Origin of the sequence: Dolichospermum sp. UHCC 0259, assembly GCF_009711935.1 — a bacterium.
Lineage (GTDB): Bacteria > Cyanobacteriota > Cyanobacteriia > Cyanobacteriales > Nostocaceae > Dolichospermum.
Window position 1 is genome coordinate 1 of record NZ_VIKX01000234.1, and the last position, 57,671, is coordinate 57,671.

The 57,671-nt window shown below is 38.5% G+C and carries 56 protein-coding genes, 1 tRNA gene, 1 pseudogene and 1 CRISPR repeat array (1 of these 59 running past the window's edge); of the genes and pseudogenes, 34 read left to right on the forward strand and 24 right to left on the reverse strand.

Annotation, left to right across the window (positions count from 1 at the left end):
- Nucleotides 1–11 precede the first annotated feature (11 nt).
- The 3 genes from FJR05_RS19880 to FJR05_RS19890 all read right to left on the reverse strand — a co-directional run bounded on the left by FJR05_RS19880 (nt 12) and on the right by FJR05_RS19890 (nt 1,296).
- Nucleotides 12–347 carry a DUF29 family protein gene (locus FJR05_RS19880; protein ID WP_168645726.1) on the reverse strand — a complete coding sequence of 112 codons (336 nt, stop codon included), beginning with the start codon at nt 345–347 and terminating at the stop codon, nt 12–14.
- A 278-nt stretch (nt 348–625) separates the two neighbouring features.
- The gene (locus tag FJR05_RS19885; RefSeq protein ID WP_168645727.1) at nt 626–940 is read right to left on the reverse strand and encodes a type II toxin-antitoxin system RelE/ParE family toxin; all 315 of its coding nucleotides are present in this window, start codon (nt 938–940) and stop codon (nt 626–628) included.
- Complete coding sequence (locus FJR05_RS19890) at nt 937–1,296, reverse strand: type II toxin-antitoxin system Phd/YefM family antitoxin (RefSeq protein ID WP_168645728.1); 360 nt, start codon at nt 1,294–1,296, stop codon at nt 937–939. The genes FJR05_RS19885 and FJR05_RS19890 overlap by 4 nt, the downstream gene beginning before the upstream one ends.
- 106 nt (nt 1,297–1,402) lie before the next feature.
- On the opposite strand from FJR05_RS19890, the gene FJR05_RS19895 reads away from it, so the two are divergent.
- Together FJR05_RS19895 and FJR05_RS19900 are read left to right on the forward strand one after the other, a co-directional pair.
- Nucleotides 1,403–1,873: a J domain-containing protein gene (locus FJR05_RS19895; RefSeq protein WP_168645729.1), complete on the forward strand. Its 471-nt coding sequence runs from the start codon at nt 1,403–1,405 to the stop codon at nt 1,871–1,873.
- Between the two features lie 51 nt (nt 1,874–1,924).
- Nucleotides 1,925–2,191 carry a DUF3143 domain-containing protein gene (locus FJR05_RS19900; protein ID WP_168645730.1) on the forward strand — a complete coding sequence of 89 codons (267 nt, stop codon included), beginning with the start codon at nt 1,925–1,927 and terminating at the stop codon, nt 2,189–2,191.
- Nucleotides 2,192–2,390: 199 nt separating this feature from the next.
- Here the strand turns inward: FJR05_RS19900 and FJR05_RS19905 are convergent, their stop codons facing one another.
- The 3 genes from FJR05_RS19905 to lysA all read right to left on the reverse strand — a co-directional run bounded on the left by FJR05_RS19905 (nt 2,391) and on the right by lysA (nt 5,603).
- Nucleotides 2,391–3,140 (reverse strand): isoprenyl transferase, encoded by a 750-nt coding sequence (locus FJR05_RS19905; RefSeq protein WP_168645731.1) that lies wholly within the window; start codon nt 3,138–3,140, stop codon nt 2,391–2,393.
- Nucleotides 3,137–4,090, reverse strand: a complete 954-nt coding sequence (gene cdaA / locus FJR05_RS19910) for a diadenylate cyclase CdaA (protein WP_168645732.1) — start codon at nt 4,088–4,090, stop codon at nt 3,137–3,139. Before cdaA ends, FJR05_RS19905 begins: the two co-directional genes overlap by 4 nt.
- Before the next feature lie 100 nt (nt 4,091–4,190).
- The gene (gene lysA, locus FJR05_RS19915) at nt 4,191–5,603 is read right to left on the reverse strand and encodes a diaminopimelate decarboxylase (protein ID WP_168645733.1); all 1,413 of its coding nucleotides are present in this window, start codon (nt 5,601–5,603) and stop codon (nt 4,191–4,193) included.
- A 125-nt stretch (nt 5,604–5,728) separates the two neighbouring features.
- On the opposite strand from lysA, the gene rimI reads away from it, so the two are divergent.
- Nucleotides 5,729–6,223, forward strand: a complete 495-nt coding sequence (gene rimI, locus FJR05_RS19920) for a ribosomal protein S18-alanine N-acetyltransferase (protein ID WP_168645734.1) — start codon at nt 5,729–5,731, stop codon at nt 6,221–6,223.
- A gap of 157 nt (nt 6,224–6,380) precedes the next feature.
- Here the strand turns inward: rimI and FJR05_RS19925 are convergent, their stop codons facing one another.
- From FJR05_RS19925 to petB, 4 genes are all read right to left on the reverse strand, one after another.
- Nucleotides 6,381–6,752, reverse strand: coding sequence for a hypothetical protein (locus FJR05_RS19925; protein ID WP_168645735.1), 372 nt, complete (start codon nt 6,750–6,752; stop codon nt 6,381–6,383).
- Nucleotides 6,753–7,008: 256 nt separating this feature from the next.
- Nucleotides 7,009–7,455, reverse strand: coding sequence for an anti-sigma regulatory factor (locus tag FJR05_RS19930; protein ID WP_168645736.1), 447 nt, complete (start codon nt 7,453–7,455; stop codon nt 7,009–7,011).
- A gap of 319 nt (nt 7,456–7,774) precedes the next feature.
- Nucleotides 7,775–8,257, reverse strand: coding sequence for a cytochrome b6-f complex subunit IV (petD, locus tag FJR05_RS19935; RefSeq protein ID WP_168645737.1), 483 nt, complete (start codon nt 8,255–8,257; stop codon nt 7,775–7,777).
- A gap of 182 nt (nt 8,258–8,439) precedes the next feature.
- Nucleotides 8,440–9,087, reverse strand: a complete 648-nt coding sequence (petB, locus tag FJR05_RS19940) for a cytochrome b6 (protein WP_027404375.1) — start codon at nt 9,085–9,087, stop codon at nt 8,440–8,442.
- A gap of 394 nt (nt 9,088–9,481) precedes the next feature.
- Between petB and ctpA the strand changes: the two genes are divergently transcribed.
- The 4 genes from ctpA (at nt 9,482) to FJR05_RS19960 (ending at nt 12,732) form a co-directional block, all read left to right on the forward strand.
- Nucleotides 9,482–10,735 carry a carboxyl-terminal processing protease CtpA gene (gene ctpA / locus FJR05_RS19945; RefSeq protein ID WP_168645738.1) on the forward strand — a complete coding sequence of 418 codons (1,254 nt, stop codon included), beginning with the start codon at nt 9,482–9,484 and terminating at the stop codon, nt 10,733–10,735.
- Nucleotides 10,736–11,153: 418 nt separating this feature from the next.
- Entirely contained in the window at nt 11,154–11,963 is an 810-nt protein-coding gene (locus FJR05_RS19950; protein ID WP_168645739.1) for a DUF4351 domain-containing protein, read from the forward strand.
- Nucleotides 11,960–12,133, forward strand: coding sequence for a hypothetical protein (locus tag FJR05_RS19955; protein WP_168645725.1), 174 nt, complete (start codon nt 11,960–11,962; stop codon nt 12,131–12,133). Before FJR05_RS19950 ends, FJR05_RS19955 begins: the two co-directional genes overlap by 4 nt.
- Nucleotides 12,134–12,135: 2 nt before the next feature.
- Nucleotides 12,136–12,732: a pentapeptide repeat-containing protein gene (locus tag FJR05_RS19960; RefSeq protein WP_168645740.1), complete on the forward strand. Its 597-nt coding sequence runs from the start codon at nt 12,136–12,138 to the stop codon at nt 12,730–12,732.
- A gap of 465 nt (nt 12,733–13,197) precedes the next feature.
- Here the strand turns inward: FJR05_RS19960 and FJR05_RS19965 are convergent, their stop codons facing one another.
- Together FJR05_RS19965 and FJR05_RS19970 are read right to left on the reverse strand one after the other, a co-directional pair.
- Nucleotides 13,198–13,518: a hypothetical protein gene (locus FJR05_RS19965; protein ID WP_168645741.1), complete on the reverse strand. Its 321-nt coding sequence runs from the start codon at nt 13,516–13,518 to the stop codon at nt 13,198–13,200.
- A 179-nt stretch (nt 13,519–13,697) separates the two neighbouring features.
- Nucleotides 13,698–15,056 (reverse strand): NAD(P)/FAD-dependent oxidoreductase, encoded by a 1,359-nt coding sequence (locus FJR05_RS19970; protein ID WP_168645742.1) that lies wholly within the window; start codon nt 15,054–15,056, stop codon nt 13,698–13,700.
- A gap of 248 nt (nt 15,057–15,304) precedes the next feature.
- Between FJR05_RS19970 and ilvC the strand changes: the two genes are divergently transcribed.
- Nucleotides 15,305–16,330: a ketol-acid reductoisomerase gene (gene ilvC / locus FJR05_RS19975; RefSeq protein ID WP_371416919.1), complete on the forward strand. Its 1,026-nt coding sequence runs from the start codon at nt 15,305–15,307 to the stop codon at nt 16,328–16,330.
- A 62-nt stretch (nt 16,331–16,392) separates the two neighbouring features.
- Here ilvC and FJR05_RS19980 read toward each other — a convergent pair whose 3' ends face one another.
- Nucleotides 16,393–17,259 (reverse strand): shikimate dehydrogenase, encoded by an 867-nt coding sequence (locus FJR05_RS19980; RefSeq protein WP_168645743.1) that lies wholly within the window; start codon nt 17,257–17,259, stop codon nt 16,393–16,395.
- A 92-nt stretch (nt 17,260–17,351) separates the two neighbouring features.
- On the opposite strand from FJR05_RS19980, the gene FJR05_RS19985 reads away from it, so the two are divergent.
- Complete coding sequence (locus FJR05_RS19985; protein ID WP_168645744.1) at nt 17,352–18,254, forward strand: alpha/beta fold hydrolase; 903 nt, start codon at nt 17,352–17,354, stop codon at nt 18,252–18,254.
- Between the two features lie 65 nt (nt 18,255–18,319).
- Here the strand turns inward: FJR05_RS19985 and FJR05_RS19990 are convergent, their stop codons facing one another.
- Entirely contained in the window at nt 18,320–21,043 is a 2,724-nt protein-coding gene (locus tag FJR05_RS19990; RefSeq protein ID WP_168645745.1) for a cation-transporting P-type ATPase, read from the reverse strand.
- Between the two features lie 256 nt (nt 21,044–21,299).
- On the opposite strand from FJR05_RS19990, the gene FJR05_RS19995 reads away from it, so the two are divergent.
- Nucleotides 21,300–21,761 (forward strand): pyridoxamine 5'-phosphate oxidase family protein, encoded by a 462-nt coding sequence (locus FJR05_RS19995; RefSeq protein WP_168645746.1) that lies wholly within the window; start codon nt 21,300–21,302, stop codon nt 21,759–21,761.
- Between the two features lie 64 nt (nt 21,762–21,825).
- Here the strand turns inward: FJR05_RS19995 and ilvA are convergent, their stop codons facing one another.
- Entirely contained in the window at nt 21,826–23,337 is a 1,512-nt protein-coding gene (ilvA, locus tag FJR05_RS20000) for a threonine ammonia-lyase, biosynthetic (RefSeq protein WP_168645747.1), read from the reverse strand.
- A gap of 435 nt (nt 23,338–23,772) precedes the next feature.
- Here ilvA and FJR05_RS20005 point away from each other — a divergent pair, with 435 nt between their 5' ends.
- On the forward strand, nt 23,773–24,789 hold the full coding sequence (locus FJR05_RS20005; protein ID WP_168645748.1) for a TOBE-like domain-containing protein: 1,017 nt from the start codon (nt 23,773–23,775) through the stop codon (nt 24,787–24,789).
- A 58-nt stretch (nt 24,790–24,847) separates the two neighbouring features.
- Here the strand turns inward: FJR05_RS20005 and FJR05_RS20010 are convergent, their stop codons facing one another.
- Nucleotides 24,848–25,843: a protochlorophyllide reductase gene (locus FJR05_RS20010; protein ID WP_168645749.1), complete on the reverse strand. Its 996-nt coding sequence runs from the start codon at nt 25,841–25,843 to the stop codon at nt 24,848–24,850.
- A 102-nt stretch (nt 25,844–25,945) separates the two neighbouring features.
- A pseudogene (locus FJR05_RS20015) lies at nt 25,946–26,059 on the reverse strand (AAA-like domain-containing protein); the annotation flags it as partial.
- 151 nt (nt 26,060–26,210) lie between these two features.
- Between FJR05_RS20015 and FJR05_RS20020 the strand changes: the two are divergent.
- Complete coding sequence (locus tag FJR05_RS20020) at nt 26,211–27,065, forward strand: Rpn family recombination-promoting nuclease/putative transposase (RefSeq protein WP_168645750.1); 855 nt, start codon at nt 26,211–26,213, stop codon at nt 27,063–27,065.
- Nucleotides 27,066–27,272: 207 nt separating this feature from the next.
- Entirely contained in the window at nt 27,273–27,602 is a 330-nt protein-coding gene (locus FJR05_RS20025; protein WP_168645751.1) for a XisI protein, read from the forward strand.
- A 38-nt stretch (nt 27,603–27,640) separates the two neighbouring features.
- A CRISPR array of direct repeats spans nt 27,641–28,550; the repeat unit is 37 nt; unit sequence GTTTCAGTCCCCTTGCGGGGATTATGCAAATTGAAAC.
- A 282-nt stretch (nt 28,551–28,832) separates the two neighbouring features.
- On the opposite strand, the gene FJR05_RS20030 is transcribed toward FJR05_RS20025, so the two are convergent.
- The gene (locus FJR05_RS20030) at nt 28,833–30,161 is read right to left on the reverse strand and encodes a TIGR03985 family CRISPR-associated protein (RefSeq protein ID WP_168645752.1); all 1,329 of its coding nucleotides are present in this window, start codon (nt 30,159–30,161) and stop codon (nt 28,833–28,835) included.
- Between the two features lie 217 nt (nt 30,162–30,378).
- Here FJR05_RS20030 and FJR05_RS20035 point away from each other — a divergent pair, with 217 nt between their 5' ends.
- From FJR05_RS20035 to FJR05_RS20090, 12 genes are all read left to right on the forward strand, one after another.
- Nucleotides 30,379–30,684 carry a CRISPR-associated protein Csx3 gene (locus tag FJR05_RS20035; protein ID WP_168645753.1) on the forward strand — a complete coding sequence of 102 codons (306 nt, stop codon included), beginning with the start codon at nt 30,379–30,381 and terminating at the stop codon, nt 30,682–30,684.
- Between the two features lie 23 nt (nt 30,685–30,707).
- Nucleotides 30,708–31,283: a hypothetical protein gene (locus FJR05_RS20040; protein WP_168645754.1), complete on the forward strand. Its 576-nt coding sequence runs from the start codon at nt 30,708–30,710 to the stop codon at nt 31,281–31,283.
- A 17-nt stretch (nt 31,284–31,300) separates the two neighbouring features.
- Nucleotides 31,301–33,595 carry a type III-A CRISPR-associated protein Cas10/Csm1 gene (gene cas10 / locus FJR05_RS20045; protein ID WP_168645755.1) on the forward strand — a complete coding sequence of 765 codons (2,295 nt, stop codon included), beginning with the start codon at nt 31,301–31,303 and terminating at the stop codon, nt 33,593–33,595.
- Nucleotides 33,596–33,597: 2 nt separating this feature from the next.
- Complete coding sequence (csm2, locus tag FJR05_RS20050) at nt 33,598–34,152, forward strand: type III-A CRISPR-associated protein Csm2 (RefSeq protein ID WP_168645756.1); 555 nt, start codon at nt 33,598–33,600, stop codon at nt 34,150–34,152.
- 13 nt (nt 34,153–34,165) lie between these two features.
- Nucleotides 34,166–35,134 carry a type III-A CRISPR-associated RAMP protein Csm3 gene (gene csm3, locus FJR05_RS20055; protein ID WP_168645757.1) on the forward strand — a complete coding sequence of 323 codons (969 nt, stop codon included), beginning with the start codon at nt 34,166–34,168 and terminating at the stop codon, nt 35,132–35,134.
- Nucleotides 35,135–35,136: 2 nt separating this feature from the next.
- Complete coding sequence (csm4, locus tag FJR05_RS20060; RefSeq protein ID WP_168645758.1) at nt 35,137–36,165, forward strand: type III-A CRISPR-associated RAMP protein Csm4; 1,029 nt, start codon at nt 35,137–35,139, stop codon at nt 36,163–36,165.
- Nucleotides 36,166–36,342: 177 nt separating this feature from the next.
- Nucleotides 36,343–37,629: a type III-A CRISPR-associated RAMP protein Csm5 gene (gene csm5, locus FJR05_RS20065; RefSeq protein ID WP_168645759.1), complete on the forward strand. Its 1,287-nt coding sequence runs from the start codon at nt 36,343–36,345 to the stop codon at nt 37,627–37,629.
- Between the two features lie 8 nt (nt 37,630–37,637).
- Nucleotides 37,638–38,405 (forward strand): CRISPR system precrRNA processing endoribonuclease RAMP protein Cas6, encoded by a 768-nt coding sequence (gene cas6 / locus FJR05_RS20070; RefSeq protein ID WP_168645760.1) that lies wholly within the window; start codon nt 37,638–37,640, stop codon nt 38,403–38,405.
- Between the two features lie 43 nt (nt 38,406–38,448).
- Nucleotides 38,449–39,720, forward strand: a complete 1,272-nt coding sequence (csx2, locus tag FJR05_RS20075; RefSeq protein WP_168645761.1) for a TIGR02221 family CRISPR-associated protein — start codon at nt 38,449–38,451, stop codon at nt 39,718–39,720.
- A gap of 137 nt (nt 39,721–39,857) precedes the next feature.
- Nucleotides 39,858–40,775 (forward strand): hypothetical protein, encoded by a 918-nt coding sequence (locus tag FJR05_RS20080; protein ID WP_168645762.1) that lies wholly within the window; start codon nt 39,858–39,860, stop codon nt 40,773–40,775.
- A gap of 147 nt (nt 40,776–40,922) precedes the next feature.
- Entirely contained in the window at nt 40,923–42,098 is a 1,176-nt protein-coding gene (gene cas6 / locus FJR05_RS20085) for a CRISPR-associated endoribonuclease Cas6 (RefSeq protein WP_168645778.1), read from the forward strand.
- A gap of 189 nt (nt 42,099–42,287) precedes the next feature.
- Nucleotides 42,288–43,310 (forward strand): tRNA-dihydrouridine synthase, encoded by a 1,023-nt coding sequence (locus tag FJR05_RS20090; RefSeq protein WP_168645763.1) that lies wholly within the window; start codon nt 42,288–42,290, stop codon nt 43,308–43,310.
- A gap of 38 nt (nt 43,311–43,348) precedes the next feature.
- On the opposite strand, the gene FJR05_RS20095 is transcribed toward FJR05_RS20090, so the two are convergent.
- Nucleotides 43,349–43,422, reverse strand: a tRNA-Arg gene (locus tag FJR05_RS20095).
- A gap of 330 nt (nt 43,423–43,752) precedes the next feature.
- Between FJR05_RS20095 and FJR05_RS20100 the strand changes: the two genes are divergently transcribed.
- The 4 genes from FJR05_RS20100 to sir all read left to right on the forward strand — a co-directional run bounded on the left by FJR05_RS20100 (nt 43,753) and on the right by sir (nt 48,635).
- The gene (locus FJR05_RS20100; protein ID WP_168645764.1) at nt 43,753–44,415 is read left to right on the forward strand and encodes an Npun_F0813 family protein; all 663 of its coding nucleotides are present in this window, start codon (nt 43,753–43,755) and stop codon (nt 44,413–44,415) included.
- 207 nt (nt 44,416–44,622) lie between these two features.
- Entirely contained in the window at nt 44,623–45,483 is an 861-nt protein-coding gene (locus FJR05_RS20105) for a hypothetical protein (protein WP_168645765.1), read from the forward strand.
- A gap of 18 nt (nt 45,484–45,501) precedes the next feature.
- The gene (locus FJR05_RS20110; RefSeq protein WP_168645779.1) at nt 45,502–46,524 is read left to right on the forward strand and encodes a transposase; all 1,023 of its coding nucleotides are present in this window, start codon (nt 45,502–45,504) and stop codon (nt 46,522–46,524) included.
- A gap of 197 nt (nt 46,525–46,721) precedes the next feature.
- Complete coding sequence (gene sir / locus FJR05_RS20115) at nt 46,722–48,635, forward strand: sulfite reductase, ferredoxin dependent (RefSeq protein ID WP_168645766.1); 1,914 nt, start codon at nt 46,722–46,724, stop codon at nt 48,633–48,635.
- A 92-nt stretch (nt 48,636–48,727) separates the two neighbouring features.
- Here the strand turns inward: sir and FJR05_RS20120 are convergent, their stop codons facing one another.
- Together FJR05_RS20120 and pyrF are read right to left on the reverse strand one after the other, a co-directional pair.
- Nucleotides 48,728–49,363 carry a hypothetical protein gene (locus FJR05_RS20120; RefSeq protein ID WP_254446986.1) on the reverse strand — a complete coding sequence of 212 codons (636 nt, stop codon included), beginning with the start codon at nt 49,361–49,363 and terminating at the stop codon, nt 48,728–48,730.
- 190 nt (nt 49,364–49,553) lie between these two features.
- Nucleotides 49,554–50,267 carry an orotidine-5'-phosphate decarboxylase gene (pyrF, locus tag FJR05_RS20125; protein WP_168645767.1) on the reverse strand — a complete coding sequence of 238 codons (714 nt, stop codon included), beginning with the start codon at nt 50,265–50,267 and terminating at the stop codon, nt 49,554–49,556.
- Nucleotides 50,268–50,481: 214 nt separating this feature from the next.
- Here pyrF and FJR05_RS20130 point away from each other — a divergent pair, with 214 nt between their 5' ends.
- The 4 genes from FJR05_RS20130 to FJR05_RS20145 all read left to right on the forward strand — a co-directional run bounded on the left by FJR05_RS20130 (nt 50,482) and on the right by FJR05_RS20145 (nt 53,671).
- Nucleotides 50,482–51,468: a DNA cytosine methyltransferase gene (locus FJR05_RS20130; RefSeq protein WP_168645768.1), complete on the forward strand. Its 987-nt coding sequence runs from the start codon at nt 50,482–50,484 to the stop codon at nt 51,466–51,468.
- A gap of 170 nt (nt 51,469–51,638) precedes the next feature.
- Nucleotides 51,639–52,502, forward strand: coding sequence for a hypothetical protein (locus FJR05_RS20135; RefSeq protein ID WP_168645769.1), 864 nt, complete (start codon nt 51,639–51,641; stop codon nt 52,500–52,502).
- A 166-nt stretch (nt 52,503–52,668) separates the two neighbouring features.
- On the forward strand, nt 52,669–53,109 hold the full coding sequence (locus FJR05_RS20140) for a hypothetical protein (RefSeq protein WP_168645770.1): 441 nt from the start codon (nt 52,669–52,671) through the stop codon (nt 53,107–53,109).
- A 136-nt stretch (nt 53,110–53,245) separates the two neighbouring features.
- Complete coding sequence (locus tag FJR05_RS20145; protein WP_168645771.1) at nt 53,246–53,671, forward strand: GUN4 domain-containing protein; 426 nt, start codon at nt 53,246–53,248, stop codon at nt 53,669–53,671.
- A gap of 144 nt (nt 53,672–53,815) precedes the next feature.
- On the opposite strand, the gene tyrS is transcribed toward FJR05_RS20145, so the two are convergent.
- The gene (gene tyrS, locus FJR05_RS20150; protein ID WP_174783795.1) at nt 53,816–55,012 is read right to left on the reverse strand and encodes a tyrosine--tRNA ligase; all 1,197 of its coding nucleotides are present in this window, start codon (nt 55,010–55,012) and stop codon (nt 53,816–53,818) included.
- 173 nt (nt 55,013–55,185) lie between these two features.
- Here tyrS and FJR05_RS20155 point away from each other — a divergent pair, with 173 nt between their 5' ends.
- Nucleotides 55,186–57,108 (forward strand): transglycosylase domain-containing protein, encoded by a 1,923-nt coding sequence (locus FJR05_RS20155; protein WP_168645773.1) that lies wholly within the window; start codon nt 55,186–55,188, stop codon nt 57,106–57,108.
- A 52-nt stretch (nt 57,109–57,160) separates the two neighbouring features.
- On the opposite strand, the gene FJR05_RS20160 is transcribed toward FJR05_RS20155, so the two are convergent.
- Both FJR05_RS20160 and FJR05_RS20165 read right to left on the reverse strand, forming a co-directional pair.
- The gene (locus tag FJR05_RS20160) at nt 57,161–57,484 is read right to left on the reverse strand and encodes a DUF1825 family protein (protein ID WP_168645774.1); all 324 of its coding nucleotides are present in this window, start codon (nt 57,482–57,484) and stop codon (nt 57,161–57,163) included.
- Nucleotides 57,485–57,647: 163 nt separating this feature from the next.
- Nucleotides 57,648–57,671 carry the end of a J domain-containing protein gene (locus FJR05_RS20165; RefSeq protein ID WP_168645775.1) on the reverse strand. Its footprint extends 900 nt past the window's final position, so the window shows 24 of its 924 coding nt (coding positions 901–924); its start codon lies beyond the right edge, outside the window — the gene reads right to left on this strand; it ends in the stop codon at nt 57,648–57,650.

Here is a 57,671-nt window from a genome sequence, read left to right on the forward strand (position 1 = left end):
CCTACTTCTACCTACCCTATAAACTCTCGAAAGTGGGGGGAGAGTGAAAAACTACTATCTGTTTCTAATTCATTTCGGAAATTAACAATTTCCGCTGCCCAATGACGACGATTTATACTTTCTGCTTCCCAATATTCAATTAATAATAAATGAATGATGATTTGTCTCAAATAACTTTCCCCACTACGTTTAGTATCTCTAACCAGATTTTCTAAAACCTCACTTAAACTATCTAAATCTAAATCATTTAATTGATCATTTTTTATTTGTTCCAAAGTCATTTCATACCAGGCTAAATAGTCTGATTTATATAATTTTTTTAAGTTATTTGTGCTTAAAGTTTGCATATTTCTACCTCAAAAAATAATATAATTTGATTATACCCCATAAAAATCCTCATGCAGAATTTCCTAATTTACAGTGCTTTACTTACGGTGCTATGCGGTACAAGAACCCCACCCAAGGCTATGATGTATTTCATTATTAATTGAAAACGTTTTAAGCTTTGTGTAGGTTGGGTTGACGCAAAGAAACCCAACATTTAGAATATCCAATTAATTTTGCACAGGTAGCTATCAATTGTCAATTGGTAATTCATATCAGATTCTATTTATTCCAAGGCTATTTATTCATCCTCTGTATTTTCTAGATCATGAAAAATTCCCTCTATATCTTGTGAACCATGTAAGATACGGACAATTTCAATACCTTGATCAATGACTCGGTAAAAAATTAAGTAGCTGTTTACAGGGAAACTTCGCAAAGAAAAAGCTAGTTCAGGGCGTTCCTTACCCATTTGGGGAAATTTGGCTAGTTTGGGAAAAGTGGACCGTAGGATGTCAAAAAGTTTGTCAGCAGCTTTGAAGTTATTTTGCGCCACGTATTTCCAGATATTCTCAATATCTCCTGCTGCTTGGCTAGAAATGCGAAATTGACTCATACAAAATCACTTTCAACTTCACTTTTCTGAACTCTGGCTTTAATATTTGCAAAAAAATCTGTTAGCGACTCTTCATCATATTCAGTGTACTCACCATTTTCTAGTTGCTGAATACCAATGTTAATTTCATTGCGTAAAGCTGCTAATTTGAGTTTTTGCAGTTCTTCCTCAAGGTTTTGCAGTCGATCTAACATCTTTTGAAATTCTTGTGCTTCCTGCACTACAACCTCAGCTTTGCCATTGACAGTCAACACCAGTGGGGATTTTGTCAACTTAATTTTTTCTACGTAGTCTTTGGCGTTACGTTTGAAATCGGTAAGAGTTTGGATATTTTGGAGATTAATTCTAGTTTGCATCGCATCTAATAAAATACTGAATAATACATATTATAAGATGTTTTGTGGCTGTTTCTGCTATAGCTACCCAAGAGATTTAGAATAGAAAAAAACTTATTTGAGCAAAGTGACTCAAAAAAACGTAAATCATCATGGGGAAGTCCCACAAAGCAGCAATACTACTTATTATTCCCTGCTAGGACTCCATCCCGGAGCATCAGTAATTGATATCCGTCGCGCTTATCGAGAACTGAGTAAACTCTATCATCCAGATACGACGGAATTACCTGCGAACATTGCTACGGCTCAATTTCAGCAAATTAACACAGCTTACGCTACCCTGAGTAATCCAGAACGGCGCTTAAACTATGATTTAAAAATTGGCTATTCCCGGTTTGGTGTCATTCAAGCACCACCAGACTTAAATCACTCCGTGCATAAACCCTACGATTTTTCCAAATCAATGTATCTGGATGCCAGCGATCGCCCCTTGTCTTCTGGAGAAATATTTGTATTATTTATTTTGGGGTTAACCATAGTTGGTTGTATGCTGTTAGCGCTGGCGATCGCTATCCTCCGCGGAGAAGCAATCAGTTAAACTCAATTTACCACCTCTAAAATAACCGAATAACTTTGAATTGAATTGCTTATGCTTTCCTCTGATACACCCCTATATAGTCATTCTTTACCACAAATCGAACAATGGCTAAAAACCCAAGGCTGTCAACAAGACGATACCCAACTACATTGTTGGCGTGTCCAACGATCTAGTTGGGAAGCAGAACTTTGGTTAGATACTGAACAAATTACAGTTCGCTATTTCCAATCAGGAGAAAACCGTCAAGATATACAACGTTCCTTTAAATATTCCCTGAGTCGAGAAGACATCGAAGAAGCAGTTTTTTCAGGACCATAATCAGGAGTCAGGAGTCAGGAGTCAGGAGTCAGGAGAATAAAGAAGGAATCAGGAGAATAAAGAAGGAATCAGGAGAATAAAGAAGGAATCAGGAGAATAAAGAAGGAGTCAGGAGAATAAAGAAGGAATCAGGAGAATAAAGAAGGAGTCAGGAGGTAGGGGCGCAGGGTCTGCGCCCTCTTGAATTGATTGATAATTGTCACACCTTCCCAAACCGACGTTCTCGTTGTTGATAAGCAGATAAAGCGCGATGAAACTCATGACGGTTAAAATCAGGCCAGAGAGTATCAGAAATATAAATTTCACTATAAGCCATTTGCCAAAGTAAGAAATTCGATAATCGCATTTCCCCACTGGTGCGAATTAATAAATCTGGATCTGCGATTCCAGCCGTATATAAATGAGCTTCAAATACTTCTTCAGATATATCTTCAGGCCGTAGTAAATCTTCCTTGACCTTTTGAGCGATCGCCCGACAAGCTTGTAAAATCTCCTGCCTACCTCCATAATTAGTCGCAATTGTAAACCGGATACTCCCATTATCCTTAGTTTGATTCATAGAATGGGAAATCTCAGCCTGAAGAGCCTGTGGTAAAGCCGATAAATTACCCACAAACTGAATTTGCACATTTTCCTCCACCATTTCCCGCAGTTCTTGCCGTAAAACGTGCTGAAATAGATTCATTAAAAATTCCACCTCTTCCTCTGGTCTTTGCCAATTCTCCGTTGAAAAAGCATAGGCAGTTAGCGCTTTAATTCCCCAGTCCTTGCAACAGCGCAGCAAATCCTTGAGAGCATTGACACCAGCCTTATGACCCATAATCCGGGGTAGACCACGACTTTTTGCCCATCGGCCATTACCATCCATAATTACCGCGACGTGCTGAGGTAGTAATTCTTGTTTTAAATCAATAGGTAAATATTGCAATTCAGTTTGTTGTGTTTTCATTTTTTATCTTGAGAAGCGGTCGTACCCCTACGGGTAGCGTGTCGAAGGCAAGGTAAGCCAAGTAACCGGGACATTAATTTTAGTGATTGATCACCAAGTTGACGAACTAAACTTAAAAGACCAGGTGCATGAGCCTCCCGATCTACAGTGGGAGAAAATCGAGTCTCTAAAGACTCCTTGAGCTTTTTAATAGTTAGTGGTCTATATAGAGTTCCCTTTTCCGCTAAGGAAATAGAACCCGTTTCTTCTGATACAACAACACAAATACAATTTTCGACCCTTTCAGTAATTCCCATTGCCGCCCGATGGCGTGTTCCCAACTGCCGCGACGCTGTGCGTCCTGAAAGTGGTAGAATTATACCAGATGATACAATACGCGAACCACGAATTAACGTTGCTCCATCATGTAACAAAGTTTTCGGTTGAAAAATAGTTTGGATCAGTTCCTTAGAAACTTCAGCATTTAGCTTCACTCCTGGGACTGAAAAATCTTGTTCTTCAATAGGCCCTGTGGTTTCTAAAATTAGTAAAGCGCCAATCCGATTTTTTGATAACTCTTTAATTGCATCAACAATTTCATCAATTACACTATCCGACTTAGGAATTGCTCTAGCATTATTTTGAAATAACTGCCAAAATTCGCCACGTCCCAATTGTTCCAAAAAACGGCGAAATTCTGATTGCAGCGCCACAGCCATAGCCACAGCACAGCCAATCACCAATTTTTCCAGAACAAAATTTAGCAAAGGTAATCCTAACTTGCCACTGAGCGCCGAGCAAAGCATTAAGACTATAAACCCTCGCACCATCCATAATGTGCGCCGTTCACTAATAATCACCAGGATCATGTATGTCAGTGCCAGCACTAACATCATATCCAGAGTCCCAAGGAGCAAGGACTGCGACCAATCTCCCAGGTTTATCAGCCAATGCTTCCACCAATCTCTCATGACATCTGGATTCTTATAGTCATTTGTCAGTTGTCAGTCGTCAGTTGTCATTTGTCATTTGTGATTTTTTAACCACTGACCACTGACCACTGACTACAGACTATTTAAGTCTTTCTGGTAGGCAATCTTGTCGAATCAAGTCTTGATAAGTTTCGCGCTGCAAAATTAAATTTGCTTCGCCATTTGCCACTACAACTGCTGCCGGTCGGGGGAGGCGATTGTAGTTAGATGCCATACTGTAATTGTATGCACCAGTTCCCATAACTACGAGAATATCATTTGCTTCAGTTTTTGGCAGTTGGGCATTTTTAATCAGAATATCTCCTGATTCGCAATGTTTACCCGCCAATGTCACGATTTCGGTGCAAGGATCAGATATTTTATTCGCAACCACCACCCGATAAACTGATTGGTAGGTGATAGGACGGGGATTATCTGACATTCCGCCATCAATCGCCACGTAGGTGCGAATTTCAGGAATTACCTTGGTAGCACCAACTGTATAAGCAGTAACACAAGATGTGGCAATGAGCGATCGCCCTGGCTCACAGAGTAACTTTGGTAAAGGCAAATTTTCCGATATACAAGCAGCTTGTACAACCTCACAAATTGCCTTAGACCATTCAGCAATACTTGGTGGATCATCAGATTCTGTATATTTAATCCCTAAACCACCACCAACATTTAATTCTGTCACCTGCAAGCCATGTTTAGCCGCATCTCTTAACCACTGCACCATCACAGCCGCTAAATCTCTATGTGGTTGACGTTCAAAAATTTGTGAACCAATATGAGCGTGTAGCCCCACACAGTTTAAACTAGGCTGTTGACTCACAAAAGCAAACACCTCTTGTAAATCATGGGGATCAAAACCAAATTTACTATCTAAGTGTCCAGTACGAATATATTCGTGAGTATGACATTCTATCCCAGGAGTTAAGCGTAGCATGATCCGAATGGGCGAAAGAGAAGAATTTTCCGTGTTCTCCCCTGCTATCTTCACCAGCATATCTAATTCATGCCAGTTATCCGCTACAATAGTACATCCAGACTGAATCGCTAAAACTAACTCGTCATGAGATTTATTATTTCCATGTAAGTAAATTTTATCAGGACTCATACCCGCATTTAGCGCAGTATAAAGTTCGCCACCGGAGACTACATCAATTCCTAACCCTTCTGAAGCCACAATGGCACAAACAGCTAAACAATTCCATGCCTTAGAAGCATAAAGTACCTGAGATTCTCCCTTGTAATATTCCTTAAAGGTATCTCGATATTGTCTACAAGCTGTCCGCAGGGTTTCCTCATCTAAAATATATAAAGGTGAAGCAAATTGTTCAACTAGGGTTGTGACATCACACCCACCGATTTCTAAATGATCATGATCATTAACTCTCGCACTCAAAGGTAAGAGTTGTTGATTAGGAGAAATATCAGCACTGTCATTGGTTGTTGACTGTAAATATTGACGGCCAGAAAGTTGAACTTCGACAGGGTAAGTCGATACCATAACTAATAAGAGTTGTCTTTGTGAAAAATCAGGCCATGAGTATATGTCCTAATTTCCAGTTTACCCTCTCATTGGTAATGGATAATTGGTAATTGGTAATTAACCTTCCTCAATCCTCAAAAATTGTGATTTCATCCGACTTAAAAATTCAATCTTTAACCACAGATAATCTAACTGAACTATTAGAACTAGATAAAGCCTGTTTTGATGGTTTATGGACTATGGAAGGCTACCTACGAGAGTTAGAAAGTCCTAATAGTCATTTTTTGGGTTTATTTTCACCTTTTAATCACTCCGAATTGTTAGGAATGGGGTGCTTTTGGTCAATTTTAGAGGAAGCACACATTACAATTTTGGCAGTTCATCCCCAATATCATGGTCAAGGACTGGGAAAAGCTTTATTATATTCTCTGCTGCAAACTGCGGCTGATCTTGGTTTGGAGAGAGCTACCCTCGAAGTCCGCGATTCTAACCACGTTGCTATTTCTTTGTATCAAAAATTTGGTTTCAAAACTGCGGGAAAACGACGGGGTTATTACAAGGATAACCATGAGGATGCCTTGATCCTTTGGCTGTCTGAACTACAACAACCACATTTTCTCAAAAATCTAGATAAATGAGTAGGCGTGTGGGGATGTAGGGGTTCAGAGTAGGAATTTTCTCCTTTCTTCTTCTTCTTTCTTCTTCTTTCTTCTTCTTTCTTCTTCATCCTGACTCCTGACTCCTGACTCCTGACTCCTGACTCCTGACTCCTGACTCCTGACTCCTATTCTCTAACTAATCTTCCAGTGATTGGGCTTGCACTTCAACCGCTGTCACATCAATTGTTCCTTCTGGTGTGAAGCGTTGGAATTGAAAGTTTTTAACTAATAGTTGTTCACCACAGTTAGCACATTGTACTTGGCTGTTATTTACCCCTGTTAATTCATATCCACAGACAGGACACTGGTTAGTAACTAAATTCTTTTGTAACCACCAGCGAAAGCCAAAGAAAGCTATCACAGGCAACAAAAACAATAACCCCACAATAATTACCAAGGAATTAACTAACCAGCCCAATCCCAAGGATGCTAATAACCAGGCGATCGCTAACAAAGTTAACAAGGGGCGGATTTTCTCAAAATTAAATTGCAATTTTTTAAAAGTCATGTCTCTTTCTTTGTGCTAATAAAATATTAATTCTTCTTTAAAAATTATTTTTTCGTGGAAAAAACAGGTTTTTTAGTTTGGTCTGATTATAACAAACACCACAAAATACAGCAGGAGTCACCGAGTCAGGAGTATAACTGGCTTGCTGTCTGGCTTTGAATTTACATCCTGTACCTCATTAATGTGCAATTTGCTGTAACTACAAATGTAATTATTTTGAATTTTGAATTTCAAATATCGGATAGCTGACTAACTTCTAATTTTGCTGTTCTTCTAAACAATATTTAACAATTAACAGGCAATTTCTACTATCTGAATCACGTTCATATACAACTTTATCCGCCAAACGGCGGAGTAAAAACCATCCATATCCACCTACTTGTAGAGTTCCCGGTTCTGGCTCAGTAATTACATCAGGATTAAATGGTTTTCCGTAATCCCAAATTCTCACTTCCAGCCTATCAGTCCATAAACTGACTTGAATTTCAATAGTTGTTTCCGGTGGTAAAGCATGATGAGCATGACGAACTGCGTTGGTAAAACCTTCTGCTAAAGCTAGGTTGAGACGATAAAGTTGGCTATCTGACCAGCCATATTTAGGTAAATATTGCTGACAGAATTCTTCAAACCATTGTTGCACTGGATTTAAGAGCTTAAGATCGCTCTTTACCGTCCGATGGTCTTGCTGCACTATGCTAAGCATTGACCGTGACTTGAATAGAAAGTAATTGAACAGTAGTTGTGTTTTTTGTGACTTGAGAAGTTCACATTTAGGAATAGTAATGATGAGATTAGAGATATTTGGTTTTAACTCTATGTTCATCACTAATGTGACATACTCTTCCCGCAATTCTAGTTCAGTTAGCGTCTGTTGATCTTCAAAAGTATATCTCTTGTCAAATACCAGTAACAAGTAGACTATCAAATAATTACAGCTATTTGTTTGCCAGATATTATCCTGTATATACTCTTGAAAATCACAGACGCTACTAGATTTAGTTTTAACTGTAACTACAACTACCTTAGAATAATCCTAAAGTTAAGGATTTGTCTAATGGCAGTGCAGCACCAATACCTAACCATAGGGTAACAAGAGTACCGAACAGAAATACTGTTGTTGCTACGGGACGACGGAAAGGATTTTGGAACTTATTCACGTTTTCCAAAAAGGGAACGAGAATTAATCCCAGGGGTACAGCAGCCATTGCTAATACACCTAACAGCTTACTAGGTAGTGAGCGGAGAATTTGGAAAACAGGATATAAGTACCACTCTGGTAAAATTTCCAAAGGAGTAGCAAAAGGATTGGCTGGTTCACCTATTAAAGCGGGATCTAGAACTGCTAGAGCCACAATACAGGCGAAAGAACCCATAATTACAACTGGGAATATGTAGAGTAAATCATTAGGCCAAGCAGGCTCACCATAGTAGTTGTGACCCATGCCTTGGGCAAGTTTAGCTCTTAATTTGGGATCGCTCAGATCCGGTTTTTTTTGGGTTGACATTTCTAAATGCGCTCTCCGGCTGAAGTGAAGTTAAAGTATTGGTGAAAGCTGCCAACAATACAACTAGCTCAAGTTTCCAATAGTAGTTTATGTCTACAACTTACAAGTTATTTTCTCTCTAGTTTAAAACAAACTACGATGATCTGGAAACACAAGTTATGCCTGTTTGCTAGGAACTTTGATTACAAAGGTCCAGAAATACCTTGTTTGCGAATCATCAAGAAGTGGAACAACATGAAGACGGCAATTAACCAAGGGAGAACGAAGGTGTGAGCGCTGTAGTAGCGGGTAAGGGTGGCTTGACCAACACTAGAACCACCACGAAGTAAATCGGAGATAAGAACGCCGACTACGGGAATTGCTTCTGGTACACCACTAACAATTTTTACAGCCCAGTAACCAATTTGATCCCAAGGGAGAGAGTAGCCTGTTACACCAAAGGAAACGGTGATAACTGCGAGGATAACACCACTGATCCAGGTTAATTCGCGGGGCTTTTTGAAGCCGCCTGTGAGGTAAACGCGGAAGGTGTGCAGAATCATCATCAATACCATCATGCTGGCTGACCAGCGGTGAATGGAGCGAATTAACCAACCGAAGTTGACTTCATTCATGATGTACTCTACGGAGGAGAAAGCTTCGGCAACGGTGGGTTTGTAATAGAATGTCATCGCAAATCCAGTGGCGAACTGGATGAGGAAGCAGACTAGGGTAATTCCACCTAAACAGTAGAAGATGTTAACGTGGGGAGGAACGTATTTGGTGGTGATATCATCAGCAATTTCTTGGAGATCCAAGCGTTCCTCAAACCAGTCATAGACGTTAGCCATACAATCTTAAGGTCCTAAAAATAGATTGCGGTTGATAAGTTTTGTTATGCGAAGCTTAGTCAGCTATGACTATTCAACTAACCTCAGTTAGAGGGTTCGCTTCTCGCTTCATCCAAAAGAATGGTGTTCTATTTGTCCACGAGCGTAGATTTGGGTGTAACTCACCCTATTTTTGATAAATCTTCCTGTCTTCTTGTCTTTACGAGTCAACGCTAACTATGTTGACTCCAAAGATGATTTTATCGTTGATCAGGAAGAATGGACATCTCACAAATTTGGACTAGCAAGTTTATGAGAAGAATGCACTTCTTCTATAAAAAAAGTAACATAGTCGAGAGATAGATTTCATCAGCAACTGAGCATTACAGAAATTTTTAGGGAATTTGAGTCTGAGATGGCACTGAAATTAGGGTTCATTCACCAACGGGTTTGGCGGCTAGGATGTTTGCTACTATTGGTTTTCGGTTTGGTTTGGGGAGGATATGCTCCGTCGGCTTCGGCTTTGACTCCAGAACAGAAGTTGGTTTATGAAGTGTGGCGAATTGTTAATCGCTCTTATTTGGATGGGACTTTTAACCATCAAAGCTGGCTTGATGTGCGACAAAAGGCGTTGAAAGGGCATTTTGCTAATCATGAAGCAGCCTATACTACTATTCAGGCGATGCTGAAGAGTTTGGATGATCCTTTTACCCGCTTTCTTGATCCTGAGAAATATCGCAGTTTGCAGGTTAGCACTTCTGGAGAGTTGACTGGTGTGGGTTTACAAATTACTCTCAATCCCCAAACTGGTGTGTTGGAGGTAATTACACCTATTAATAATTCTCCGGCGGATAAGGCGGGTTTAAAATCAGGCGATCGCATTTTGCAGATTGAGGGTTTATCTACAGAGAATCTAACTCTTGATGAGGCGGCGGCGCAGATGCGTGGATCAAGGGGTAGCGTGGTTACGCTGTTAATTGGTAGGGAAGGAGAACAAGATCAGGAAGTTATCTTGGTACGCGATCGCATTGCTCTTAATCCTGTTGTTTCTGATTTACGATTATCCCCCCAAGGAACTAAGATTGGTTATCTATCCCTGAGTCAATTTAGTGCCAATGCTGTTACTGAGTTGGCACACGCTATTTCTATTTTAGAAAAAAAAGGCGCAGATGCCTATATTCTTGATTTAAGAAATAATCCCGGTGGACTCCTACAAGCGGGAATTGAAACTGCTCGTTTATGGTTGGACTCTGGAACAATCGTTTACACAGCCAACCGTCAAGGCATTCAGGGAACGTATGAAGCCTTTGGACCGGCTTTAACTACAGATCCTTTAGTAATTCTCGTTAACAAAGGAACAGCCAGTGCCAGCGAAATTCTCGCGGGGGCATTACAAGATAATCATCGCGCCCAGTTAGTTGGGGAAACGACTTTTGGTAAGGGTTTAATTCAATCTTTGTTTGAATTATCCGACGGTTCTGGTTTGGCGGTAACAATTGCTAAATATGAAACTCCTAACCATCGAGATATTAATAAGTTGGGAATTAAGCCTGATCAAATTGTTCCCCAACCATCACTTAACCGGGAGCAAATCGGTACAAATGCAGATGCTCAATATCAGGCGGCTATCGAACTTTTGGGTAAGAAGTTGGTAATGGGTAATGGGTGATTGGTAATTGGTGATTGGTAAGAATTTCTTTCCCTGTTCCCTATTTCCTATTCCCTTAAAGCTGCTAAATTCAAGGTTGTGATTTTTTGGTAAGCTTGGTCTATACAGGGTTTACCTCTGAGTTAGCCTGTATTAGCACCGGGGCATAAATAAGTTAAAGTTTGTGGTGTGAAGCGATCGCTCAATAACTTAACACTTTTGAGTGCGATCGCTGATCTTCTAGGTTGGGTTGTTGGCGATGTTGCTGAAGTTATAGATAAATCGGTTTAGTTGCAGTATTGACTTCAACAATTATCTGTGTGAGATTGGTGCGATTACTAATATCAGTCGCCTGTAACCGTAATTGATAGAAACCATTTTCCAACAATGAACCATTTAATTGTACAATTAATATTGTTATGTAACTTTTAATAAAGTTGTGAGTTTTGACAACGTTTGCAAACTATTAGCTGAAAAATATCCCCTTGATTTTGCCCGGTGGTTACTACCAGAAGAACCGCAAGAAATCAAAGTGTTAAAAACTGAATTGAGTATTGAACCAATTCGTGCTGATTTTCTGACATTTCTCCAAACAGAACATCGAATTTTACATATTGAATTTCAGACCAAGGCAACATCTAACACGCCTATTCCGCTACGAGAGTTAGATTATTATGTCAGGTTAACACGCCAATATAAAATTCCTGTCACTCAAGTAGTGATTTTTTTACAAGAAACAAATCATGAAAACGCTTTTATCGAAGCTTATGTGAGTGAAACTACAACTCACCACTATCGTGTCATTAGGATGTGGGAACAAGATCCAGCCTTATTTCTCAACAATTTGGCATTATTACCCTTAGCACCGTTAACGCGCACAAATTCACCTCAAGGTCTGTTATCACAGATTTCTGAAAATGTTGCTAAAATCGTAGATAGAGAGACTAAACAAGATATTGCCGCTTACACAGAGATTTTAGCCGGTTTACGGTTTGAGAAAAAGTTGATTCGTCAATTGTTAAGTGAGGAAATTATGCAAGAATCAGTAATTTATCAAGATATTTTACAAAAGGGTGAGCAAAGGACAGTTATCCGCCAGCTTAATCGCCGATTTGTCGAGATAGATTTATCATTGCTTAATCGAGTCAGAATGCTAACAGTTGAGAAGTTAGACGATTTAGCAGAAGCATTGTTAGACTTTTCAGAAGTTGCTGATTTAGTAACTTGGTTAAATCAGCATGAAAATTGATTAATCAGAAATTGTTAATACTTTTTATTCCCCAACCATCACTTAACCGGGAACAAATCGGCACAAAGGCAGATGCTCAATATCAAGCGGCTGTAGAACTTTTGAGTAAGAATTTGGTGGCTGGGAAGGGAGTCTTCTGTGAGGATGGCTTGGGAGTTGAGGAGGTTTGATTATGAATTGGATTAGGACTGATGATCTGTTGGCTCGATACAACGCTGGAGAGCGTAACTTTGCTGGAATTTTTTTGGAAGGTAGTGAAATGGCTGGAGTTGATTTGAGTGGAATCGATCTGAGTGATTCTGACTTGGGGGAAATTTATATGGAAGATGTTAACTTCACTGGAGCTAATTTCTGTAGCAGTCGCATTGGTCAAGCTGGGTTGATCCGGTGCATCCTCAGAGATGCTGACTTAACCAGGACTAATATGGGTTTTGCTCATTTGTCCAGATCTGATTTGACTAATGCCAAGCTTGTTGATGCCTATCTCTCTGGTGCTGACATGGTTGAGACTAACTTGACCGAATCTGACTTGACCAGAGCCGACTTGGAAGGTGCCAACATGAAGCGGAGTATCTATTACAATACCATTATGCCAGATGGCAGCATCCGCACCACTAATAAATACCTAAATAAGGAGAATAAGTCTCTGGTTCAGCCAATAAAAACGCCGTCTGAGGAGGGTTTGGGAAGTGGAATCACAATTCCTCGTAGGTTGGTTTGTTCGCGTTGCGGAGCAATCGGAACGAAACCCAATATTAACGATATCTAAAAGAATTGATAAATATAAATTAACTGTACAAATATTCCCACCATAATATATATATTCACTTTAACAACACCTTGTCTAAATCGAAAAAAGTCTCATTTATAGCTGATTTTCTTACACCGAACTCAGGTGGCTCTTTCCCGTCAACACTTGTAAGTTATTCTCTTACGTCGAACTAAGGTGGGCGCAGGCCCTGCGCCCCTACTCGTTTTGGATTTCTCGTAAAGCTGCTAAATTTAAGTTGGTGATTTTTTGGTAAGCTTGGCCTATACAGGGTTTACCTCTGAGGTAGCCTGTATTAGCACCGGGGCATAAATAAGTTAAAGTTTGTGGTGTGAAGCGATCGCTGATCTTGTAGTTTTATCATTTCTATTACCTCTAAACGAGAAAAACCAAGAATTTTACCCGCCCTACCACTACTAATTTCCCCTACTTCTAAATAATGTCATTACATAACCTTCTTTAATTTTAAAAAGTTTTCTTCCTAAATGCTAGGATATTTCTCCCAAAAAGATTTCGTGATACATCACTGTCTAAGATTTCTAATAACATTTGCATTGCTTTTTGAAATTTATTTTTTCCTAATAATAAATCTTGCTTGAGTTCTACAAGAGATTTGCCTTTTCCTTGAGCAATTTTAATATATTCATCAAATTGATTCTTCTCCTTATTATTTCTAGAATTAAATCCCCCACAACGATTCAAAAATCTGATAGTTTCTTCCAAATCGTTAGCAATTATTTGTTTTGCATTTTCTATATCTTTAGCTTTTAAGATCGTGCTGGACATATTTTTAATCCAATAAGTGAAATAGTAAAAACTCTTACTGATTATACTATATCAGAATTTAGATACTACAATATAATTATTGGTAAAATTTACGGGCGTATTCCCATAAGCCCGCATTCCTTTCCAATTAGAGATTACATCTAAATCAGGATAGTGGGTTAATAACCCACTTTATAAAACTACACATTCAACGGCTTTTTTGTGACAATTGGCGTGTGACTATCACTATTTGCAATTGGTACAGGTGCAATAGTTTCCTTACCTGTAATTAATCTCGCGCCACGATTGCGCGTAAAATAACTCCACAACCATTGAATCATCACAACTAACTTATTATCAAATTCAATCAGGAAGTAGATATGAATAAATAACCAGACAAACCACGCAAAGAAACCTCTAAGTTTGATAAATCCTAAATCAACAACTGCGGCGTGTTGCCCAATCATTGCTAAACTACCTCTATCCACATATTTGAATTGGGGTAATGTTTCACCTTTCAACCGTTTTTGAATGAGTCTAGCCACATATTCGCCTTCCTGCATGGCGACTGGTGCAACTCCCGGCAAAGGTTTATCATTTTGATGGGCAAAATTTGCTAAGTCACCAACTACGAAAATGTTGGGAAATCCTTTAATACTTAGGTCTGGTTCAACGATAACACGACCAGCGCGATCGCTCTCCACTCCCGTCTTCTCTGTCAAAACTTTCCCCATAGGTGAGGCTTTTACACCCGCAGCCCACAACACGGTTTTTGCCGCAATTTCTTTGACATCATCACCTTGCTTAATCGTCACAATATCATTTTCAATATGTGTTACCAAAGTTTTGGTTTGCACATCCACACCCAAAGCAGTTAAAGATGCTGCCGCTGTGTGGGATAATTCGGGGGCAAAAGGGGGAAGAATCCGATCTAAACCTTCTAACAATAAAACTCTGGTTTCTGATGTGTCAATGTTGCGGAAATCTTCTGTCAGGGTTTTAGTTGCCAATTCAGCGATCGCTCCCGCCAATTCTACCCCAGTTGGACCACCACCAACAATTACAAAAGTTAACAAAGCTTGACGTTTTACCGGATCACTTTCCTTTTCAGCGGCTTCAAAAGCCATAAAAATCCGCCGACGCATCTCAATTGCATCTTCTACAGTCTTTAAACCCGGTGCAAATTCTTCCCAGTTATCCTTACCAAAATAGGAATGCTTCGCCCCTGTAGCCACAATTAATGTATCGTAGGGGACAGATTCTTCGCCTACCATGACATTTTGGGTGGTAGTGTCAATATCATTCACCTCACCCAACAGCACCTTTGTATTCTTGCTTTTGCTGAGGACAGCCCGCAAGGGAGAAGAAATATCCGCTGGGGATAAAGCACCTGTAGCGACTTGGTACAGCAGTGGTTGAAACAGGTGAAAATTGCGTTTATCAATCAACGTGATTTGCACATTAGCCTTAGCCATAGACTTAGCGGCATACAACCCACCAAAACCACCACCAATAATCACGACTTGATGAACCGGTTTCTTGTCAGCTAGATCAACCATAAAAAATATTTCCTTCCATAACAGGGCTGTAACTATTCTTAACAAATTTGTATCAAAATTATCACAATTATTTCTGTTTATCTTGAACTTCTTAAAAAAAAATTAAAGTAAAGGAGTCAGGAGTCAGGAGGAAGAAGAAAGAATTAATTTTTCTTCCCCAGTCCCCAGTCCCCAGTCCCCATTACCAATTACCAATTACCAATTACCCATTACCCAATTTGCGATACAATCATAAGTCTGCCAATTTCATGACAACTTTACGGACAGGAGATGCTTCTATGGCACGTATGTATTATGATGAAGATGCTAATTTGGATCTTTTAAAAGGTAAAACCGTTGCTATTATTGGTTATGGTTCACAAGGTCATGCTCACGCGCTGAATCTCAAAGATAGCGGTGTAAACGTCATTGTCGGATTATATCCCGGCAGTAAGTCCACAGCCAAAGCCGAAGCTGCTGGTTTGACTGTAAAAAATGTTGCTGATGCTGCGAAAGCTGCTGATTTCATCATGATTTTATTACCAGATGAAGTCCAAAAAACAATTTACAAAAACGAAATTGAACCAAATTTAGAAGCGGGGAACGTTTTAGCTTTTGCACATGGTTTTAATATCCATTTTGCACAAGTTGTACCTCCTGCTGATGTTGATGTCGTCATGGTTGCACCTAAAGGACCAGGACATTTAGTACGTCGTACCTATGAACAAGGACAAGGTGTACCCGCGTTATTTGCAGTTTATCAAGATGCAACTGGTCATGCACGCGATCGCGCAATGGCCTATGCTAAAGGTGTTGGTGGTACACGCGCCGGTATTTTGGAAACTACTTTCCGTGAAGAAACCGAGACCGATTTGTTTGGGGAACAAGCAGTATTGTGTGGTGGTTTGAGTGCTTTAATCAAAGCCGGTTTTGAAACCTTAGTTGAAGCAGGTTATCAACCTGAACTCGCTTATTTTGAATGTCTGCACGAAGTCAAATTAATTGTTGATTTAGTCGTAGAAGGTGGTTTAGCTACCATGCGCGATAGTATTTCCAATACTGCCGAATATGGTGATTATACTCGCGGTCCTCGCGTTGTCACCGCCGAAACCAAAGCGGAAATGAAGAAAATCCTCAGCGAAATTCAATCTGGACAATTTGCGCGGGAATTTGTCTTGGAAAACCAAGCTGGTAAACCCGGTTTTACTGCTATGCGTCGTCAAGAAGCAGAACATCCTATTGAAGCAGTTGGTAAAGATTTACGCGCTATGTTTAGCTGGTTAAAGAAAGCGTAATTTTTGGTAATTGGTAATTGGTAATTCTTTACCTTTTACCAAATTCTTTTTCCCCTGCCCTATCATATCCCCAGGTGATTTTGCAATGCTTGACGCATTTCGTTGACGGGGACTGTTTCTTGTTGTAACCAAATTTTTAAAGCTGCTGCACCTTGTTGGACAAGCATTTCTAAACCATCAATAATAATTGCTCCTTGTTTTTCTGCCAACTGCAAAAATTTGGTAGGTTTAGGAATATAAATTAAATCATAGACAATGGCATCACCAGGCAAATAACCAATTTCTTGGCTACTTAATGGCGATTCTTCCATATAAGGATACATTCCAATTGGGGTTGTATTTACTAATAAGTTAGCTTGGTGAAGTAGGTTCGGTAATTCTTGCCATTCATGTACCTGAAATTTATCTGCAAAGGGTGAATTTTGCCAACTTTGATGAAATGCTTGTAATTTCTGTAAATTCCGCCCGACAACATGAATTTCTGCAAAACCGAGTTGAATACAACCAGCAACCACAGCCCTCGCAGCCCCACCATTCCCTAAAATTACCGCTTTTTTCTGACTCCAATCTTGATGATATGTTGTTTGTAATGGGGCAATAAATCCTTCCACGTCTGTATTTGTCCCTACCCATTTATCACCTTGACGAGTGACAGTGTTCACTGCACCGATAGCTTGGGCGACAGGGGAAATTTCGGATAATAAGGGTAATATTGCTTGTTTATGGGGAATTGTAATGCTAAATCCTACTACACCAATACTAGCAAAACCTGCGATCGCACTCTCCAAATTCTCCGGTGCAATAGGAAAAGGCAAATATACATAATCTAATCCCAGTTTAGCTAAAGCCGCATTGTGCATCAATGGAGAAAGGGAATGTGACACAGGATGTCCAATCACTCCCAAAAGTTGCGTTTTTCCAGTAATCATTTTTATGAGTTGTCAGTTGTTAGTGGTCAGTTGTCCGTTGTTAAATAATTTAATTTACAATTATTCACAGTAACTTAATATTTCTTCGCAATATGCAAACAAGTATCACTCCTTCTACAAATCCGATTCCTGGTCAATATTGGCAATGGCGCGGACACAACGTATACTACGTCCAAGCAGGAGAACAACACCTTCAGTGTCCACCCTTACTATTAGTACATGGTTTTGGTGCTTCCACAGACCATTGGCGCAAGAATATCACAGAATTGAGTGCAGATTTCCAAGTATTTGCCATTGACCTATTAGGATTTGGGCGTTCCGCAAAACCTAATTTACAGTATAGCGGTGACTTGTGGCACGACCAACTCCATGATTTTATCAGTGAAGTCATCGGTCAAAAGACCATTTTAGCAGGTAATTCTTTAGGTGGTTACGCTTGTTTATGCGTTGCTTCCCAACGTCCTGATAGTGCAGCAGGTGTAGTATTACTTAATAGTGCTGGACCATTTTCTCAACCAGAAAATCAAATTCAACCTTCTATAAATCCTCTGCAAAAAGTTTTAGGAAAAACTGTGACATGGTTTTTTAAACAACGGTTAGCGCAATCCTTATTATTTCAATATACTCGCCAAAAGTGGGTAATTCGTCGCACCTTAGAAAAAGTTTATCTGGATAAAAGTGCAATAACAGATCAATTAGTAGCAGAAATTCAACGTCCAGCTTTTGACAAAGGGGCGTTAGATGTATTTGTTTCCGTTTTTAGTAGTCCTCAAGGGGCGAAAGTTGATATTTTACTCAAACAATTAACTTGTCCATTATTGTTACTATGGGGAGAAGCAGATCCTTGGATGAAAGCGCGAGAACGTTCCCAAAAATTCCATGAATATTATCCTCAATTAACCGAATATTTTCTCACAGCCGGTCATTGTCCCCATGATGAAATTCCTCAACAAGTAAATTCACATTTACGTGACTGGGTAATTAGTTTAAGCTGATAAGATCCCCGACTTCTCTAAGAAGTCGGGGATCTGACCCTTGCAATGTTATATAAAATATTGGCTTAAAACTGAGAATCTAAACGATTGGCAAAGGCTGCTACTGCAATCATTGGCAAGCCAACAACCAGACAAATTAACCATTGATTCCATGCCAATGGGGCTGTATAAAATAATTTATTCATCAAACCCCATTGGCTGAAAATTATCTGCAAAATAATAGTGCTGGCAATTCCCACATACATTGCTTTTTGATCGCCAATTTCTCGATTAATTCCGCGAATTTTATCAACAATAGCAACACCTAATTGGGTAATACTTAATAGGTAAAAAATTCTGCCTACGACTAAAGATTGAATTGCCATTGTGCGGGCAACAGCAATATCTCCAGTTGTTTGTCGCATCCATTCAAAGACACCGAAAATTAAAATCCAGTTAAAGATAGAAATGAGGACAATACGTTTAACTAAATTAGGAGAAAGTAATTTTTCATTGGGATTACGTGGGGGTTGTTGCATTACCTGATCAGACTTGGGTTCAAAAGCCAAAGGAACTGTCATAGCAATGGAATTCACCATATTTAACCAGAGAACTTGTAAAGAGAGAATGGGTAAATCTCTAGCTAACAAAACGCTAATTAAAATCGTCATAGATTCACCACCATTCACAGGGAGAATAAAAGCGATCGCTTTTAACAAATTACTATAAACGGTTCTTCCTTCCTCCACCGCAGCTTCTATAGAGGCAAAGTTATCATCTGTCAAAATCATATCAGCGGCTTCTTTGGCCACTTCCGTACCCGCCCCACCCATTGCAATGCCAATATCCGCTTGTTTAAGGGCAGGTGCATCATTAACACCATCCCCTGTCATAGCGACTATTTCACCTTTAGATTGCAGCGCTTCCACAATTCGCAATTTCTGTTCGGGTGCTACACGGGCAAATACTACCCCATCTTCTATGGCTGTAGCTAATTCTGGTTTTGCCATTTTCGCCAGTTCTGCACCTGTAAAAGCCCTCACTTCCCGATGATGATTAAAACCCATCCGAGATGCTATTGCAGCCGCCGTGACAGCATGATCACCTGTAATCATTTTCACCTGGATACCAGCTTGTTGACAGGCTTGCACCGCCCTTATAGCCTCAGCACGGGGTGGATCGATCATCCCCTGCAAGCCTAAGAAAATCAAATCATTTTCGATATCTGCATGATCTAATGAATCTTGATTTTCCGAAACTGGTTTTTTGGCAAAAGCTAACACCCGTAAACCCTGATGCGCCATTGTATCGACTTGCTGATTTATAGTATTGGCATCCACAGAAGAAAGTTCCCCAGTGGAATTTAACACCTGTTGACAACGTTTGAGAATCGCCTCTACCGAACCCTTAACGTAAATAATTCGTTCTTGTTGTTGGATTTCATGCAGAGTTGTCATGTACTGAAACTCTGACTCAAAGGGGATGACATCAAGCCGGGATATACTCGCTTGTAAGTTGTCACGGGTTAACCCGACTTTATTCGCAGCCGTTATTAATGCGCCTTCAGTAGGATCACCAACTACTATCCATTGTCCATCTTTGTTTTCCAAGTGGGAATCATTGCACAAAAGCCCAGCTTTTAAACATTCCGCCAGAGGAGGAACATCATTAAAATCTACAGGATTTGCTTCTAGTAAAATTTCCCCCCTTGGTGCATAGCCTGTACCCGTGACTGTATAATGTTGATCACCTGCATAGATGGCTTGTACTGTCATCTGGTTTTCAGTCAAAGTCCCAGTTTTATCAGAACAAATTACTGTAGCACCTCCCAGGGTTTCCACTGCGGGTAACTTGCGTACAATGGCGTGACGGCTGGCCATGCGAGAAACACCAATGGCTAAGGTGACAGTAACTACAGCAGGTAATCCTTCAGGAATGGCACTCACAGCAAAAGCTACCGCAGGTTCAAACATTTCTACCCAGGTGTTACCGTATCCTAAGCCGACGGCAAATGTTAAAGATGCAATTCCTAAAATAATATAAAGTAGGGTGCGACTAAATTTGTCAAACTTCCGGGTTAAAGGGGTTTTGAGGATATTTCCCTGTTCCATTAATTGAGAAATACGCCCGGTTTCTGTGGCTGTACCAATAGCAACGACAATACCTTTACCAGTTCCAAAAGTGACAAAACTGCCAGCATAAGCCATATTAGTACGTTCTGCTAGAACTGCATCTACTTGTACTGGTTGGGTATTTTTTTCAACAGCGACAGATTCTCCTGTTAATCCCGATTCGTTGATTTGTAAATTCCGTGTTTGTACAAGTCGTAAATCTGCTGGTACTTTATCACCTGATGTTAATAATACGATGTCTCCAGGGATTAATTCAGTAGAGGGAACTTGAAGTTTATTCCCATTGCGGATAATAGTGCTGTTGGTTTTGACAGAAGAGGCTAAAGCAGCGATCGCACTTTCAGCTTTCGATTCTTGCACAAAACCAATAATAGCATTAATTAAAGTTACACCCCAAATTACTCCAGCATTCACCCATTGTCCCAAAAATGCTTTGATTGCACCAGCAATTAACAAAATATAAAGTAGCGGTTGATGAAATTGCAGCAAAAACCGTAGTAAAGCACTTTTTCCGCGTTTAGCTTTCAGTTCGTTAGTACCAAAACTTTCTTTGCGTTTCGTTACTTCAGCAGAATTTAAACCTGTTTCAATATTACTGTTTAAATATTGATTTACTGTCTGTATAGGTAAATTATGCCATTTATATTCTGCTAATTTATCCATAGCCAATATTGTCATAATTTCTTACTCCAGAGTTTTATCCTGATTGGATAATTTTATAATATACATTATTGATATTTGACATAAATTTTCATTTCAATAATTTGGATATAGCATCTATATTTTATTAACATCTTCTTTAAGATATATTTATTTAGTTATAAATTAGTCATAACCAATTCTGATAATTACCTCTTTAGACTCACGTATATAAATCGAAAACCTTTAACACTAAACATATCACTCATGTCCATAAAACTAAAATTCTAGATCAATGACACAATCCTTAGACACAAAACCACAAACTCAGGAATTGCGGAGACTACTTGCAGGTTTTGAATGTGCGATGTTAACCACAGTTGATGATGATGGAACTTTACATAGTCGTCCTATGTCAATCTGCAATGAAATTGACAATGATGCTACACTCTGGTTTTTTACCTTAGATAATTCCCATAAAGTCGTAGACATCGAACATCATCAACAGGTGAATATTAGTTTTTCCGAACCTAATCAACAACGATATATTTCCATATTGGGAACAGCCCAATTAACAAAAGATCGTAATAAACTGCAAGGAAAATGGCAACACAAATTTCAAACTTGGTTTCCAAAAGGAATAAATGAACCAAATCTGGCATTACTGAAAGTTAAAGTTAATAAAGTAGATTATTGGGAGAGTTCATCTAGTTCTAGTCCGCAAACAATTAGTTTTTTGGAATTATCACACCGTTAAATTCTAATACCCAAAATACCCAGATCCCCGACTTCTGGAAGAAGTCGGGGATCTATCTGCTAAATCATCCTAAAAATAACTTATATGCCGGATTATCGCTTTCATTCCAATAGTGATAACCAAGATTATCTAAAAATGATTGCCATTCCACTGTTTCATGGGGGGGAACTTGCATTCCTACCACAATTCGTCCATAGTCTGCACCATTATTGCGATAATGAAATAAGCTAATATTCCAATCAGGAGACATAGAAGTTACAAATTTCATTAATGCACCGGGACGTTCGGCAAATTCAAAGCGATAAAGGAGTTCATTTTCTGCTAATGGAGAATGTCCTCCTACCATGTGCCGCAAATGCAGTTTGGTTAATTCATCATCTGTTAAATCTATGGTTTTCAAACCGTGAGATTCAAAATTCTCCACCATTTTTGCAGCGTCGGCGCGATTTTCTATTTGCACACCCACGAAAATATGCGCTTCTTTTTCGTCAGCAATACGATAGTTAAATTCTGTCAGGTTGCGTTTACCAATACAGTCACAAAACTTTCTTAAACTCCCTCTTTCTTCGGGAATTCTGACTGCAAAGATAGCTTCTCGACGTTCACCAAATTCTGCCCGTTCCGCCACAAAACGTAAACGGTCAAAATTCATATTAGCACCACAAGCAACGGCGATGAGGGTTTGATTTTGAATTTGTTCTCGTTCTGCATAAAGTTTTGCGCCAGCGATCGCTAATGCCCCCGCAGGTTCTAAAATAGAGCGAGTATCCTCAAACACGTCTTTAATCGCCGCACAGGTGGCATCTGTATCCACTAAAATAATTTCATCTACGTATTGTTGACATAGCCGGAAAGTTTCTTCCCCCACTTCCCGCACCGCTACACCGTCTGCAAATAAACCTACCTGAGATAACCGCACCCGTTCACCAGCTTGCAATGATTGATACATAGCGTTAGCATCTACAGGTTCAACACCAATAATTTTAATATCGGGACGCAATCGTTTAACATAAGCAGCAATCCCGGAAATTAAGCCACCACCACCAATAGCCACAAAAATAGCGTGAATAGGTTGCTGATACTGTCGCAGTATTTCCATCCCAATTGTTCCCTGGCCAGCAATCACTTCTGGATCATCAAATGGATGTATAAAAGTTAACCCCTTTTCCGCTTCTAATTGCCGGGCATGGGCATAGGCATCATCATAATTATTACCATATAAAACAACCTCTCCACCCCGTGCCTTCACAGCATTGATTTTTACCTGGGGCGTAATCACCGGCATAACAATGATGGCCTTTGTTCCCAAACGACTAGCAGCTAAAGCCACACCTTGGGCATGATTCCCCGCAGAAGCCGCGATAACACCTTGTTTAAGTAAGTCTGGGGTGAGATTGACCATTTTGTTATATGCGCCCCGCAGCTTGAACGAGAACACCGATTGCATATCTTCCCGTTTGAGGAGGAGTTTGTTATGAATGCGGTTAGAGAGATTTGGGGCATATTCCAATGGTGTTTCTTGGGCTACATCATAAACACGGGCAGTGAGGATTTGTACCAGGTAGTCGCAATACATATCAAGGAGGAGAATTGGGGTTGGTTGTTAATTCTACCGCTTGTTTGGTCTTTCGAGTAATGGTTTTTGAGGACGTTATAGCAAGGCAAGAGGCAACAGGCAACAGGCAAGAGTAAAAAAGTTTTCAGTGATTTTACGTTTCTTTACACAGTTTGGTTTTATTGTGTTCACCTACTGACTGTTTGATTAAATGTGAACTTAATTCATGAATTTTAATGATACAACAATATCCAAGTCGGTTAACATATCAATTGACGGTCAAAATCTTGCAACCAAAAGGGTTTTCTCCTAACTTCTGACTCCTGACTCCTGACTCCTGACTCCTGACTCCTGACTTCTGACTCCTGCTATACAACTGCCAAGATTTATGATATAAATATAAAGTACGGTATTCCTAGTCAAAAGCCGTAGATTATTTGCAGAGGTGTAGCACCAGTGGGCATAGTAGTTGAAAACGTCTCTAAACAATTTGGTAGTTTCCAAGCCGTTGAACAGGTAAACCTGGAAATTCAAAGTGGTTCGCTGGTGGCTTTACTCGGTCCATCGGGATCTGGTAAGTCTACCTTATTGCGGTTAATCTCTGGTTTAGAAATGCCAGATACAGGTAAAATCATTTTAACAGGCAAAGATGCCACCTTTCAAAGTGTCCAAGAAAGAAATATTGGCTTTGTGTTTCAGCACTATGCCCTATTTAAACATTTAACAGTCCGTAAAAATATCGCCTTTGGTTTGGAAATTCGCAAAGCCCCCAAAAAGAAAATCGAGGGAAAAGTAGAACAGTTACTAGAACTAGTACAATTAAGTGGATTAGGCGATCGCTATCCTTCCCAACTTTCCGGCGGACAAAGACAACGGGTAGCCCTAGCTAGAGCCTTAGCTGTAGAACCCAATGTCCTCTTATTAGATGAACCATTTGGAGCGCTTGATGCCAAAGTTCGTAAAGACTTACGAGCCTGGTTACGTCGTCTCCATGACGAGGTTCATGTTACTACAGTTTTCGTCACCCATGACCAAGAAGAAGCAATGGAAGTTGCCGATGAAATTGTCGTCATGAATAAAGGCAAAGTAGAACAGGTAGGAACACCAGCACAAATTTATGATCATCCCGCATCTGCATTTGTGATGAGTTTTATTGGTCCTGTGAACGTATTACCCAGTTCTGCGAAAATCTTCCAAAGTAGTGGTTTTGAATCAACAAACCCCGAAACATTCTTGCGTCCCCAAGATATCATCATTGAAACAGTTGGTAATGGCACAACAGCACAAGCTACAGTCAGCAGAATCATTCATTTAGGGTGGGAAATTCAAGTTGAATTAACCTTAGATGATGGACAAACGATGACAGCCCATTTAACACGGGAACGGTTCGATGAATTAAAATTAGAACCACAAGAAAAGGTTTATGTTAAACCAAAAGACGCGAAATCTTTTCCTCTTTATTATTCAATTTAGGGAACAGGGAACAGGGGAAAAATTTCCCCCTTACCAATGACAACTGACCACTGACTAATTAAATTAGAGATTTTGCTTTTTCAGATTCCTTTCCTAATCCTACCAACTGATAGCTAAGATCCCACATCCGCTTACCTTTTTCATCATCTCTTGCTTGGGGAGAAACTTTTTGCACAAAAGAAGTTCTGCCTTCTTTTTGACGATTTCCCCAACTCCAATAAATACCAGATTGTTTGTATTCAGAATCAGCAACCACCATTGCCACCCGCTCTCCTGATAATTCCTCAGTCACAAATCCTCCAGTAATATACTTTTGGAAAAGAGGGAAAATCTTCTGGAACAAAGGATAGTGATTGCGGAATAAAGCCGTAGTTGCCACACAACCAGGATAGAGAGAACTGAAAGTAATTCCAGTAGATTCATGAAACCGGTTATGTAGTTCGCGCATTGTCAGAACATTACACACCTTACTATCTTTATAGGCTTTGACTGGTTCAAATTCCTTACCGTTAATCATGCAAATTGGATTTTGGAAACCTGCCGCAAAACCTTCAAAATTACCCAAATCTGGACGAGGAGGAATTTTTCCACCCAATTCATCTGGGTTGTGGGTAACAGTTCCCAAAATTACCAATCTTTTATCAGCCGCAGGTGACTTTTGCAAATCTGCCAACATCAAATTACAGAGGAGAAAATGTCCCAAGTGATTTGTGGTAACGGTTAATTCATATCCTTCGGGAGAAAATAAAGGTTCTTTAATTAAAGGCATATAAATGGCAGCGTTGCAAACCAAAGCTTCTACGGTTCTGCCAGTAGCTCGGAAATTATTTACAAATTGTCGAACGCTTTCTAAAGAGCCTAAATCAATTTGCATGAGTGTGTAGCTATTTGCTGGGATTCCTACACTTTGAGCAGCTTTTTCGGCTTTGATTAAATCCCGACAAGCCATGATAACGTGCCAGTTTCCTTTGTCTACGAGAGCTTTTGCTGCTTGCAAACCAACTCCCGAAGAAGCACCTGTAATAATTGCTGTTGACTTACGATTTTGTTCCATTTGTTCAGACTCCTTTGATGATAGGTTGATTACAAAACAGTCTACTATGATCTCATGATCTCATGGTTTTAAAGGTTTGTGAGATTGAAATTCTTAATGCACCAAATCCTTTTTAGTTAATTCTGGCAATTCTATGGGTAATCCTACATTAAAAGGAGACTGATTAATATTGAGACGGATATAAACATCAGTAGAATGAGCGATCGCTTTCATGAGGGATAATTGAGGGGTGTAGGCATATCCCGTTGTAGATATCGCTGACAAAATAAATATGGGCTACACTAGTGATAGGAAAATTCCCAAACAGTCAGGTATTGCTGTTACTGATCAAATGAATACTTAAATAATCCTCTATTTCGATATATCAGTGAAACGTGACTCCATTTATTACCAAATTTTCAAGCGATTTCCGGCGTTAATATTTGAACTCGTTGATCATCGCCCCGAACAGGCGCACAACTATCAGTTTGAGTCAGTTGAAGTGAAAGAAACCGCCTTTAGGATTGATGGGGTATTTTTACCACCAGAAGGCGCAAAACCGAGAGTTATATTTTTTGCTGAAGTTCAATTTCAGAAAGACGAAGCTCTCTATCATCGGTTTTTTACTGAGTCGCTGACGTATTTGTACCGGAATCAGTCTCAATATGATGACTGGTACTGTGTGATAATTTTTCCATCACGCAGTTTGTCACCAAAGGATACAATAACTCATCGAATGTTTTTGAACAGCGACCAAGTGCAGTGTATTTATCTGGATGAGTTAGGAAGTTTCAATACTCTACCAATAGGTATTAATTTAATGCAGTTGACGATCGCCTCAGAAAAAGTCATGGCAGAGCAAGCGCGTCTACTAATTCAACGGGTACAATTAGAATCAACTGGCTCACTGCCGAAAAACGAAATCATAGATATTATCACCACGATCGCTGTTTACAAGTTTTCATCTTTGAGTAGAGAGGAAGTAGAAGCTATGCTGGGATTGACTTTAGAAGAAACAAGGGTTTACCAAGAAGCGAAAGCTGAGGGTCGAGAACAAGGTCGAGAACAAGGTCGAGAGCAAGGTCGAGAACAAGGTCGAGAAGAACGGGAAGCTGAAATGTTGAAAGTTACTGTCCCTCTGTTACTAAAAACAGGAATGAGTGTAGAAGAGATTGCTCAAAAACTCAATGTTAACGTAGAATCTGTCAGGCTCTCCGCACAGGAGAACACGGACAATTCGTAGAAAACTACTAAGATTTTGGTATTTTAGCTGATTGAAAAAAGCAGCTTTATCGGAATTGCGATCGCAAAACACCCAGCTTAGGCGATCGCTTTTCTGATTTGTGGCAGGCGATCGCCTTATGGTATAAGTGGTGGAAAGATAAACTGAATATTATGTATGCCAGCTAAAATTACTAGTTTTTAACCCATATCAAGAGGAAATTGTTATATGGAGAGACTAAATTATCCAGAAATAGTCCAAAAAATTCTGGAAGGTCATGCAAAAAATCGCTCGAATATTCAAACAGAAGTCAAACTGGTATTTGATACGGATCGCAATCATTATCAAGTTCTTAACATTGGTTGGCAAGAGCTAACGCGAATATTTGGTTGTATTATTTACATAGAAATTAAAGATGGCAAAATTTGGATTGAACGCGATGGAACAGAAATCGGCATAGCCAATGAATTGGTAAAAGCGGGAGTTCCTAAACAAGATATAGTTTTGGGTTTTAAAGCCCCATACAAACGGCAATTTACCGAATTTGCTGCTAGTTGAAGCATATCGAAATTACGGCAAAATACGGTAATTAGGTTGTTTCAGTCCCCTTGCGGGGATTATGCAAATTGAAACCAAGATTATGGAAAAAATCCATAAAATTGGCGGTAAAGTTTCAGTCCCCTTGCGGGGATTATGCAAATTGAAACATGCCAGGAATACCAGGGATACCAGGAATACCAGGAAGTTTCAGTCCCCTTGCGGGGATTATGCAAATTGAAACATGATACTTGTAATCATCATCCTTGCCCTAATTGCTTGTTTCAGTCCCCTTGCGGGGATTATGCAAATTGAAACTTGATTTTAATTCGTCAACGGTTACAGATCCGGGTTGTTTCAGTCCCCTTGCGGGGATTATGCAAATTGAAACATTGAAGAAACAATCGAGGAGAAATGCGAAGTTGGTTTCAGTCCCCTTGCGGGGATTATGCAAATTGAAACTAGAAATGAAATAGATATAGGCGAAAATAAAGCTGGTTTCAGTCCCCTTGCGGGGATTATGCAAATTGAAACTTGATAGATGCGGCTGTTTGGGACGGAACAGCAAAGGTTTCAGTCCCCTTGCGGGGATTATGCAAATTGAAACCTAAGTTTATGGGGTGGAAACCCATCAAGCAGTATGAGTTTCAGTCCCCTTGCGGGGATTATGCAAATTGAAACTCAACCTTAGATACAACAAAGATGCTGCAAAGTTTCAGTTTCAGTCCCCTTGCGGGGATTATGCAAATTGAAACCCGTGCCTTTGGGAAATAAATTATGAGGAAATTACAGAGTTTCAGTCCCCTTGCGGGGATTATGCAAATTGAAACTTTGGTTATGCCCTGCTTTACCCGTTCTGCGGTGTTTCAGTCCCCTTGCGGGGATTATGCAAATTGAAACTATGGTGGCATCTACCCCAAAAGCAATTTCTGGTTTCAGTCCCCTTGCGGGGATTATGCAAATTGAAACCCCGACCTCTGAAACCCAGTCTAAGAGCAGACCGTAGGAGGGATTTTGGCGGACCTCCGAAAAAACCTCATTACAGGCTTCGGGAGTGATGCCAACTGAAACTAACAAAACGCTGAAAGTATTTAGTTGTCAAGGTTCTGGCGATTTGGCGGACCCCCAGGGTTTTTGACCCCGCTTTGGATTGCCAAATTTATCTTGATCTAAGAGTAAAATTTAACAGATTACTTGTCAAGATTTACCGTATTACAAATAGTAAAGCATGAGATTGACAAAATTAGTCAATTATGTTTGATAAAGTCCGACTTCCTTGGTAATATCAGCCGCAACTTTCTGTCTTAAATCATAAGGTAACAGAATTTCTACCCTTGGTCGCCAAGCTCTTAACCGCATAGTTACATTATGATCACCATGTCGGTATTGAAGACTGTAATAAGCATCTTTTGGAGAACGATTGGCGATAACTTTTAATAATTCTGCCTTTTCTTCTGAATTAACTACAGAACTTTGAATCAAACTTTGCGCTTTTTGATAACTAATTGATTTGAAAGTTGGATGACGTGATGTATCTTTAATGTAGCGATCATGATAATCTCGTTCAAATCGTAGCAACATTAATCGAGATTCTAAATAGAAATCAAATCCCAGGGCTTTATCCATTTGTAATTCTATTTCTTCGGGATTTGGTAAATTTCTCTGGTAATATCGCTGCTGTAAATTTTGAGGAATGGCAGAATTTGTCCATGTAATTGGTGTAATATTTTCGATTCTATCTACACGGAAGTTATACCAATCTGTTTTTCGATCAGGACTTTCTCCAAATGCACATAAATAGACAGCACGTTGTACGTAATAAATGCAAACAGGATAAACCAAACATTCTATAGTATTTCCTAGTCTAGCACTGTGATAAATTAACTGAATAGGTGGAACTGGGGTTTTTTCCCAGATTTTTCGGAGTTCATACTGCCAATTGTCAACTTCATCTACGGCAGTTACTACATAATCTAGTTTGAAAAAGAATCGCTGGATACCACCAATTTCTTGAGACATATTCTCGGCGATTTCGGCTAAATCTTCTTGATTTAAGAAGTTTAATTCATGATTGTTGGTTTTGGTGGTAATGGGACGAGATGGTAAATATTGGACTCGATGATATTTATGTTCTCGAATTTCTAACCAACCTAATTCTTCTAAGATTTGTAAATCTGCTTGTAAGGAACGACGAGTTACACAAAATAATCGTTTTTGCAGGATTTCATCTAAGTTGGAAATATGAATATGAGATAATAGAGACTGCTGCCATGTTTTTTGATTTAATCCGGTTTTGGGATTAAATAACCAGTCAGCGGTAGTTTTTGCGCAGTTACATTTAGGGTCATGAAATTGAGGAATTGTTTCTCCTTTGGGGTGAGTGGAAATAAAGAAGGCGTTTTTCCAATCTGCTAGGGTAAAACCATCTGCTAAAAATACATGATTTTGACTTTCTCCATATAAGGAATGTAACCACACCCACAACCGAATGGCACGGAGGAGGTTTTGTTTGAGAGAACCGCGTGCTAACCATTGCAACAGTTCTACTTGGGGAATATCAGAAAAAATTTGCTCAGACACTTGTACTAAACACGGCTAGGAAATGGACTTTGACAAGATTAGGAAAATCTTAGGTGTGTATGGGGTTTAGCACTGCTAAACCCCTACCTATAGAATCAAATGATTAGGTCATTTTGAGCATATCTAGGATTTGGGGATAATTTCAGCATAGACTAATCTGGAATAGGCTGCTTCCAATGCCATGTATGATGTGATTGTTGGTGAATCAGTAAAAGTAATGACTACTTACAACATTGAGTTAAAAGACGATATTTTGCGGGTGAGTTTTGGTACACCTGCTCAAAATGACCAGATTGTGAAGGATGCTGCTACACGGTTGGAGGAAATGACGCGGTTGGGGGAAATTACTGGAGGACAACTGCTGAGGATTAATGGTCCGATTTCTATTCCTGTGGCTTTTGTGTTGGCACATAAGTTAGCACATATTTATGGAGCAGTTGGTTTTTTTGATCCGAAACTAGGTAAATACGTGATTTGCATCACACACAACCCAGCATATAAACTGGGAGACTTGATTGATTAAAGCCTAGAGATAGGAAAGCAACAATGTCTGAAACGGTAAAAGTTGTCTTATGTGGTCCGCCACAGTCGGGTAAATCTTGTCTGCGAGAAGGTTTAAAAAAAGCTATTCGTTGTATTCCTGGCGCACCATATCCCTTTGCTGTTACTGTTAATCCTGATGGGGAGGGAAGTTGGTTTGCAGAAACGGCAAAACGAGATTTAATGGCGGCAACACAGTACAAGAATGCCTATAAGACTGCGTTTACACCGGAGTTTGCTATGTCTAGATCAGAATGGGTAAAAAATTGTCGTGAACCTTTGGCGATTTTTGATGTGGGGGGAAAAATTAGTTCAGCAAATAGGTTGATTATGCAATATGCCACTCATGGGGTGATTTTAGCTGGAGATAAGTCAAAAATACCTGCTTGGCAAGAGTTTTGTACAGATTTACGGCTGGAGACTATTGCCATTATACATAGTGATTTGCATGAAGTGTGCGATCGCATTGATTCGGAATCACCTATTTTGACAGGGACTATTCACCGTTTACAGCGTGGTGAGGATGTTTCTAGTCGTCCGATGATTCAAGCTTTAGCGCGGGTTTTGGTGGGGTTAGTTTGAAGTTGTAGGGAGTTTTTATGGTGACAAGTTCTCAAGTTGCATTACAGGTTTTTCAACAGGCGATCGCTATTCTAGCAAAATGGGCTAATTTTGATCATCCAATTCTGGATAATGAATATTCAGAAGTAAAAAAAGCTAAAGAAATATTAAATTGGACAGAAAATACCAAAATTGGAACATTGCGGTTATTGTTTGATAATGTGAATTTATCTGATGAACCTAAAAACGAATCATCAAAAATTCACTACCACGAATTACGAGCAATTGATCATGATGATCAAGAATATCCTGATATTCCTTATCCATTGAATTGTGAACCCAACAAAAAAGCACAAGAAGATTTCAAAGCTGAGATTAAAAAAGAACTTTCAAAATATCTCAAAGATAATTTAGAAAATCTTTCTTTATTGATGTTGATATTAGAAAAATTTGGCTCATGTCTCAGCTTTGGTGAATCTAATGTAGCCTTGGTAGATATAGCAAGAACTACAGCGGCAGTTGCAACAGCTTTGATTAACAATCCTGCTGAGAAAATTAGTTTAATTGCTGGTGATTTATCAGGGATTCAAAAATTCATTTATACCATATCTTCTGATGGAGCATTAAAATCATTAAGAGCGAGGAGTTTTTATTTAGAGTTAGTTACAGAAGAAGTAGTACAACAACTTTTAGAAGAATTACAACTGCCTCGTACTAATGTCATTTATGCAGGTGGTGGTAATTTATATATTTTGGCATCTGGAAAACCAGAAGTTAAAAGTATCATTGAAAAAGTTCGCCACCAATTTAATGAATGGTTTTTGGATGAATTTCAAGGTAAAGTGTTTCTGGCTTTAGATTGTTTATGTTTTCCTAAAGATGATCTTAAACCAGAAGCCAAAACGGAAGATAAAACCTCTAAATTTGCAGAACATTGGTCACAAGCGACCAAAAATTTAGCTAAACATAAATCTCAAAAATTTTGCACTCAAATTAGTGATTTTATCAAACCCCGTTATAGCCATCAACCTTGTCGTGTATGTTATCGTGACGATGTAGAATCAGATAAGTTAAAGCCTCTGAATGATAATGAAGCAGATTCAGTTTTAGCTTGTCAAACTTGCCGAAGTATGTTTGATTTAGGAAGTGAGTTATTTAAAGTTAATGCTATTGTCAGATCAAAACAGAAGAAAATAGCAAAATCATTACATACCCTGAATTTTAAACTTCCATCAGGAAATATTTATTACCATTTATTTGAATACTGGAAACAAATAGATCCTACCCCTGATACAGTTTTATTAGTCAATGATTGGACATTAGAACATTACCAATTCAAACATTTTAATAATGTTTATCCCTTGCTATTAGGTAACTATGGAAAGCAAGGAGAATTAGGCTTTATGCGGGCTGGAGAAATGGCAGAAAAAGCCCAAGGAATTAAAAGAGTTGCATCACTAAGAATGGATGTAGATAGATTAGGACAAATATTTGCTAAAGGATTAGGTGAAAATCAAACACTACCTAGATTAGCCGGACTTTCCAGGCAAATGAGCTATTTTTTTAAGGTTTATCTTAATAGTTTGGCAAAGAAAAGAATCGGAAATATTCCTGATAATTTCAAACGATTATTGCCAAAAAATGAGGAATATAATATACTATTCATATATGCAGGGGGTGATGATTTATTTATTAGTGGTGCATGGAATGAAGCAGTAAATTTTGCCTTTGATATTTATCAATGTTTTCGAGCCTATACAGGATACAATCCAGATATTACTCTATCAGGTGGAATCAGCATTGATGGTGCTAAATTCCCTCTTTATCAAGCAGCAAAATCTTCTGGTCATGCTGAAGATGCAGCCAAAGAAAATGGTAGAAATAGTTTAGGTTTATTTGGTGAAGTTTTCAAATGGAGTGAGTGGTTAGGAACTTTAGAAAACCTGAAAGAATCTAGCGAATTTGATAAAATAAATCAAAAATATTCTCAACGAGAAATTAAGCCAAAATTATTAGGTATTATCCCATTTGTGGAGATATTATCCCCGGAAAATATTGAAGCTAATTATTCTCGTAATTTTGTCCGTAATTTGTTGATAACTGCACAAATTCAAGAACAGGCTTTAGAAAAGTTTAAGGAAGATAAACAATCAGAGGAGGCTTTAGCAACTCGCTATTATTTACATTTACCAAAAGTAGCTTATATTTTGGCGAGATTACCCAATCATATTCTACAAAATGAAGACTTTCGGACTTCTTTAAAAAGTCCCTATAATGCGCCCTATTTTCGCGCTATTGCTACCTGGATTGAATTATTAAATCGTGGATCATAATTATGAATAATCCGAATAAACCACAACCTCCTACTAGAAATCAGGGACAAATTGTTAACCAATCAAATCACACATCTCAATCTAATTCCCGTAATAATCGGGAAAATACAACTAATATTGTGCAAGAGATTAAGGATTCTATTCAAGAAAGTAATTATCTGAAAGATTATCCTATTCGCACTTTAGTTAAACAAGCTGAACTCTTAGGATATCATCTGAAAGCAGAAAAATTGGAAACTAATCAAATCCGTAAATTTCTGGATGCTATCAACCAAATTAAATATATTTTGGCATTAGATGATGATGAAAGAATCAAAAATGCTAAAACTGAAGAAGAAAAAGAAAAGTTAAAGTTTAGCAAAATTGAAACAGAAATTGTTTTATTAAAGCCAAAATTAGCCTATGCAGCAGCTAGACAGAAAGCAGTTAAGCCTTTAAATGAGGTGATGTCATTTGCTATTGATAGAGTAAAAACTACTCAAGATTTTTACCGTCTTGTTCAGTTTATAGAATCAATAATTGCATATCACAAAGAAGCAGATAGTAGTAGAAGATAATTAGGAGATAATCATGACAGTATCTTATGCACAAACTCCCTTGTTAGGAAAAATTACTCTCACTTGTCAATTAACCGCAAAAACAGGTTTACATATTGGTGGTGGTGGTGAAAATTTAGATATTGGTGGATTGGATAAACCAGTAATTAGAGATCCTTTAACTAAATATCCATATTTACCTGGATCATCAATTAAAGGTAAATTGAGAGCGACATTAGAAAGGTTATTAAATAAGCCATTAAATCGTCGTGGTAGTAGTGAAACTTTGCGTTATGAAAGTGATGATTTAGCTGATGGTTTTACCGAAATAGGAGGTCATTTTATCCGTTATGAAGGTGCGAGAACTTGCCAAATAAGTCGCTTATTTGGTTCTACTGGAGGATCTCAATTTTGGATAGAAGTAGAAACCGCTAAAAAAGAAGGTTTATTTGATAAGGAAAGTTCTACAAAAATCATTGATGGTATAAACTGCGTCAAAGTTAATAGGGGAAGAAATGCAACAAGTCGTTTAATTATTAGAGATAGTCATTTACATCCAGATTCCGCAACGCAATTAAAACAAGTTGACACTGGTTTGTATATGACAGAATGGAAATTTGAAAATAATATTGATAGGGTGACAGCAGCAGCAAATCCTCGACAATTAGAACGAGTTCCCGCAGGTTCAAAATTTAATTTTGAGTTAGTTTACACCGTAGAAAATGCAGAACAAGTGATTGAAGATTTGCAAAATATAGCGATCGCACTTGCTTTCCTAGAAGATGATGCACTAGGTGGAAATGGTTCAAGAGGATATGGAAAAGTCATATTTGAAAACTTCCTTTTTACCTATCGGAGTTTAGAACACTATCGTCAAATCACCAATGCAACACCAGGGAGTTCCGCTATACAATCCTTAGATCCTATTGCTAATACCCAAGCACTTTTAGATAACTTCAGAAATTTGCGTGAGTACATCCAGCGATTATTACCAGGGAATTAATCATGAGTGTTTGGAAATTAGTTAAACTCAATTTTGGCAATAATCCAGCGCATTTTGGGGAGGTAGGAATAGGAATGGAAGAAACGAGCGATCGCATCCGTTCTGATACTCTATTCAGTGCTTGGGTCACTAACTATGCGCGATTGTTTGGGAAAGATGCAGTAGAAGAATTATTACAGCTATTTCCCACAGAAAAAACTCCTGAACTAATACCGCCATTTCGCATTAGTTCCACCTTTATTTATCGAGAAGTAGGAAAAGAAACCGTTTATTATCTTCCTCGTCCTCTCAAATTTCCCATCAACTATCCAGAAGATGATTTAGCCTTTTTCAAAACTTATAAAAAGCTGAATTATTTACCTTTAGAAATTTGGCAAAAATGGTATCAAGGAAAAGGATTTGATCAAAATGCTGATACTAAAGAATTGATAACCCATACCAAAATAGGTGAATCTACCGGAGATTTAAACACAGGAGGAACATTCGATTATAAAAAAGCCTGTAAAATTCATCAACTTCCAAAAATAGGAATTGATAGAGTTACCACAGCTACCAACCTTTATCATACAGGCTTTGTTCACTTTGCTAGTGGTAATAACTCCGCAGGGTTATATTTTCTTATCGAAATTTCTCCAGAAGGTGAAAAATTAGCCGATAAATTACAAGCAGCTTTACATCTTTTAGGAGAAGAAGGAATAGGAGGAGAACGTTCTAGTGGTGCGGGAAGATTTGAAATAAAATGGCTAGATTTATTAGATTTACCGGAAATTTGGGACGAAGTTATTAATTATAAACATGGTAAAGTTCACACTTTGATTAGCTTATTTTGGGATTCTTCTATATCACCGGACTTTCTTGAAAATTCCAGTTATGAAATCCAAGAAAGAGGAGGTTGGATAGTAGAAAGTCAAACACGACGAAAAATGGTAAGAATGTTTAGCGAAGGTTCTATTTTTACCTCCTCACTTTCAGGAAAATTAGTCAATGTAACACCAGAACAATTTACAAAACATCAAATTTACCGTAAGTAGGTGAACAAAATAAAAATGAGGGGTATTGCGTTTTATAAAATGGCTGAAACTCAATCAGAATATCGCATTGAGACAACTTTACATACCGTTACATACCTTTAAATTTTCCTGTTGACCTACTTAGTGGTATTAGTTTAACTCTACCAATTAACACTAAAAAGGAAGAGGGAAAAGAAGATGACAATTGTTGATGAATTAGCATTAAAAAAACCAGACTTTTATGAAACCAGAAAAATACAGTTAACCAGTCCCATTTTACATATTGGTTCATCTGTATCTAGGTTGAATCCCTTTGAATATGTGCAAACAGCGAAAAAAGTCTATCTTCCTAATCAAGAAGCATTATCCAAAGCATTATTAAAAAAAGGAGGAAGTTTTCTCAATGACTATATTCAAGCAATTGAGAACAATCAAAATATCACTAAACTATTAGAACAAGCATTTGGTAATGAATGGTGGAAAGCTAAAGACACCAATAAAAATCCCATTTTTCCTGAAAATTTGATTAGTCAAAAACTAGCGGAACGAGTTACAGATTTACGTCCAATGATTCGTAATGGTATGGGATATTTATTCATCCCTGGTTCATCTATTAAAGGAGCAATAAAAACCGCGATACTTTATCATTTATTAAAACATCCAGATAAATATAAAATTCCTCAAACTAGCAGGGTTAGTGAAATTGAAAAACAACTCAAACAAAGATTAGGAGAATTAAGTAGTAGACGTAATCAGACATTTGCTGATGATAAACTTATGAATAGTTTATTTTCTGACTTTTCCTTAATTTATCAAGGTCAAACATTTTCTGGTACAAGTCAGAACACGGACATTTTACGCTGTTTAAAAGTTAGTGATTCAGAATCATTAATTAAAACAGAAGTTTCTGGAAAAACAGGTAAACCAATTCCGATAAACTTACCAGTAGTGGTAGAAGTGATAGTTTCTAGTAGATTTGATGATTATCGAGCAAAATACAAAGCTCCTCTTTATGTGGAAATGGTAAGGAATGTGAAAACAGAATTTACTATCACATTAGACAAAGAAATGCTTTCTTGGTTTAAACATAAGCAAGGAATGAAATTACCATTTAACAACATTGATGAATTATTACAAATATGCCAAGAATTTGCTCAAGAACAATGGGATTATGAACATGATTATTGGAGTGCAATAGAAAATAATCCTAACGCATCTGGTAGAAACTTAGATTTTAGTAATATTGGTGATTTTTACGAACCAGAAAAATGTCCTTATGGAATGCGATTAGGTTGGGGTAGTGGGATGACAGGAACAACAATAGGATTATGTTTTGATGATGAACTGAGAGAAAATATTCGTGATATTTGTGGTTTAAAAGCACCTGGTTTTGAAGCACCAAAATCTCGCAGAACTATTATGGGTTCTGATGGTGAGATTAAGTTTGTACCAGGGTGGGTTAGGTTTAAAATAAATAATAATTGATAATCAAAATGCTAATCAATTCTACATTCACCTTAACCGTTCCCACATCAACAATTTTACCCCGTCCTTATGGGTTGGAACTTATTAAACAACTACATCAAAAACTCAACTTAGAAATGGGAAATGAAATAATCCCCTCAGTCTCTTACTCAGGAATAACAGGTTATTACATTTCATCCAGAGATTTTCTCACCTTTCATCCAGAAGAATTTTACCAATTATCTTTATCTGGATTAAATGAAATATCAGCTAAAGCTATTGATTATCTTGAATTGGGAGATTCATTAGAATTTCTGGGAGCAAAATTTAATATTATTAATCGAGAAGATGAAATTACCAGTTATGAAGAACTCTATACAACATTAGTAGGAAATGAACCCGAACCTGTCAGAAATCATGAATTACAGTTTATCACTCCCACCGCTTTTTCTCAAGCCGGCTCAAATTTACCTCTACCTGTTCCTACATTAATGTTCCGCAGTTGGTTGGAACGCTGGAATAATTTTGCACCTGTTTATTTAGGAGGTGATGAATTAATTACTTATTTGAATAATGCAGTATTGCTTAAACATCACAAAATTCAAACCCGCAGTTATCAATTACATAAAGGTTATGTAAATGGATTTATTGGTGATGTCAAGTTACAAGTTTTTCAACGTGCTGATCCTTTATTAGCAAATGTGGCTAATTTATTAGTTCAATATGCTCGGTTTGCTGGTACAGGAATTAAGACACGGTTGGGAATGGGACAGACAATAGTTAAAGAATCTGATTGATAACTAAAAACACTTATTTTGAGATAAAAGGAGTTTAATCAATATGGCTAAAATATTAATTTCTTCTATCGGAGTTGGTGGCAGATTTAAAAATCAACATATTTCTGACAGAGAGTATCAAGATGCTTGTTACAAAATTGGTGATACTCTATATCCTCAAAGTAGATTTATAGCTTCTGTACTTTATGAGCATTTTCAGTTAGATGGTATTATCTTTATAGGTACAGTGAGATCAATGTGGGAAGAAGTATATCGTTTTTTCTGTGAAACGAATAGTGTACATAAGGATGATGAATATTGGCTAGATTTAGCCTGTAAAATTGATAGTCTCAAACATGATAGTGAGTTAGATTCTATAGATTTATCACCTATAGAAAAAGTTTTGGGAGAGCGTTCTAAATGTATTTTAATAAAATACGGACTTGATCAAGATGAACTATGGGAAAATTTTGACAGAATTTTTCAAATTGTTGAAATGCTTCAACCAGGAGATGAAATATATATTGATATCACTCATTCTTTTCGTTCACTGTCACTGTTTTTATTTTTGACTATTACCTTTATCAGAGATTTAGCAAGCGAGAAACAGATAAAAATTGCTGGAGTTTATTATGGAATGCTGGATGTCAGTAGAGAATTAAACTATACTCCAGTAGTTGACCTAAAGCCACTATTTGATATGACTTCCTGGATTAAAGGTGCATACAGTTTACAAAGCTATGGTGATGGATACTTAATTGCTGAATTACTTAAATCCCAAAATGAAAGTCAATTAGCCAATCAGATAGAGCAACTATCACAATCACTTAACATTAACTCTGTTAATGACATTAAACAAAAGAGTTCTACATTAAGAAATTCATTACAAACACAAATTGCAAAAACTCCTTTTAAGTATATCAAAAATATTTTAGAAAATTTTGTTAAAAAGTTTTCCCGTTCTTCAGTAAATGAATCTGAATACCAGTTAGAATTAGCAGGATGGTATTTTGATAATCACAGATATTCTACAGGTTATATCACACTAGCTGAATCTATAATTACTTATCTTTGCGAAATGAAAGGTAAAAATATAAGGTCTGAAACAGATCGTGGAAAAATGAAAGATTACTTACATGAACCACAAAATAAAAGTAGCGATTTAGCCAGACTTTATTTTGATGTTAATCCAATACGTAAGAGTATTGCTCATGCTTTGCTAGATATAAGAAGCAGCAATGAGAGAGGTAGTTTATCTAATGCAATAAATAACGCTAAAAACTATCAACAAACAGCTAGACAAATCTTTAAAACAGGTACGTTAAATCAGGCTTAATATAAAGCTACTGACTACAATTATTTTCAAGGTATTCTCATTGATCAAGCTGTTTTATTTAACCCAAATAGCGAACTGATAAATCAGCGCTTGCGCGATACCTGTAGCTTGCCCTCTCCGTACCCTTAATCAAAACAATGACTCGTTTTATTCATGACCAATTTACCAAACAATATCTGACAGAATTATTCACACCCTATGGTCAAGTAGATACAAGCAAAGATATTACCTCAGAAGTTAGGCAAATAGATGTATTATTTACACCAGCATCACCATCTCCAGATAATATAGAAACCCTGGGAATGCTGGGAAAAATGGGGATATATGCAACTTCTGCGATATTTGAACCATTCCGCAATGCTGTCAGCAAAAGTGAAATTCGCAGTTGTATGGGTAAATTATTCGACATCCACGCAGACCTAGAGCGGCAATCAAAACGCAATAATACGCGAATAAATGAAACCCAACTACCTTATTTATGGATACTGACTCCCACTGCATCACCAGACATCTTAGAAAGTTTTAATGTAACTGTAGATGAGAAAAATTGGGGTCAAGGAGTTTATTTTCTCGGAAAAGGTTTAAAAACCGTAATTGTTACCATCCATCAACTACCCAATACAGCAGAAACCCTGTTTTTAAGGGTATTAGGTAGAGGAAAAGTGCAAAGACAAGCAGTAGAAGAATTAGAAAAACTTTCTAAAAATAGTTCATTCTTGAACAAGACTATACAATTAGTATATGAACTAATTGCGGTCTTATCTGCACGTCAATCAAAAGAACAAGATATTGATCAAGATGATCAGGAGTTGATTATGAAATTATCGGAAATATATCAACAACAATTAGAAGAAATTAAACAAGAAGGACAACAAGAAGGTGTAGTAAGAGAACGTCGTGCCATGATTGAAAGTATTTTGCAAGTCCGCTTTGGAGAAGTTGATCAACAATTAGCCACAATTGTTGATCAATTAGCTGCTATGTCTAGAGAAGAATTTACTCCTATACTTTTGCAGTTATCTCGTGAAGAATTATTAGCAAGATTTACTAAATAGTTATTCACAAATAAGAAACGAGGTGCGATGACTACAATTACTTGAAGTATCGCACTTCCAAACCCATAGAAAACGTATCTAATCCCCGCAAGGGGACGGAAATAGAGTAAAATATTCACTATTAACATATTACAGTATTAAATGAAAATGCCCAAGTCAGCTACATCCAGCAACCGTAAAACCCCATCAAAAACCACCTCCTTAGCATGGGCAGATGATACCGAATTAGTTAGCTTAGTCCTTGACTTAGAAGCAACCAATTCCACCAACCTCTACTCACAATATACCATTGGACTTCATGCTTGGTTTCTAGACCAAGTGCGACAAATTAACCCAACACTTTCAGCCTATTTACATGATAGTGAGTCAGAAAAACCTTTTAGCATTTCTGCACTAGAAGGTCAATTATTTCCCACAGGAAAACAACTACAACTACAAGCAAATCAGATATATCGTTGGCAGATTAACGCCATTTCTCAACCAGTAGTCAAGTTTTTGAGTGAGTGGTTAATACAACCGCCAACGACTTTAAAATTAAGAGATGCCGTCTTACAAATAAAACAGATAAGTATTATTCATCCACCGACTACTTACAAACACCTATTACAATCATCTACAACAAATCATAAAAATATTAATCTGAGTTTTCTTTCTCCTACCAGTTTCCGTCGTAAAGGACATCACTTTCCCCTACCCGTTCCTGTTAATCTTTTCCATAGTTACCTCAGACGTTGGAACGACTTTTCAGGAATGTCCATAGAACAAGAAGCTTTTCTAGAATGGATAGATGAAAATGTCATCATTCACAAATATCGCTTAGAATCAGTCAAAGTTGCAGCAGGTAAACGGGGTTCTGTCACTGGTTTTACAGGGGCAATTTCCTTGGGTTTGAGTCAAAGTGCTTTAACTAATATCGAATTTACTCAGTTATTTTATGCTTTAGTGCAACTTGCTCCCTACTGTGGAACTGGACACAAAACTACTTTTGGACTCGGACAAACCTGTTTAAATTGGGTAGAACCGGAATTAAACACACCTGTTGAAATTGTTAATAGCCAATTACCAAAGCGTATTGAAGAATTAACAGCAATGTTCACAGCCCAACGGAAACGCATAGGAGGAGAACGCACGGAAAAAATCGCTACAACTTGGGCAACAATTTTAGCCCGAAGAGAGATGGGGGAATCACTACAGGCAATATCTGAAGATTTAGAAATGCCTTATACCACAGTCAAAACCTATGTCAAATTAGCTCGGAAGATGCTTATACAGCAGGAGTCAGGAGTCAGGAGTCAGGAGTCAGGAGTCGGGAGTCAGGAGTAAAATTGGCTTGCTATGCGGCTTTGAACTTAGATTCTGTACCTCATTTAATCTGCAATCTGCTGTATCTTTAATTGACAGGCGAAAATTGAGAGTATCTAGGTCAAAACCTGACTCCGTAAGGATTTTGTTATCATTAATTCTCAATTACCATTAAAACAACTCCAGAGCTTTTGAACGCTTTTCACTTTTATGTCCCAGGTATCGCTCCCCCAATCGCTTCAGAAAGACTTACCACTTACCGCTCTTGCACCTATGCAGGATGTGACCAATCTCTGGTTCATGAAAGTCATCGCCCACTACGGTAGCCCTGACTACTTCTTTACTGAGTATTTCCGCGTTAATGATACCTCACGACTCAATCGGAAAATCCTAGCAGCAATTACCGAAAATGATACGGGTCGCCCGGTTTTTGCTCAAATGATTGGCGAAAGTATTCCCGATTTAGCCAGAACGGCAAAGGAACTCTGCGACTATAATATCGCTGGAGTAGACTTGAATATGGGCTGTCCTGCGCCGAGAATCTATCGCAAAAATGTTGGGGGTGGATTGCTGCGAGAACCGGAAAAAGTCGCGCGGATTTTAGGAGAACTGCGTTCTGTGGTGAATGATAGACCGTTAACGGTAAAGATGCGCGTAGGCTTTGAAAATACGGATAACTTTTATAAAATCCTAGATATAATTGCTGATAACAATATTGATTTATTGAGTTTGCATGGTCGCACGGTGAAAGATATGTATCACGGGGAAGTTAAATATGATTTGATTGCGGAAGCGGTGAAACGGGTTAACTGTCCAGTGCTGGCTAATGGCAATATCAAGTCGGCGACAACTGCCTTGGAAGTGCTTTCGCAAACGGGGGCTGCGGGGGTGATGGTGGGACGGTGGGCAATTGGCAATCCTTGGCTGTTTAATCAAATTCGTCAGGCTTTACGGGGAGAAGAAATCACGCTAGTGCCGTTAGCGGAGGTACGCCATTATATCGATCGCTTATGGCAAACCCCTACAGCTTCCACTATGCCAGAACGAGCGCGGATTGGCTACCTAAAAATGTTTCTGAACTACATTGCTTTGAATATTGACACTGACGGTCATTTCCTGCGGCTGATGCGACATACCTCTACAGAGATAGAATTATTTAACCTCTGCGATCGCTTTCTCCTGACAGATTTAACCAAAACTTTAGCCCTCACACCATCAACTATTCTCGTCTAAATCTAGCTGACTGGCGGACAAGCAATATATCTAACAAATGGGTACGGCTGGACTCGAACCAGCGACCGTCCGCTTAGAAGGCGGATGCTCTATCCAACTGAGCTACGTACCCGTGAAGCCTTTATTATTATATCTAAAATTGTCTAAATAGGCAAGAGTAAATTAAAAATTTCCTAATTTCAGTAATAAACTGCAAGTGATTGAGCAGTCGGGGTAGAATAAGAAACAAAATAGATACGATATTCAGATATATTGTGATGTCAAGGAGTAATTGCCCATGAATATGTATACTTACATAGAACCTTACCTTTGTTAAGTATCCAGTCCTCAGCCAATGCTCTTTTCCAACTCATCAAGTAATTATACTTTATCGTAATGATACTAAAAACCATTACATATTCTTTATCAACAAAGCCAATGTGAGGAGTTATTTACTAGTGCTATGTTTATTCTCAAACGGCAGGATGTTGAAATTTCAACGGTTCAGCACCCAAACAAAGAAGATCGGCAAGTGCCAATTCTCTATTATCAGGGGCAGACTTTTCGGTTGATTACGGTTTTTAAGTCCAGTGAAGAAGAAGAAGCTAAAACCTTTTGGAAATCCTTAACAGATAACCGAGGCAAAGCTTGTGTCTTACTAGAAGAACCAGAACGCTATAGTATCTGGGGAAAAATTAAGCTAGATCAGATCAGTAGTGACACTGGCAGTCATAGTAAAACTGAGGTTTTAACACTAGGTGTTATTACGCTTTTACAAGCTGTTTATCTAGATATTGAAGATTTACTAGGGAATCGTCAAGCAAGTTTATTTGCCAAGGACATCACGGGGATATTACAGCAAAAACAATTTCCCGATATATCTTCTGCTGATACAGTAAAATCGTTCTTGACTGAGGATTTGTCACAGATGAGTAAAATGCCGATTTGGCAAGAAACTCATGTGATTATTCTTTTAGAGGAACTTCACAAATTAGGAAAAACATACTTTGGTGATACCAACTTTGCTCATCAACTAGATGACCGATTACAAGATATGTCAGAAGAAGAGCAAGAACTATTTATCAGTTGGGTACAAAAATCTCCCCTTAATAAGCTTTGGCAGTAGGGTGGATATTGATTTGTCAAAAAAACAACTGTTAACTGGCTATTGTCTGTCACCAAAGTACGAAGGTGCAAATTACAGCAGGAGTCAAGGGTAAACCTACTGTCTGGCTTTCAAGTTAGATTCGGTACATCATTGATCTGTAATCTGCTATATTTCATTCAATGTGCAAAAAATATTACATTCAGAGCATTTACCTAGTTAGTCCCTATGAGTAAATCTTACGACAATTCATCTCCCGTTAAGCCCCTATTAACTACTCAAAATCTTGTTTTGGCTTGTGTTAGCTGGGCTGTTTTAGCATTGTTATACTTTTTGTTGTTTAGTGCCAAAATTCCTGACCCAGAGCAACGGGGAATGGAAGTCCGCGCTCAGTGGTATGTGATTGGCACAAATATTTTTGAAGCTGTGGCTTATTTGGGTGCAAGTCTCTTATGCTGGAGGAACTGGCGGAGTACCCAAATGGTTAGTAGTGGAAAAGTCTGGCTGTCAATCGGGTTAGGAATGTTTGCCTATTTTATAGGTGGACTCGTTTTCGGCTATACAGAAATCGTCCTCAAACAAGAGCCAGATGTATCTATTGCTGATATATTTTTTGTCCTCACATATTTATGTTTAGGGACTGGTATGGCTTTAGCCTTGGTTTCTCGCCGAATTCACTTGGAAGTATGGCAGTGGCTAATTGTGTCGGCAGTTGGAACATTGGGCAGTTTTTTGGCTTGGTTAATTTCTCAAAAGGAACAAGCATCAACTGAACAAATTGCCTTTTTGCTGAACTTGTTTTACATAGTTAGCGATGTGGCGTTATTAATTATTGCCACAATTATGCTACTGGCTTTTTGGGGAGGTAAAGTCTCCTTATCTTGGCGAATGATTGCCGCAGCCGCATTTTCGCTCTACATTGCAGATATGTGGTTTAAATTTGCTCAACAAGGACAGGATTATCAAAGTGGAGACATACTAGAAGTATTCTGGGTGTTTAGTGGAGTGTTATTCGGTCTGGGTGCTGTTCTAGAATACGACGCATCATTGAGTCTTAAACGCCGAGACCGTGGACGCAAACGAACTTAACAAATTTTGGTGTCTACCGTGAGAAAATTAACAGATTCTGACAAACAAGAAATTCTCAAGCTCTATCGAGAAACTGCCGAAACAACCTCGACTTTGGCAGAACGCTATGGTGTGAGTAATTCCACAATTAGCAGACTGCTCAAAAGTACCTTAGCAGAAGAGGAATATGAATTTCTCGTTTCTTTAAAACGTGCTGCTAGAACCCCTGAAGGCAGAGCGCAGGTAAGTTATGAGCAGTTACCGCTGTTGAATCAACCCCCGGCAGGGGAAATTTCTACTGCTGCTGATACAGTGGAGAGGTTATCTGATCTAGAAATAGAACAACCGACCATAGCAGCAGAACCAGAACCAGAACCAGAAGGAGATGATGATTCTGATTTTGCTCCACCTATTCCGGTTAATAGACGGGTCAAAACACGCTCCTCAGCAGTGGAAAAACCTAAACCTCCCGTTGTCAAGGAAACTCCTGTTGTCAAAGAATTAGAAATTGTCAGACACAAGCCGACAGAAACGCCAATTATCCCCAAACCCAAGATAGATGTGGAATCTCCATATTCACAGCCCAATTTGTTTGCGGAAATCTTGGATGAGGATTTGCTGGATGAACCTGATGATTTGGATGACGATTTAGATGATGATTTGTATGAGGATGAGGAGGATTTTGAGGACGAAGACTATGAAGCCCCAAAACCCCTAGTTACCAGACGCGGAAATGGGGAAGTATCTGTTCAGGTTTTACCATTGTCGGTTGCCCATTTACCAAAAACTTGCTATTTGGTAATTGATCGGTCTGCGGAGTTAATCACCCGTCCCCTCAAGGATTTTGGTGATTTGGGTCTGATTCCGAGTTTGGAAAATCAACAGAAAACCCTACCGATTTTTGATAATCATCGTGTGGCTAAACGCTTTTCTACTAAGCGCGATCGCGTGATTAAAGTCCCCGATAGTCAAATGCTCCATAAGGCTAGTAGCCATTTACAAGCTAAGGGGATTACGCGACTGTTGATTGATGGTCAGGTCTACTCCTTGTCTTTAGTTTAAGGACAATGGTGATATTTGCTGGTTGGAGTAGTTAACTACTCTGACCCCCTTGATCAAGGTGGCCTCTCACTATGTTAAAATTAGAATAATATTCATAATTCCGACCGATTTTAAGTAGTTTATTGAGCCAACTAGGTGCTATTAATTGCTTAATTTCAATTTTGTTTACCGCTTTATTCAGAAACGTATCTACCGTAATGGTTAACACTGCTGCTTCTCCTGCAACTAATCGTAAGCCTTCTAAAGTCGAAGGTATCAAAGAAAATAGTAATTTTTTACGTGAACCTGTAGCAACGGAAATTCTCCAAGACACTACTCATTTCAGTGAAGATGCAATTCAGATTCTTAAGTTTCACGGTTCTTATCAACAGGATAACCGTGATAACCGCGTTAAGGGTCAGGAAAAAGATTACCAAATGATGTTGCGGACAAAAAATCCCGGCGGGTTAGTACCTCCTGAGCTATATTTAGCTTTGGATAAATTGGCTGATGAATATGGTAATCATACCCTCAGAGCTACTACTCGCCAAGGCTTTCAACTACATGGTATCCTGAAAAAGAATCTAAAGGCAGCGATCGCTACAATTGTCGAAAATCTTGGTTCAACTTTGGGCGCTTGTGGTGATATTAACCGCAATGTTATGGCTCCGCCAGCCCCCTTTAAAAATCGCTCAGAATATCAGTATGCTTGGGAATATGCCCAAAATATTGCTGATTTACTCTCTCCCCAAACCGGTGCTTATTACGAAATTTGGTTAGACGGGGAAAAAGCTGTTAGCGCCGAAGAACATCCAGATGTCAAAGCAGCGCGACAAACCAACGGTAATGGCACTATTGTTCATGATTCCGTAGAACCTATCTATGGAACTCACTATATGCCCCGCAAATTTAAAATTTGCGTCACAGTTCCGGGAGATAATTCTGTTGATTTATATTCCCAAGATTTGACTTTGGTGGTAATTACCAATAAAAAAGGCGCATTAGCAGGATTTAATATTTTTGCTGGTGGTGGTTTAGGTAGAACCCATAATAAAGAAGAAACCTTTGCTAGAGCCGCTGACCCCATTGGCTATGTAGCCAAAGCTGATGTATATAATCTTGTAAAAGCCATAGTTGCGACACAACGAGATTATGGCGATCGCACAGACAGACGACACGCCAGATTAAAATACTTAATTAATGATTGGGGTGTAGATAAATTCCGCACTCAAGTAGAAGAATACCTTGGTAAACCCCTCGAACCATTTAAACCCCTCATCCAGTTTAAATATAAGGACTTTCTGGGCTGGAATGAACAAGGCGATGGTAAACTCTTTTTAGGTATTTCCATTGATAACGGGCGTGTCAAAGATGACGGCACATTCCAACTCAAAACCGCTTTGCGGACAATTGTTGAGCAATTTAACCTGCCAATTCGCCTCACAGGTAATCAAAACCTACTATTTTACGACATCGCACCAGAAGATAAAGCAGCCATTCAAGAGATTCTGGATAAATGTGGCGTTGTTGCCGACCCTGAGCAAATAGCGGCACTAACAAGATACGCTATGGCTTGTCCAGCCTTGCCTACCTGCGGTTTAGCTATAACAGAATCAGAACGAGCCATCCCTGGAATTTTAGAGAGAATTAGGGCTTTATTAGATAAACTGGGTTTACAAAATCAACATTTTGTGGTCAGGATGACCGGTTGCCCTAACGGTTGCGCTCGTCCTTATATGGCAGAATTGGGTTTAGTGGGTAGTGCGCCAGAATCCTATCAAGTTTGGTTGGGTGGTTCACCACATCAAACCCGGTTAGCACAACCTTTTACAGAAAAACTGCACCATGATGATATTGAAAGTTTCCTAGAACCAATTTTTGTCTTCTTTAAAAAATCCCGCACACCAAAAGAAAGTTTTGGGGATTTTTGCGACAGATTGGGTTTTGATGCGATTCGGGAATTTGTGGCTGACTACACCCCAGGAGACCCTACCAGCAGTGGTAAATCCCGTCACCGTGTCAGTCTGCGGGATGATTTTTACGCTCAACTCAAGGAAACGGCGGAAAAACAAGAACGACCGATGACTGATTTGGTACATGAGGCCTTGGAGAAGTATTTCCAAACTCTGTAAAAATATAGCAATTCTATTTGAGTTGAGAACTTATCGGTGAGGGAAGGGAACAGGGAACAGGGAACAGGGAGAGGAATTTTCTTTATTCTTCTTTATCCTGACTCCTGACCCTTCGACAAGCTCAGGGCATCGCTCCTGACTTCTGAATCAATTGTTTGACAATCTCGTAACCACAGTTTAACACCTTGAGCGATCGCCCCATTACTACTATCCCTGGGTGGTGCAATAGGTAGTTTGACTGGATAACTGCTGGTTTGGGAAAACATCATCACCACAGTCCAGCCAACATTAGTTTTTGTCAGAAATAGCCGATGGAATTCTTGTAATTCTACGGCTTTTTTATTGATATATTTTCGTTCTAATGTAGTAAAGAAAACCTGTCTGACACCCTCCCCATTATACTTGTCTCCATTATCAATACCTGGATTTAATGGTAAAGATTTAAACTCTGGTTGACCAGCAGCCAATATATAGGAAAAAGTATCAACACTCCGTTTCAGACGACGAGAACGTTGAATTACCCGGTTAGTATAGCTAGGTAAATCTAACATCATCTGGGTTGTTAAAGTTTCCAGACTTTGCTCAGAACAAGAATTACTAATTTCGGGATTTACAGGTTGAGAAGGAATATTTTTAGCAATTACTGGGTAGTGAAAATAACTACAGATTACCAACCATGAAAACCACAAAGCAGTGGAGAAATATACCTTTTTTTGAGGGTTTAGCATTGCTCATTAGTGTCAACTGAATGTAAAACCTATATCCCGCAAGGAACTCAAGTTCCTTGCTAATAGCGAAAGTCATCTAAAGATGACTAATATATTTGGAAAATTTATTAGTCCGTTTTAACGGACTTGAGCTATGAGACAGGGAATTTATTCCCTGGCGTGTCTAAACCCCTACAGACTCCTTTGTTCATCACACTGTTTTTAACTCCTCAACAATCCGATTCCACGCTAACTCAGGTTCAGCCGCCGCCGTAATGGGACGACCGATAACTAGATAATCTGCACCGGCTGTGATAGCTTGGGAGGGTGTGAGCGATCGCTTTTGATCCCCCTTATCAGCCCACGTCGGCCGTACTCCTGGACAAACCAGCAAAAAGTCTTTTTCACAACTTGCTCTTAATTGTTGCACCTCTTGGGGAGAACAAACCGCGCCATTTAAACCAGAATTTTGCGCCAACAGTGCCATTTCTAACGCAAATTCTGGTAATTCTAAAGGTATTTTCAAATCAAACGCCAATTGTCGCGCCGAAATACTCGTTAACAACGTAATAGCAATTAACTTCGGTGGTTTTGTCCCCGCTTTTTCCGCCCCAATTTGTACCGCTTCCGCCGCCGCTTTTAAAGCATCATTACCACAAGTTGCATGAATTGTCAATAAATCCACCCCATAACCAGCCGCAGCGCGACAAGCACCGGCGACGGTGTTGGGGATATCGTGAAATTTTAAATCGAGGAAAATCCGCTTTTCTTGAGATTTAAGGATTTCCAGAATCGTGGGACCTGTGCTAGTAAACAACTCCAAACCAACTTTCCAGAAGGTAACTTGAGGAAGTTTATCAACAAGAGCGATCGCACTCTCTAAATCTGGTACATCTAAAGGAACAATAATTTTATCAGCATTCATAATTATTCTTATAATAATCAGACTTATTATACTTGAATAGCGATCGCGCCAGCAGGTAGCTACAAAAATCCTAGAAAAATATCCCCAAATAAGTATATCTAGACATAAATTCAATAGAGTGATACACTTGATCTATTTAGTCATATATGAGCAAGTTTTTCATGCTTGTCATTATGTAATTATTTATTTTAGCAATTGTTTAGGAGCAATAAGCATGATAGATGGTAAAGTCATTTCCATTTCCTTATTCACAGGTGCTTTTGGTCTAGACTTAGGTATGGAAGAAGCAGGATTTCATACAGTAAGTGTAGTAGAAAAAGACCGTGATGCTGCAAAAACAATTGCTCTTAATCGTCCATTTCTTCAAGAAAGTGCTATTCCCAGAGAAATACAAAATGTTACTTCTCAAGAATTACTGGAAGAAGGAGGAAGAGTTTTAAATTTAGGACGTGCTTTACAACCTGGTGAAATAGATTTAGTTACAGGTGGTCCACCATGTCAACCATTTAGTACCGCAGGAAAAAGAGGTTCAGTTATGGACCCGCGCGGTAGTTTATTTATGGACTTTATTCGCATTGTTAAAGAAGTCCAACCCCGTTTTTTCCTAATGGAAAATGTTAAAGGTTTACTTTCTGCTCCACTTCGTCACAGGCCAATTAATCAACGAGGAAAAGATTACCCACCTTTAGAAGTTGATGAAATAGCTGGTGCTGCTTTGAAAGATGCTTTAACAGGTTTAGTTGATACAGAAAAAGAATTTATGGCTTATTCAGAAAGTCGTTTAAAATATTTAAGATTATTGGAAGCAGGACAAAACTGGAAACATTTACCAGAAGAATTAAAAAAAGAAGCTATGGGAGGTGCTTTTAATTCTGGAGGTGGAAAAGTAGGTTTTTATAGAAGATTATCTTGGGATAAACCTTCACCAACAATTACCACCAGTCCACATCAAAAAGCTACAGATATGTGTCATCCTGTAGAATTACGTTCTTTAACTGTCCATGAATCTGCAAGAATTCAAACTTTTCCTGATGATTGGATTTTTTATGGTTCGGTAAGTTCTAAATATAAACAAATTGGTAATGCAGTTCCGGTGTTACTTGCAAAAGAACTTGGTATTTATCTCTTTAACTTAATCCAGGGAAATAAATCTAAAAGTAAAGAAATTTCTGAACAAGTATCACTTTTTTATGTTTTGTAAAGCAAAGTCAAGATGAGTTTATGATATAGGAATCAGTAAAGATATTATTCTATTCGAGATACAAAAATATGGAAACACTCATATAATTTTTTTGTAAAATCATTATATACTTAGGGTTGTCAGTGTTATATATTTAATATTTAAAATTTGTTCTGAAAGGATGTAGAAAAATGCTTGGATGGTTGTTTGGGGGTGTAGTTAAAAAATTTGAACGTGCAGCAAAAGAAGTGATTCAAGAAAGTAGTCAAGAAATATCCAACTTATTTGATCATAAACTCAAACCTCTCGCTGATCAATTTGACTATGTATCACAACAACGTCTTCAAGAAATAGAAGATTTAGAAACTCAGACAAAAGTAGATATTGAAAACTTGCTGAATCATGCTAACGATAAAGTTAAGGCTAATTTACAAGAAATTAATCAATTAAGAGAACAAGTAATTAAAGACTCACAACAAACAATTAGTCAAACCAACTTTTATTTAGAAAATCGTATTAATCAACTTTCATTAGCAGTCATGGAAGCTATTGCAGGTGTAGATAGTAGTTTGCAAAGAGTCGAAAATTTAGAAAACCAATTATTTGTAGATGCGAGTCAATTGATAGATAAAATAGATGAAGCAATAGATGGTAAATTAGAATTTATTCGTAATGAATTAAAAAGACATTTACACCATGCTTTACCCAACCCATTAGATAAATGTAGACAACAATTAGGAATTGGGTGGAAATTTGGTGGTAGTATTTCCGATATGCAGCTTTATAAATTAAATCAATGTTATGAATTGAGTAAATTAAATGAAAACACACCTATTGATCAAATCTTAGAAACCTATGGACAATTACAACATAATGCAGCAATGATGGCCGCTTTAGTCAGAAAATCTCCAGAATTAAGACGTAGAGCAATTGAAGACTGGATGAAATATGGGTTACTATGTGAATTTTGGCGCAGTACAATAGCTGATTATGATCAAAAAGATCAATTGAAATTACAGGGTAGTTATTCACAACAAATGTTAAAAGGTAATTAATAACTATAGGACTAATATTTGATTTATGAAAATATAGGTAGGGTGCGTCAGACTGCATAAATTCTATCAATAAACAGATTTGTAATATCTGACGCACCTTACAATACCTAATTTTTTTCAAAAATCAAACATGAGTTCTATATAAAGTAAGAAGAGGGTTAATTTTATGATGACATCTGATAACAACTGGAAAACACCTTTAGGAGTTTACGAAAAAGCAATAGAAGAGTTGAGAAATGCGAAAACAGAATTACAAGAAACTCAAAATAATTTTCTTGTTACTGTTCAAACTTTGCAAACAGAAATACAAACATTAAAATCTCAACTTCATGAAACACAAGAAAAACTAGAAACCAGCGAACAAATAACCACAGAAACCAAGAGTAATTTAAGTCAAGCTACAGAAGAAATAGAGAATTTAAAAGCAATGTTAAATGAACCACAAGCAAGTACCCAAATTATCCAAGAATTAGCAGATATAAAAGCACAAATATCACAATTAAAAACTCACATTCAACAACCAGAACAACCAACGATTGTACAAGCTTTATCAAATTTACAATTACAATTATCCCAATTAACAAATGAATTAACCTTAAGTAGGTAAACATAATAAAACCAATATATGTTTAGTTTTGTGAAACCCGTAAAACAACCTATTTGTAAGGCATTCATTGAATTTACATTTCGTCACATACCTTTAAATTTTTCGGTTTACCTACTTAGTATCTCATGCTTCGGGAATGGACTATAGAAATTTACGGCAATTATTATCTGCACAAAACTGGAAAGATGCTGATAAAGAAACCTATTCTCTAATGCTGAAAATATCTGAACGTGAAAATGTATGTTGGTTAGATGATGGAGACATTAGAAAATTTCCCCGCTATGATTTACATATCATTAATCAACTTTGGGTTAAATATAGTGATGGTAAGTTTGGTTTTAGTATCCAAAAACAGATTCTTCAAAATCATCAACAGTTTACAGCTAGATGTGGTTGGATAGAAAATCTTGCTAAGAATGAATTGATAAAATACGAAGATTATAATTTTACTTTAGATGCAAATAAAGGACATCTTCCCTCAACACCTCGAATAGTCGGGTTAGGTTTAAGAAATACTAATGAAATTACCCACCGATTAAATATTTTTTACTCAAGATATTAATGGTTCTTCAGTACCTAATATGCTAATAAATTAGCATAAAAATTCTAAATAAGACGATGACAATCTTATAACAGCCGTCAGTGGTCAGTGTTGTATTTTAAGCTGATAGCTGACTGCTGATAGCTGACGGCTGATAACTGACAGCTACTTTACCAACCGCACAAAATTCTTCTTACCCACCTGTAACACTTTATCATATAAATCATCAGGTGTAGAAAAACTTAAATCCGCATCAGCAATCTTATCACCATTTATCCTCACTCCACCCTCCTGAATTTTCCGTTTACCTTCGGCTGTACTTTTACATAAACCAGTAGCACCGAGAATATAGGCTAACTTCACAGGAAATTGGGGAATAGCAGCCAGAGAAAATTCCGGTAATGCTCCTTCCTTACCACCACTTTTTGCCGCCTCCTTCGCCTCATTAGCCGCTTGTTCACCGTGATACTGACGGACAATTTCCCAGGCTAAAAATTCTTGGGCGTGACGTGGGTTTTCTGGCAAACTATCCAAAGGTAAATCCGTCAGCAATTCAAAATACTGTGACAGTAAATTATCTGGCACACCTTGCAGTTTTTGATACTTTTGGGAAGGATGTTCCCCCAACCCCACATAATTACCTAAAGACTTAGACATTTTTTGGACACCATCAGTCCCAATGAGAATTGGCAATAACAATCCAAACTGCGGTTTTAAACCAAAATGACGTTGTAAATCTCGCCCCACAGCAATGTTAAATTTTTGATCAGTCCCTCCCAATTCTACATCAGCCTCCACAGCCACAGAATCATAACCTTGCATCAGTGGATACAGAAACTCATGGAGAAAAATCGGACTCTCTTGTTTATAACGTTCTGCAAAACCTTCCTTGGCTAACATTTGTCCCACAGTCATAGTTGAAAGTAACTCCAAAGTTTTTCCCAAATCTAGACGAGAAAGCCATTCTGAGTTATAACGTACTTCTAACCGACCGGGGGTATCAAAATCCAAAATAGGACGTACTTGGTCAAGATAAGTTTGGGAATTTTGTGCTACATTAGCTTCCGTAAGCTGACGGCGCACCTCAGATTTACCAGTAGGATCACCAATCCGTGCCGTAAAGTCACCAATAATGAGAACTGCTGTATGACCAGCATCTTGAAACGCCCGCAACTTCCGTACAGGTATACTGTGACCAAAATGAATATCTGCTCCCGTAGGGTCAATACCTAGTTTAATTCTTAAAGGACGGTCAGAATTGAGTAGTCGGTTTTCCAAACTTTCTGTATCATTATCACCAGCATGGGGTTGCGGAAAAATTTCTGCCACACCACGATGCAACCAAGAGAAATTTTGCGTCATACTAAGAAATTCGCTATTAACTATACTTTCCACTCTAAAAGTTAAGTTTGTTATGTTCACAAACCAATTATTTGTCCTTTCTCCTGCCAGATTACTATAATTACAAAAAATTAACTGCCTTTTTCCATTTAATGAATTACATTTAAATTTACAAGTGAGGAAGTAAGATCGCCGTGTCGTCTAGGACTTTTGCAAACAAACAACCACAAGAGCAAGCTTCATCTGGATTTGAGTTTTTTAAGGGAGTAGGTCAGATAACTGGCGGTACTTTGCTATCCATAACACTCCTAACAAGCTCTATTGTTGCAGGAACACTAGTAGGTTTAGCCATTAGTTTCCGTAATTTACCAGATGTTAGACAAATAAAAAACTTTTTCCCCTCGGAAACAACTTACATATATGATATAAAAGGCAAACTTTTAACCAGCATTCACGGAGAAGCTAACCGAGAAGTAGTACCCCTCAATAAAGTTTCCCCCAACCTTAAACGCGCAGTCTTAGCCAGTGAAGACGGTCACTTTTACGGACATCATGGCATTAACCCCACTGGTGTTGGTCGTGCCATCGTAGTTAATATGGTCGCAGGAGGCGTAAAAGAAGGTGGTTCTACCATCACCATGCAGTTGGTAAAGAATCTGTTCTTATCTCAAAAACGGGCTTTTACACGGAAATTAGCAGAGGCTGTTCTAGCAATTCGTTTAGAGCAAATCCTCAGTAAAGACGAAATTCTAGAAATGTACCTCAATCAAGTTTATTGGGGTCATAACAATTACGGTGTCCAAACAGCAGCCCGCAGTTATTTTAATAAATCAGCAGAATATTTAACTTTGGGTGAATCGGCTATGATGGCTGGATTAATCCAAGCGCCAGAAGAGTTTAGCCCTTTTGCGAGTATGAAACTTGCCAAACAGAAACAAAAAGAAGTTCTGGGGCGGATGGTAGAGTTAAATTGGATTACCAAAAAAGAATATGATGATGCCCTGAAACAACCAATTAAACTGGGTAAAATCAGGTCTTTTCAGGGTAGTGCTTCACCTTATATTACCAATACTGTAGCTCAAGAGTTGGCGAAAAAATTTGGACGTGATTCCTTGCTTAAAGGTGGAATGCGAGTCCAAACAACTGTTGATGCTAAATTCCAAACAATGGCTGAAGAAACCGTCAAGGAATGGCACGAAAGGCTTCAGTCCCAAGGTTTATCTAAAAATCAAATGGCTTTAGTGTCAATTGATCCTCGGACTCACTTCGTGAAAGCCCTTGTCGGTGGTGTAGATCATAAAAGAAGTGAATTTAACCGAGCCACCCAAGCCCAACGCCAGCCAGGTTCGGCTTTCAAACCTTTTGTTTATTATGCCGCCTTTGCTACTGGTAAATATACACCTAGTAGCACGGTCATAGATGCTCCAGTTAGTTATCAAGACGGTAATGGTCGGTACTATCCGAGAAACTACGATGGTAGTTTTGCTGGAGCGATGTCAATTCGCACCGCCCTTGCCCAGTCTCGCAACATTCCGGTGATTAAACTTGGTAAAACGGTGGGGATGAATAAAGTTATTGAAACCTGCCGGACTTTGGGTATTATGAGTCCAATGGAACCAGTTACTTCTCTACCTTTGGGCGCTATTGGTGTTACTCCATTAGAAATGACTAGTGCTTATGCTACATTGGCTAATTATGGTTGGCAGTCACCACCCACAGTAATTGTTCGTATTACCGATAGTGCTGGTAATGTGATTCTCGATAATACACCCAAACCAAAACAAGTTTTAGATCCTTGGGCTTCAGCGGCTACTATTGATATTATGACTTCAGTAATGACTGAAGGTACAGGTAAAAATGCTGCAATAGGCCGCCCTGCTGCTGGTAAGACAGGAACTACATCCTCAGAAAAGGATATTTGGTTTATCGGTACTGTACCACAGTTAACTACTGCTGTGTGGGTAGGAAGAGACGATAGCAAACAACTGGCACGTGGAGCAACTGGTGGGGTCATGGTAGCCCCTATATGGCGGGACTTTATGACAAAAGCGCTCAAGGGTGTACCTGTAGAAAAGTTTAAGTCTACTTCTCAGTTTCCACGTCCTAAGTCAAATTAATTGGTCAGTTGTCAGTGGGAGAAAAAATTTTCCCACTGTTCCCTGTTCCCTGTCATTTTGTTTTTTCCAATTCTGCTTTCATCCTTTCTAAGGTCACGTTCATTTGCTCAAACATTTGTTGTGGAGTAACACCAAACTGACCTAGTTGAGTTTTTAGTTGCTGTATGGTCATTTGCGCCATGAAATCCTCGGATAGCTCGAAACGCTTCATGAAGACGCGATATCTATCCATCATGGATTCCATTTGCTCAATAAACAGTTTCTTGCCCTCGCGGTCAAATTTGCCGTAGCTGTTGCCAAGTTGAATCAGTGCTTGATAGTCTTCAAACAATTGCTTGGCTTCTTGCTGCACTATTTCAGAGTCGAAGAATCCCATTTTACTTTTCTTTAACTGAATGCTATTAGTTGAGTAGCTCCGAATTTTGCCTCTATGTCTTATTTTAGTGTAGAAGATTCATCTGGGGAAACTACTTCGGTTAAGGTAGGGGTTTTTACCGGAATTTCACTACTTGACTTCAAATATAGAGTTAGGTGGAATTTTAATACAGTTTCTGTGATAAAAA

Excerpts from the sequence above, each read along its gene's own strand:
- sir (WP_168645766.1), top strand. The coding sequence starts at position 46,722 with ATGGTTAACACTGCTGCTTCTCCTGCAACTAATCGTAAGCCTTCTAAA.
- FJR05_RS20120 (WP_254446986.1), bottom strand. The coding sequence starts at position 49,363 with ATGCTAAACCCTCAAAAAAAGGTATATTTCTCCACTGCTTTGTGGTTT.
- FJR05_RS20010 (WP_168645749.1), bottom strand. The coding sequence starts at position 25,843 with ATGGAACAAAATCGTAAGTCAACAGCAATTATTACAGGTGCTTCTTCG.
- ilvC (WP_371416919.1), top strand. The coding sequence starts at position 15,305 with ATGACAACTTTACGGACAGGAGATGCTTCTATGGCACGTATGTATTAT.
- FJR05_RS20135 (WP_168645769.1), top strand. The coding sequence starts at position 51,639 with ATGCTTGGATGGTTGTTTGGGGGTGTAGTTAAAAAATTTGAACGTGCA.
- FJR05_RS20025 (WP_168645751.1), top strand. The coding sequence starts at position 27,273 with ATGGAGAGACTAAATTATCCAGAAATAGTCCAAAAAATTCTGGAAGGT.
- tyrS (WP_174783795.1), bottom strand. The coding sequence starts at position 55,012 with ATGACGCAAAATTTCTCTTGGTTGCATCGTGGTGTGGCAGAAATTTTT.
- FJR05_RS19965 (WP_168645741.1), bottom strand. The coding sequence starts at position 13,518 with ATGTCCAGCACGATCTTAAAAGCTAAAGATATAGAAAATGCAAAACAA.
- FJR05_RS19880 (WP_168645726.1), bottom strand. The coding sequence starts at position 347 with ATGCAAACTTTAAGCACAAATAACTTAAAAAAATTATATAAATCAGAC.
- cas6 (WP_168645760.1), top strand. The coding sequence starts at position 37,638 with ATGCTAATCAATTCTACATTCACCTTAACCGTTCCCACATCAACAATT.
- FJR05_RS20100 (WP_168645764.1), top strand. The coding sequence starts at position 43,753 with ATGTTTATTCTCAAACGGCAGGATGTTGAAATTTCAACGGTTCAGCAC.
- FJR05_RS20160 (WP_168645774.1), bottom strand. The coding sequence starts at position 57,484 with ATGGGATTCTTCGACTCTGAAATAGTGCAGCAAGAAGCCAAGCAATTG.
- cdaA (WP_168645732.1), bottom strand. The coding sequence starts at position 4,090 with ATGAGAGATTGGTGGAAGCATTGGCTGATAAACCTGGGAGATTGGTCG.
- ctpA (WP_168645738.1), top strand. The coding sequence starts at position 9,482 with ATGGCACTGAAATTAGGGTTCATTCACCAACGGGTTTGGCGGCTAGGA.
- ilvA (WP_168645747.1), bottom strand. The coding sequence starts at position 23,337 with ATGTATTGCGACTACCTGGTACAAATCCTCACTGCCCGTGTTTATGAT.
- FJR05_RS19930 (WP_168645736.1), bottom strand. The coding sequence starts at position 7,455 with ATGCTTAGCATAGTGCAGCAAGACCATCGGACGGTAAAGAGCGATCTT.
- csm5 (WP_168645759.1), top strand. The coding sequence starts at position 36,343 with ATGACAATTGTTGATGAATTAGCATTAAAAAAACCAGACTTTTATGAA.
- cas6 (WP_168645778.1), top strand. The coding sequence starts at position 40,923 with ATGCCCAAGTCAGCTACATCCAGCAACCGTAAAACCCCATCAAAAACC.
- FJR05_RS19970 (WP_168645742.1), bottom strand. The coding sequence starts at position 15,056 with ATGGTTGATCTAGCTGACAAGAAACCGGTTCATCAAGTCGTGATTATT.
- cas10 (WP_168645755.1), top strand. The coding sequence starts at position 31,301 with ATGGTGACAAGTTCTCAAGTTGCATTACAGGTTTTTCAACAGGCGATC.
- FJR05_RS19900 (WP_168645730.1), top strand. The coding sequence starts at position 1,925 with ATGCTTTCCTCTGATACACCCCTATATAGTCATTCTTTACCACAAATC.
- FJR05_RS19905 (WP_168645731.1), bottom strand. The coding sequence starts at position 3,140 with ATGAAAACACAACAAACTGAATTGCAATATTTACCTATTGATTTAAAA.
- pyrF (WP_168645767.1), bottom strand. The coding sequence starts at position 50,267 with ATGAATGCTGATAAAATTATTGTTCCTTTAGATGTACCAGATTTAGAG.
- FJR05_RS19890 (WP_168645728.1), bottom strand. The coding sequence starts at position 1,296 with ATGCAAACTAGAATTAATCTCCAAAATATCCAAACTCTTACCGATTTC.
- FJR05_RS19985 (WP_168645744.1), top strand. The coding sequence starts at position 17,352 with ATGCAAACAAGTATCACTCCTTCTACAAATCCGATTCCTGGTCAATAT.
- FJR05_RS20130 (WP_168645768.1), top strand. The coding sequence starts at position 50,482 with ATGATAGATGGTAAAGTCATTTCCATTTCCTTATTCACAGGTGCTTTT.
- FJR05_RS20140 (WP_168645770.1), top strand. The coding sequence starts at position 52,669 with ATGATGACATCTGATAACAACTGGAAAACACCTTTAGGAGTTTACGAA.
- csm4 (WP_168645758.1), top strand. The coding sequence starts at position 35,137 with ATGAGTGTTTGGAAATTAGTTAAACTCAATTTTGGCAATAATCCAGCG.
- petD (WP_168645737.1), bottom strand. The coding sequence starts at position 8,257 with ATGTCAACCCAAAAAAAACCGGATCTGAGCGATCCCAAATTAAGAGCT.
- FJR05_RS19925 (WP_168645735.1), bottom strand. The coding sequence starts at position 6,752 with ATGACTTTTAAAAAATTGCAATTTAATTTTGAGAAAATCCGCCCCTTG.
- csm2 (WP_168645756.1), top strand. The coding sequence starts at position 33,598 with ATGAATAATCCGAATAAACCACAACCTCCTACTAGAAATCAGGGACAA.
- FJR05_RS19990 (WP_168645745.1), bottom strand. The coding sequence starts at position 21,043 with ATGACAATATTGGCTATGGATAAATTAGCAGAATATAAATGGCATAAT.
- FJR05_RS20080 (WP_168645762.1), top strand. The coding sequence starts at position 39,858 with ATGACTCGTTTTATTCATGACCAATTTACCAAACAATATCTGACAGAA.
- petB (WP_027404375.1), bottom strand. The coding sequence starts at position 9,087 with ATGGCTAACGTCTATGACTGGTTTGAGGAACGCTTGGATCTCCAAGAA.
- FJR05_RS19995 (WP_168645746.1), top strand. The coding sequence starts at position 21,300 with ATGACACAATCCTTAGACACAAAACCACAAACTCAGGAATTGCGGAGA.
- csm3 (WP_168645757.1), top strand. The coding sequence starts at position 34,166 with ATGACAGTATCTTATGCACAAACTCCCTTGTTAGGAAAAATTACTCTC.
- lysA (WP_168645733.1), bottom strand. The coding sequence starts at position 5,603 with ATGGTATCGACTTACCCTGTCGAAGTTCAACTTTCTGGCCGTCAATAT.
- FJR05_RS20090 (WP_168645763.1), top strand. The coding sequence starts at position 42,288 with ATGTCCCAGGTATCGCTCCCCCAATCGCTTCAGAAAGACTTACCACTT.
- FJR05_RS19980 (WP_168645743.1), bottom strand. The coding sequence starts at position 17,259 with ATGATTACTGGAAAAACGCAACTTTTGGGAGTGATTGGACATCCTGTG.
- FJR05_RS20145 (WP_168645771.1), top strand. The coding sequence starts at position 53,246 with ATGGACTATAGAAATTTACGGCAATTATTATCTGCACAAAACTGGAAA.
- FJR05_RS20040 (WP_168645754.1), top strand. The coding sequence starts at position 30,708 with ATGTCTGAAACGGTAAAAGTTGTCTTATGTGGTCCGCCACAGTCGGGT.
- FJR05_RS20105 (WP_168645765.1), top strand. The coding sequence starts at position 44,623 with ATGAGTAAATCTTACGACAATTCATCTCCCGTTAAGCCCCTATTAACT.
- FJR05_RS19885 (WP_168645727.1), bottom strand. The coding sequence starts at position 940 with ATGAGTCAATTTCGCATTTCTAGCCAAGCAGCAGGAGATATTGAGAAT.
- FJR05_RS20035 (WP_168645753.1), top strand. The coding sequence starts at position 30,379 with ATGACTACTTACAACATTGAGTTAAAAGACGATATTTTGCGGGTGAGT.
- csx2 (WP_168645761.1), top strand. The coding sequence starts at position 38,449 with ATGGCTAAAATATTAATTTCTTCTATCGGAGTTGGTGGCAGATTTAAA.
- FJR05_RS19960 (WP_168645740.1), top strand. The coding sequence starts at position 12,136 with ATGAATTGGATTAGGACTGATGATCTGTTGGCTCGATACAACGCTGGA.